Origin of the sequence: Leptothoe sp. LEGE 181152, from assembly GCF_032906605.1 — a bacterium.
Taxonomy (GTDB): domain Bacteria; phylum Cyanobacteriota; class Cyanobacteriia; order Phormidesmidales; family Phormidesmidaceae; genus Leptothoe; species Leptothoe turfae.
Genome location: NZ_JASATU010000038.1, coordinates 1 through 57,671, shown reverse-complemented (window position 1 = coordinate 57,671; position 57,671 = coordinate 1). Strand labels below are relative to the sequence as shown.

General features: G+C 47.1%; 54 protein-coding genes, 1 tRNA gene, 2 pseudogenes and 1 CRISPR repeat array (1 of these 58 running past the window's edge). Of the genes and pseudogenes, 32 read left to right on the top strand and 25 right to left on the bottom strand.

Features of this window, described 5'->3' with window-relative positions:
• Positions 1-201: the start of a tetratricopeptide repeat protein gene (locus QGP82_RS20875; RefSeq protein ID WP_499060856.1), read on the bottom strand. 1,152 nt of this gene lie to the left of the window's left edge; only the first 201 of its 1,353 coding nucleotides appear in the window; its start codon is at positions 199-201; its stop codon lies beyond the left edge, outside the window.
• A 118-nt stretch (positions 202-319) separates the two neighbouring features.
• Positions 320-1,570: a DUF4331 domain-containing protein gene (locus QGP82_RS20870; protein ID WP_490793767.1), complete on the bottom strand. Its 1,251-nt coding sequence runs from the start codon at positions 1,568-1,570 to the stop codon at positions 320-322.
• 294 nt (positions 1,571-1,864) lie between these two features.
• Between QGP82_RS20870 and QGP82_RS20865 the strand changes: the two genes are divergently transcribed.
• The 6 genes from QGP82_RS20865 (at position 1,865) to QGP82_RS20840 (ending at position 6,335) form a co-directional block, all read left to right on the top strand.
• Positions 1,865-2,422, top strand: a complete 558-nt coding sequence (locus QGP82_RS20865; RefSeq protein ID WP_163670084.1) for a sigma-70 family RNA polymerase sigma factor — start codon at positions 1,865-1,867, stop codon at positions 2,420-2,422.
• A 104-nt stretch (positions 2,423-2,526) separates the two neighbouring features.
• Positions 2,527-3,135 carry a cupin domain-containing protein gene (locus tag QGP82_RS20860; protein ID WP_499060855.1) on the top strand — a complete coding sequence of 203 codons (609 nt, stop codon included), beginning with the start codon at positions 2,527-2,529 and terminating at the stop codon, positions 3,133-3,135.
• Positions 3,136-3,334: 199 nt separating this feature from the next.
• Complete coding sequence (locus QGP82_RS20855) at positions 3,335-3,943, top strand: cupin domain-containing protein (protein ID WP_163670088.1); 609 nt, start codon at positions 3,335-3,337, stop codon at positions 3,941-3,943.
• A gap of 110 nt (positions 3,944-4,053) precedes the next feature.
• Positions 4,054-4,407, top strand: a complete 354-nt coding sequence (locus QGP82_RS20850) for a RidA family protein (protein WP_499060854.1) — start codon at positions 4,054-4,056, stop codon at positions 4,405-4,407.
• Between the two features lie 7 nt (positions 4,408-4,414).
• A complete protein-coding gene (locus QGP82_RS20845; protein ID WP_163670092.1) occupies positions 4,415-4,969 on the top strand; it encodes a hypothetical protein in 555 nt (184 codons plus the stop codon).
• Positions 4,970-5,558: 589 nt separating this feature from the next.
• The gene (locus QGP82_RS20840; RefSeq protein ID WP_163698005.1) at positions 5,559-6,335 is read left to right on the top strand and encodes a hypothetical protein; all 777 of its coding nucleotides are present in this window, start codon (positions 5,559-5,561) and stop codon (positions 6,333-6,335) included.
• 494 nt (positions 6,336-6,829) lie between these two features.
• On the opposite strand, the gene QGP82_RS20835 is transcribed toward QGP82_RS20840, so the two are convergent.
• Positions 6,830-7,621, bottom strand: a complete 792-nt coding sequence (locus QGP82_RS20835) for a magnetosome magnetite crystal formation protein family (protein ID WP_499060853.1) — start codon at positions 7,619-7,621, stop codon at positions 6,830-6,832.
• A 161-nt stretch (positions 7,622-7,782) separates the two neighbouring features.
• Positions 7,783-8,070: a hypothetical protein gene (locus QGP82_RS20830; RefSeq protein WP_499060852.1), complete on the bottom strand. Its 288-nt coding sequence runs from the start codon at positions 8,068-8,070 to the stop codon at positions 7,783-7,785.
• Positions 8,071-8,096: 26 nt separating this feature from the next.
• A CRISPR array of direct repeats spans positions 8,097-10,400; the repeat unit is 37 nt; unit sequence GTTTCAGTCCCGGTTGTCGGGATTGGTGTTTGGCGAG.
• 389 nt (positions 10,401-10,789) lie between these two features.
• Between QGP82_RS20830 and QGP82_RS20825 the strand changes: the two genes are divergently transcribed.
• Positions 10,790-11,005, top strand: a complete 216-nt coding sequence (locus QGP82_RS20825) for a hypothetical protein (protein WP_163696623.1) — start codon at positions 10,790-10,792, stop codon at positions 11,003-11,005.
• Positions 11,006-11,129: 124 nt separating this feature from the next.
• On the opposite strand, the gene uvrA is transcribed toward QGP82_RS20825, so the two are convergent.
• From uvrA to codA, 3 genes are all read right to left on the bottom strand, one after another.
• Positions 11,130-14,213 (bottom strand): excinuclease ABC subunit UvrA, encoded by a 3,084-nt coding sequence (gene uvrA / locus QGP82_RS20820; RefSeq protein WP_499060851.1) that lies wholly within the window; start codon positions 14,211-14,213, stop codon positions 11,130-11,132.
• Positions 14,214-14,593: 380 nt separating this feature from the next.
• Positions 14,594-15,154: a Uma2 family endonuclease gene (locus QGP82_RS20815; RefSeq protein WP_499060850.1), complete on the bottom strand. Its 561-nt coding sequence runs from the start codon at positions 15,152-15,154 to the stop codon at positions 14,594-14,596.
• 78 nt (positions 15,155-15,232) lie between these two features.
• The gene (codA, locus tag QGP82_RS20810; RefSeq protein ID WP_499060849.1) at positions 15,233-16,480 is read right to left on the bottom strand and encodes a cytosine deaminase; all 1,248 of its coding nucleotides are present in this window, start codon (positions 16,478-16,480) and stop codon (positions 15,233-15,235) included.
• Positions 16,481-16,951: 471 nt separating this feature from the next.
• Between codA and QGP82_RS20805 the strand changes: the two genes are divergently transcribed.
• From QGP82_RS20805 to QGP82_RS20785, 5 genes are all read left to right on the top strand, one after another.
• Positions 16,952-17,191: a hypothetical protein gene (locus QGP82_RS20805; RefSeq protein ID WP_499060848.1), complete on the top strand. Its 240-nt coding sequence runs from the start codon at positions 16,952-16,954 to the stop codon at positions 17,189-17,191.
• A gap of 42 nt (positions 17,192-17,233) precedes the next feature.
• On the top strand, positions 17,234-18,514 hold the full coding sequence (locus QGP82_RS20800) for a methyltransferase domain-containing protein (RefSeq protein ID WP_499060847.1): 1,281 nt from the start codon (positions 17,234-17,236) through the stop codon (positions 18,512-18,514).
• 259 nt (positions 18,515-18,773) lie between these two features.
• Positions 18,774-20,093 carry a DUF4910 domain-containing protein gene (locus QGP82_RS20795; protein WP_499060846.1) on the top strand — a complete coding sequence of 440 codons (1,320 nt, stop codon included), beginning with the start codon at positions 18,774-18,776 and terminating at the stop codon, positions 20,091-20,093.
• A gap of 60 nt (positions 20,094-20,153) precedes the next feature.
• Complete coding sequence (locus QGP82_RS20790; RefSeq protein ID WP_163670120.1) at positions 20,154-20,981, top strand: glucose-1-phosphate cytidylyltransferase; 828 nt, start codon at positions 20,154-20,156, stop codon at positions 20,979-20,981.
• Between the two features lie 23 nt (positions 20,982-21,004).
• Positions 21,005-21,664 carry a PIG-L deacetylase family protein gene (locus tag QGP82_RS20785; RefSeq protein WP_499060845.1) on the top strand — a complete coding sequence of 220 codons (660 nt, stop codon included), beginning with the start codon at positions 21,005-21,007 and terminating at the stop codon, positions 21,662-21,664.
• Between the two features lie 30 nt (positions 21,665-21,694).
• Here the strand turns inward: QGP82_RS20785 and QGP82_RS20780 are convergent, their stop codons facing one another.
• On the bottom strand, positions 21,695-22,732 hold the full coding sequence (locus tag QGP82_RS20780; RefSeq protein ID WP_499060883.1) for an aldo/keto reductase: 1,038 nt from the start codon (positions 22,730-22,732) through the stop codon (positions 21,695-21,697).
• A 113-nt stretch (positions 22,733-22,845) separates the two neighbouring features.
• On the bottom strand, positions 22,846-24,006 hold the full coding sequence (locus QGP82_RS20775; RefSeq protein ID WP_499060844.1) for a glycosyltransferase: 1,161 nt from the start codon (positions 24,004-24,006) through the stop codon (positions 22,846-22,848).
• 690 nt (positions 24,007-24,696) lie between these two features.
• Between QGP82_RS20775 and QGP82_RS20770 the strand changes: the two genes are divergently transcribed.
• Both QGP82_RS20770 and QGP82_RS20765 read left to right on the top strand, forming a co-directional pair.
• On the top strand, positions 24,697-24,960 hold the full coding sequence (locus tag QGP82_RS20770; protein ID WP_499060843.1) for a nucleotidyltransferase family protein: 264 nt from the start codon (positions 24,697-24,699) through the stop codon (positions 24,958-24,960).
• Positions 24,957-25,136, top strand: a complete 180-nt coding sequence (locus QGP82_RS20765) for a hypothetical protein (protein WP_499060842.1) — start codon at positions 24,957-24,959, stop codon at positions 25,134-25,136. The genes QGP82_RS20770 and QGP82_RS20765 overlap by 4 nt, the downstream gene beginning before the upstream one ends.
• A gap of 191 nt (positions 25,137-25,327) precedes the next feature.
• On the opposite strand, the gene QGP82_RS20760 is transcribed toward QGP82_RS20765, so the two are convergent.
• Positions 25,328-25,609 (bottom strand): hypothetical protein, encoded by a 282-nt coding sequence (locus QGP82_RS20760; RefSeq protein WP_499060841.1) that lies wholly within the window; start codon positions 25,607-25,609, stop codon positions 25,328-25,330.
• Positions 25,610-25,729: 120 nt separating this feature from the next.
• On the opposite strand from QGP82_RS20760, the gene QGP82_RS20755 reads away from it, so the two are divergent.
• Positions 25,730-26,581, top strand: a complete 852-nt coding sequence (locus tag QGP82_RS20755; RefSeq protein WP_499060840.1) for a hypothetical protein — start codon at positions 25,730-25,732, stop codon at positions 26,579-26,581.
• Positions 26,582-26,618: 37 nt separating this feature from the next.
• Here the strand turns inward: QGP82_RS20755 and QGP82_RS20750 are convergent, their stop codons facing one another.
• From QGP82_RS20750 to QGP82_RS20735, 4 genes are all read right to left on the bottom strand, one after another.
• Positions 26,619-26,996: a hypothetical protein gene (locus tag QGP82_RS20750; protein WP_163661772.1), complete on the bottom strand. Its 378-nt coding sequence runs from the start codon at positions 26,994-26,996 to the stop codon at positions 26,619-26,621.
• A gap of 326 nt (positions 26,997-27,322) precedes the next feature.
• Entirely contained in the window at positions 27,323-27,496 is a 174-nt protein-coding gene (locus tag QGP82_RS20745; RefSeq protein ID WP_006517724.1) for a hypothetical protein, read from the bottom strand.
• A gap of 250 nt (positions 27,497-27,746) precedes the next feature.
• Positions 27,747-29,138 carry an asparagine--tRNA ligase gene (asnS, locus tag QGP82_RS20740; protein ID WP_499060839.1) on the bottom strand — a complete coding sequence of 464 codons (1,392 nt, stop codon included), beginning with the start codon at positions 29,136-29,138 and terminating at the stop codon, positions 27,747-27,749.
• Between the two features lie 93 nt (positions 29,139-29,231).
• Positions 29,232-29,567, bottom strand: coding sequence for a sll0565 family protein (locus QGP82_RS20735; protein WP_163697056.1), 336 nt, complete (start codon positions 29,565-29,567; stop codon positions 29,232-29,234).
• 176 nt (positions 29,568-29,743) lie between these two features.
• On the opposite strand from QGP82_RS20735, the gene QGP82_RS20730 reads away from it, so the two are divergent.
• Entirely contained in the window at positions 29,744-30,019 is a 276-nt protein-coding gene (locus QGP82_RS20730; protein ID WP_499060882.1) for a DUF6439 family protein, read from the top strand.
• Here the strand turns inward: QGP82_RS20730 and QGP82_RS20725 are convergent.
• A complete protein-coding gene (locus QGP82_RS20725; RefSeq protein WP_499060838.1) occupies positions 29,979-30,785 on the bottom strand; it encodes an SAM hydrolase/SAM-dependent halogenase family protein in 807 nt (268 codons plus the stop codon). The genes QGP82_RS20730 and QGP82_RS20725 overlap by 41 nt on opposite strands.
• A gap of 35 nt (positions 30,786-30,820) precedes the next feature.
• Here QGP82_RS20725 and QGP82_RS20720 point away from each other — a divergent pair, with 35 nt between their 5' ends.
• The 3 genes from QGP82_RS20720 to QGP82_RS20710 all read left to right on the top strand — a co-directional run bounded on the left by QGP82_RS20720 (position 30,821) and on the right by QGP82_RS20710 (position 32,394).
• Positions 30,821-31,234 carry a (2Fe-2S) ferredoxin domain-containing protein gene (locus QGP82_RS20720; RefSeq protein WP_499060837.1) on the top strand — a complete coding sequence of 138 codons (414 nt, stop codon included), beginning with the start codon at positions 30,821-30,823 and terminating at the stop codon, positions 31,232-31,234.
• A gap of 312 nt (positions 31,235-31,546) precedes the next feature.
• Positions 31,547-32,194 carry a response regulator transcription factor gene (locus QGP82_RS20715; RefSeq protein WP_006517731.1) on the top strand — a complete coding sequence of 216 codons (648 nt, stop codon included), beginning with the start codon at positions 31,547-31,549 and terminating at the stop codon, positions 32,192-32,194.
• A 127-nt stretch (positions 32,195-32,321) separates the two neighbouring features.
• A tRNA-Thr gene (locus QGP82_RS20710) sits at positions 32,322-32,394 on the top strand.
• Between the two features lie 579 nt (positions 32,395-32,973).
• Here the strand turns inward: QGP82_RS20710 and QGP82_RS20705 are convergent.
• Together QGP82_RS20705 and QGP82_RS20700 are read right to left on the bottom strand one after the other, a co-directional pair.
• The gene (locus tag QGP82_RS20705) at positions 32,974-33,138 is read right to left on the bottom strand and encodes a hypothetical protein (protein WP_163663011.1); all 165 of its coding nucleotides are present in this window, start codon (positions 33,136-33,138) and stop codon (positions 32,974-32,976) included.
• Between the two features lie 618 nt (positions 33,139-33,756).
• On the bottom strand, positions 33,757-33,924 hold the full coding sequence (locus tag QGP82_RS20700; protein WP_499060836.1) for a hypothetical protein: 168 nt from the start codon (positions 33,922-33,924) through the stop codon (positions 33,757-33,759).
• 151 nt (positions 33,925-34,075) lie between these two features.
• Here QGP82_RS20700 and QGP82_RS20695 point away from each other — a divergent pair, with 151 nt between their 5' ends.
• Complete coding sequence (locus QGP82_RS20695; RefSeq protein ID WP_499060835.1) at positions 34,076-35,971, top strand: FAD-dependent oxidoreductase; 1,896 nt, start codon at positions 34,076-34,078, stop codon at positions 35,969-35,971.
• 177 nt (positions 35,972-36,148) lie between these two features.
• Entirely contained in the window at positions 36,149-36,364 is a 216-nt protein-coding gene (locus QGP82_RS20690) for a transposase (protein ID WP_163668511.1), read from the top strand.
• Positions 36,365-36,553: 189 nt separating this feature from the next.
• Here the strand turns inward: QGP82_RS20690 and QGP82_RS20685 are convergent, their stop codons facing one another.
• The 3 genes from QGP82_RS20685 to QGP82_RS20675 form a co-directional block, all read right to left on the bottom strand.
• On the bottom strand, positions 36,554-39,379 hold the full coding sequence (locus QGP82_RS20685; protein ID WP_499060834.1) for a beta strand repeat-containing protein: 2,826 nt from the start codon (positions 39,377-39,379) through the stop codon (positions 36,554-36,556).
• Between the two features lie 20 nt (positions 39,380-39,399).
• Entirely contained in the window at positions 39,400-39,804 is a 405-nt protein-coding gene (locus QGP82_RS20680; protein WP_499060833.1) for a two-partner secretion domain-containing protein, read from the bottom strand.
• 1,331 nt (positions 39,805-41,135) lie between these two features.
• Positions 41,136-41,270 carry a hypothetical protein gene (locus QGP82_RS20675; RefSeq protein WP_284681683.1) on the bottom strand — a complete coding sequence of 45 codons (135 nt, stop codon included), beginning with the start codon at positions 41,268-41,270 and terminating at the stop codon, positions 41,136-41,138.
• Between the two features lie 133 nt (positions 41,271-41,403).
• On the opposite strand from QGP82_RS20675, the gene QGP82_RS20670 reads away from it, so the two are divergent.
• The 6 genes and pseudogenes from QGP82_RS20670 (at position 41,404) to QGP82_RS20645 (ending at position 48,485) form a co-directional block, all read left to right on the top strand.
• On the top strand, positions 41,404-43,311 hold the full coding sequence (locus QGP82_RS20670; protein ID WP_499060831.1) for a class I tRNA ligase family protein: 1,908 nt from the start codon (positions 41,404-41,406) through the stop codon (positions 43,309-43,311).
• 236 nt (positions 43,312-43,547) lie between these two features.
• Positions 43,548-43,808, top strand: a pseudogene (locus QGP82_RS20665) (Uma2 family endonuclease); the annotation flags it as partial.
• Positions 43,809-44,058: 250 nt separating this feature from the next.
• A complete protein-coding gene (locus QGP82_RS20660) occupies positions 44,059-45,630 on the top strand; it encodes an ABC transporter substrate-binding protein (RefSeq protein ID WP_163668503.1) in 1,572 nt (523 codons plus the stop codon).
• A gap of 40 nt (positions 45,631-45,670) precedes the next feature.
• Positions 45,671-46,531 carry an ABC transporter permease gene (locus QGP82_RS20655; RefSeq protein WP_163668501.1) on the top strand — a complete coding sequence of 287 codons (861 nt, stop codon included), beginning with the start codon at positions 45,671-45,673 and terminating at the stop codon, positions 46,529-46,531.
• A 19-nt stretch (positions 46,532-46,550) separates the two neighbouring features.
• Positions 46,551-47,378 carry an ABC transporter ATP-binding protein gene (locus QGP82_RS20650; protein WP_163668499.1) on the top strand — a complete coding sequence of 276 codons (828 nt, stop codon included), beginning with the start codon at positions 46,551-46,553 and terminating at the stop codon, positions 47,376-47,378.
• A gap of 96 nt (positions 47,379-47,474) precedes the next feature.
• A complete protein-coding gene (locus QGP82_RS20645) occupies positions 47,475-48,485 on the top strand; it encodes a YeiH family protein (RefSeq protein WP_499060830.1) in 1,011 nt (336 codons plus the stop codon).
• 159 nt (positions 48,486-48,644) lie between these two features.
• Here QGP82_RS20645 and QGP82_RS20640 read toward each other — a convergent pair whose 3' ends face one another.
• Positions 48,645-50,675 carry a LysR family transcriptional regulator gene (locus QGP82_RS20640; RefSeq protein WP_499060829.1) on the bottom strand — a complete coding sequence of 677 codons (2,031 nt, stop codon included), beginning with the start codon at positions 50,673-50,675 and terminating at the stop codon, positions 48,645-48,647.
• A 458-nt stretch (positions 50,676-51,133) separates the two neighbouring features.
• Between QGP82_RS20640 and QGP82_RS20635 the strand changes: the two genes are divergently transcribed.
• The 5 genes from QGP82_RS20635 (at position 51,134) to QGP82_RS20615 (ending at position 56,291) form a co-directional block, all read left to right on the top strand.
• Entirely contained in the window at positions 51,134-52,837 is a 1,704-nt protein-coding gene (locus QGP82_RS20635) for a fumarate reductase/succinate dehydrogenase flavoprotein subunit (protein WP_499060828.1), read from the top strand.
• Between the two features lie 79 nt (positions 52,838-52,916).
• Positions 52,917-53,144, top strand: a complete 228-nt coding sequence (locus QGP82_RS20630) for a 4Fe-4S dicluster domain-containing protein (protein ID WP_006517750.1) — start codon at positions 52,917-52,919, stop codon at positions 53,142-53,144.
• A 15-nt stretch (positions 53,145-53,159) separates the two neighbouring features.
• Positions 53,160-54,140, top strand: coding sequence for a HEAT repeat domain-containing protein (locus QGP82_RS20625; protein WP_163668490.1), 981 nt, complete (start codon positions 53,160-53,162; stop codon positions 54,138-54,140).
• Complete coding sequence (locus QGP82_RS20620) at positions 54,133-55,248, top strand: Mrp/NBP35 family ATP-binding protein (RefSeq protein ID WP_499060827.1); 1,116 nt, start codon at positions 54,133-54,135, stop codon at positions 55,246-55,248. The genes QGP82_RS20625 and QGP82_RS20620 overlap by 8 nt, the downstream gene beginning before the upstream one ends.
• 182 nt (positions 55,249-55,430) lie before the next feature.
• Positions 55,431-56,291 (top strand): DMT family transporter, encoded by an 861-nt coding sequence (locus tag QGP82_RS20615; RefSeq protein WP_499060826.1) that lies wholly within the window; start codon positions 55,431-55,433, stop codon positions 56,289-56,291.
• Between the two features lie 82 nt (positions 56,292-56,373).
• Here the strand turns inward: QGP82_RS20615 and QGP82_RS20610 are convergent, their stop codons facing one another.
• From QGP82_RS20610 to QGP82_RS20595, 4 genes and pseudogenes are all read right to left on the bottom strand, one after another.
• The gene (locus QGP82_RS20610; RefSeq protein WP_006517754.1) at positions 56,374-56,763 is read right to left on the bottom strand and encodes a type II toxin-antitoxin system VapC family toxin; all 390 of its coding nucleotides are present in this window, start codon (positions 56,761-56,763) and stop codon (positions 56,374-56,376) included.
• Positions 56,753-56,980, bottom strand: coding sequence for a hypothetical protein (locus QGP82_RS20605; protein ID WP_163668483.1), 228 nt, complete (start codon positions 56,978-56,980; stop codon positions 56,753-56,755). The genes QGP82_RS20610 and QGP82_RS20605 overlap by 11 nt, the downstream gene beginning before the upstream one ends.
• A gap of 176 nt (positions 56,981-57,156) precedes the next feature.
• Positions 57,157-57,441, bottom strand: a complete 285-nt coding sequence (locus tag QGP82_RS20600) for a hypothetical protein (protein WP_499060825.1) — start codon at positions 57,439-57,441, stop codon at positions 57,157-57,159.
• Positions 57,431-57,532, bottom strand: a pseudogene (locus QGP82_RS20595) (BrnT family toxin); the annotation flags it as partial. The pseudogene QGP82_RS20595 and the gene QGP82_RS20600, both read right to left, overlap by 11 nt.
• Between the last annotated feature and the right edge of the window lie 139 nt (positions 57,533-57,671).

Sequence of the window (57,671 nt, the reverse complement as noted above, 5' to 3'; positions counted from 1 at the left end):
GCGATTTTTATAGAAGGCAATCTCCTGTTCGAGTTGGCCAGTGATGTCGGTTTGGTCTGGAGGCGAGAAAGAGTAATCGTAGGGGCTGGTGTTGAGGAGAGGTTTGAGTTGATGGACGGTAGTGACAATCAGGAGGATGCCAATGCCCCACAGCAGCTGTCGACGACGCTGGGTGAAACGAAGATTGAGAGGTAATAACATGGGTTTATGTTGTTGCGTAGGGGCGCATGGCCATGCGCCCTTCTGAATTAGGACATGATTAATCCTCTTTGATGTCCTGCTTGCTATCTTTGCTAGCAAGAGGGACGTTGGGTGCAGGCTAATTAGGCAATGCCAAGTAAGGAAACGTATGCTCTAATGGCTGATGTCCCTGGGCCGGATTTCCAGGAGTGCCTTCATAGGAAACATTGTCGGTCGTGATTGCTCCATTAGATAGAACACTCAGCGTGATATCAATGACATCATCCTCTAACATGCGCCCGCGCACAGGGCTGCCTGCGGCATTTAGATCATTGGCATAGCCACTGGGACCACTGGTGTCGATGCGCATAACGTCGGGCAAGAAGGCTCCTAATAACGCATTAGCACGTTCTTCACTATTGCCTAGGGCCAGCAAGGTTTTCTTAGCTTCACCCACAATGGGGCCAGCAATATCGGCGGCGGGTTGTTCACCTGCTAATGCGGCGGCTTCGAAGTCAGGGCCAACACTATTTAGAGCATTTAGGAAATCGTTGGTAATCACTAACCCTTCGTTAATACCAGGGCGGGCCAGGCGTTCAACTTGGACATAGTTGCCACTGGCATCAGGGGTGGAAATCGTCGTCCAGACATCAAAAACATCGGCACTTGTGGAGCCTCTTAAGACCTTTTTCGGGATACGCACAGCGATAGTATTGACATTGTATCCAGCAGCAAAGTCAACCGCTTCATTGGCACTGCGGAAACCGACGGCAGGGCCAATGCCAGCCGCTCCGGCACGGACACGGAAGAACTGCTCTACATCAAAGAAGAAGGGATCTTCTCGTAATCCGGCAAAAACAGTCAGACGCTCGCCACCTAATTTAACATTGTTAATATTGGGTGAGGAATCGAACAAAGATGTTGTGACAGCTTTCCGAACTCTAGTTTTACCGTCTCTGATAGTCGTGACCGTAACCTCCTGTTCTTGGTTTTCATTGGGAGGACCAAACTCGAAGCGCAGCGTTAGATCCGGTTGACCAGCAACCTTGGCATCTTTATTGGCAACAGAGTCAATATGGAATTCATAGCGAGCATTGGTGCTGAAATAATATTGTTGTCGCGCTAGGGAGCGAGGATTGGTATTCATCATCAGGATGAGATCATCTTCAGATGCATTGGGGTTTTGATCTTTCTCTCTAAATGCATAAACGTCAGTAATGTTGAGGTTACGACCTTTAACATCTACTTCTCCATCATCGTGGTCCGACGCGTTAATTAATGTTGCGGCTCCCCCTAAGGTTAGGGTGGTGGCTAGAAACACTCCGCTGAGTTTTAGCCAGGTTTGGCGCTTAGACAGTTGGCCTAGAGTGTTTTGTAAAGACTTCAGCATGGTTCAATTTCTCCTTTTGGGAAATGAATAGAATGGGGTTTTCGTTAAACCACGGCCAAAGCTGGTGTTTTCTCTACTGAAAACTTACAATTCTGGACGTGGGCAAATTGCACGCATTTCAAAGCAGACCCGGTTGCTAGGGAGCATAGGCCATGACAACATATAAAAATCGTCAATATTGTCGGAGCAGAGGTTTTCTGCCCTATTTGTAAGCGATGATTTTGTGCAATCTGAAAAGGTATACGCCAGGCTTGGCGGATTGGATCTCTCGGTTTCAAAAAAAAGTTGAAATAAATGGCAAAACTGCAATCTAAGGATGAAACCGAACTGATTAGCCGCATGGTGCAAGGAGACCAGGCGGCACTCAGTCAGCTTTATGATCGCTACGCCCGAGTCATGTATTCGTTGGCCTTTAAAATACTTGGCTCTGTGGAAGAAGCGGAGGAAGTTGTCCTGGATGTCTTTGCCAAGGCTTGGCGAACGGCTGCCCGATATGATTCCAGTCGCAGCCGTGTGGATTCTTGGTTATTTTTAATGACCCGCAGTCGGTCGTTGGATCGATTACGGCAGCGGCAACGGCAGACTAAGGTCGTCGAAGCGGCTACGAAGACGGTCGAGACGAGTGCTTCTGATAGGCCGGATGAAGCCCTGATGATTGCTGAGCGCCGGACAGTCGTGATGCAGGCCTTGGGTGAGCTGCCAGACGAACAGCGCCTAGTGATTGAGTTGGCCTATTACCAGGGCTATAGTCAGTCGGAAATTGCCAAACAAACTGGTCTGGCCTTAGGCACGGTCAAAACGCGGATTCGGTTGGGATTGCGCAAACTAAAACAGGCTTTGGGAACAGGTTAAAAAATATGAGATCCAAGCCGGGATGGCTAGCGTATACCTATATAGCTATCCTCTAATCCTATAGGTTTCAAATGCCGAGTTAGTAGCCGAGTTAGTATAAGAACATGACATCTCCTGAGCGCTATCAAAATGCCGATGCAGCTGCCCTCTATGCCCTTGATGCGCTAGAGGCAGATGAGCGTAGGCAGTTTGAGCAGGCGCTATTGGATAGCGTAGAGCTGGAGCAGGCGGTGCGTGGGTGTGAAGAGGTGGCGGCTAATTTGGCCTATGGTGCCTCACCTGTACCGATGGCAGCAGATTTAAAAGATCGCTTATTTCAACGGATCGCTCAGCAGTCTATCGGGCCGAGTTCAGATTTAGTGGAGCTGCTGGATTTGCCGATTGCTGAGCTGAAGCACCAGGCGGCTGAGTTAGACTGGGCGTTGATGCCTGGTAACTCGGGGGCAGAAATTGCCATGTGGCGAGTTGATGATTGCGATCGCGAAGTTGCCTTTTTTGTACGCAAAGCCACAGGCGGGTTATTTCCTAACCATGCCCATGCTAGTGGCGAAACGGTGCTGGTGTTGGACGGAGATTTTGTTGTTGACCACCAGGTATATCGGTCAGGGGAATGTGTATCGTCTCCTGGTAATACAAGCCATCAGCCAAAAACGTTGAACGGTTGCCTATTATTCTGTGTGTCTTCCATGGACGATGACATTTTGGAATCTTAAGAATAAAGATTTTTTAAGATGATCAACCCAATTCCGTAGGGGGCGAACGGCTATGCGCCCGTCAGCCTATATGCAAGCTCTCAACCCTGCCCAGTTCGTTTTTCATTGTACGTAGTCTTAAGCTTTGAAGCGACAGCAGAGCGCTGTTAGCATTCGTGTCACCACACTAGTTCTTAATTAACCGAGCTAACATGAAGCCATGAACCCTCCTGAGTCCTACTCAAATGCCGATGCAGCCGCCCTCTATGCCCTTGATGCGCTAGAGGCAGACGAGCGTGCCCAGTTTGAGCAGGATTTGTTAGACAGTACAGAGTTAGAGCAGGCGGTTCGTGAGTTTGAAGAGACAGCGGCTACATTGGCCTATGTGGCCAAACCTGTGCCAATGGCAGCGGCTCTAAAGGAGCGCCTATGGCAACGGATCGCTACTCAGTCTGTGGGAGCGAGCTCAGAATTGCTGCAGCTGTTGGATGTGCCCATTAATCAGCTAAAACAAAAGGCAGCTGAGTTAAGCTGGTCTCTGTTACCTGGTAAGTCAGGTGTGGAAGTGGCCCCCTGGCAAACAGAAGAAACCTCCCGTGAAGCAGCCTTTTTTGCAAGAAAGATTGGCGCTGGTCTGTTTCCGAATCATTATCATGCCAGTGGAGAGACCGTACTGGTACTGGATGGAGACTTTGTAGTAGATGGTCAGGTATACCATCCAGGTGAACAAGTTTCTGCACCTGGTAAGACTAGCCATCAGCCAAAATCGCTAACAGGTTGTCTGTTATTATGCGTGTCGTCGATGGACGATGACATTTTAGATGTTTAAGGGTTCTCCATGTTTCTCAGGGCCTAAATTCTATTTGGGTAGTGCTGAGCAACGCTACACACTCTAAATTGATTTCTATGGCAAGAAAAAACGTTTCCTCTGGTTCTCCAATGGAAAAACCGATAGGGTTTTCAAGGGCAGTACGGATTGCTAACCTCATCTCAATCGCAGGAACGGCACCCATTGGGGATGACGGTTCCACAGCTTGTCTTGGGGATGTATATGGTCAAACGTATTGCTGTTTAAGTATTATCCATAAAGCAATTCAAGATGCTGGTGGCAAATTAAGTGATGTTATTCGGACAAGGGTGATGCTCACAGATATTTCCAGATGGGAGGAAGCCGCTAAGGCCCATGGAGAATTCTTTTCTGAGATTTGTCCTGCTTGTACTTTTGTAGAAGTATCACGGTTTATTAAAGAAGATTGGTTGGTGGAAATCGAAGTAGATTGCGTCGTTACGTGAAAGAGAGATGACTCAATGGATGTTCACCGCCCGCCAACGCTTTATCCCATCCCAAACTCAAGACTGGCATAGCTACATTAAGTTTTCTGGCTTCACCCACATCACTGAAGTTGTCACCCTTGACTATATTCTCTGCCCTGATCTGATCGATGATCTTATGGATGAAGACTGGTCTTACAATGTCCAAGCAGATTGTCGCATTACCTGGTTCACCAATCTCGCTTACCTCCGCCAACGCATTCGCTGGCGTATAGGGCAAGATCAGCTACTGGCTATCCTTGAGCAGCCAACCCACATCCACGCAATACCCCCCAAATTTGAATTCTGTGGTTTTGACATTGTCGATGATGCGGAGGGTAATAGCGTTTTGACCAACTGCGGGCAATTTTCAGATCAAGATGCTGGTTTTATCCCCTCAGATGTTAATCAATTTGGACTGCTGTCAAACCTGGACCATGCAAATGCTGTCGCTGCTCAGCTTCGTTTGTCATTTTCAGATGATCCCCATTGTCGCAACTGTCGCGTTTGGCAAATTGCTCGTGATCTAGAGCCTGATGACTGATGGCCTATTCTATGGAACATCAGCCAACATCCGAAGGGTGTGCCCCTACCATGGCGAAGCCGAACATCGATGGCCAAAAAACAACCCCCATGCTATCTGAATCGAATCGCACGAGGGTTCAGTTTGTCTATAACGATAGCGGTTTTTTCCCTGAACCGTTATGTCTACTCCACCTTACGGACAAGCGCTACGCTTTTAACACTAGACGTGAAATACTAGCAATTTGTCATAAGTTTCACCGTACAAAGTGCTTAGTCTGTATTAGCAACTTACTCAGCGCAGGGCAAAAATGAATCAAGAGTTGAAATTACTCCCATGGTCCGCGCCAGCGCTGGCAATTCCTTGTCTGAACAGTTCGATGAAGTGTCTAGAGATGCTGACGCAGCAGGCGATAGCGCAGTCATCAGAGGCCGAGTAAAACATCGGTTATGTATTTGGCAAAGATTTGACAGACTGCCAGAAAAAATAGTACAAATGATCTAAAATGATTTAATACATGGTTTTTCAAATTCTGATGGCCATAGCAATGTTTTGATGGTTTAGAGTTGGGATACCCTAGACCACAGCAAATCAATCTGTTTGAGGCAGTATGGCGATAATTGCGCTTAAGGCTTGGTATCTCCAGGATTATGAGCCAATTCGGGATTTAGAAAGGCGACCCCACGATCTGCGGCTGGCAAAGAATAGTCTGCTGAAGTCAGCGCTGCGGGCTGATTTTTTGGATGATATTGCCGATGTGCGCGACGCAGAGTGGTTCCAGCGTTACCTGGAAGGGGATGCGGTGGAGTTTTACATTGAAGGCAGCGGGACCTATGCGATCGCAAATATCGACCTGATCAGCCACGAAATCTACTTTGCCAAGGCCGACTCCCTCGCCAACCTTGATCCCACTATTTTCCTCTGCTACCAGGAGGAATATCCAGAATCCAGCGATTTGCTACAGGCAGCCCTTGAACCCTACGTCGAAAAGTTTAACCGTCGCTCTCGGCTACCCATCAAGCTAGTCGAATCCCACCGGCTCAGCAATGGCCCTGTACGACTAAACAGCAACCTGATGCGCCACATTCGGCGGAGCCTGCTGTTTATTGCCGATGCCACACCAATTTTTGAAGTCGATAGCGACCTGCCCTTGCTAGTGCCCAATCCAGCAGTGTGCGTAGAGCTGGGGTATGCCCTATGCAATAAGCGACCTGAGCAGTTGATTGTGGCTCAAATGGAGCGGGGAGACTTACCAGGCCAGTTTCCGTTTGATATTGCTGCTCAGCATAAGCTGGAATTTACCAGCAAATCCGCATTACAAAAGACCCTACCTAAAATGCTAGATGCCAAACTACAGCGATTTAACTTGGGGCTTGTTAAAAATTAAGCTCATGGGTTGACCATGGCTATTTTGCCTAACAGGAAATAGGATAACCTCTCCTTTTAGAATTTTGTCGCAGCGCGCAAAATTCTAAACCACTTTGCCAACTGCCCAAATAGGCTGCTAGGGATATCATTGATATTTTTCCGAGGGTTCTAGGGCGGCGGTCCGCCCTAGCCATGGGGGTGTTGGTAACTCGGCGGGACCCCACGCAGCGGGTTTTGCGAGTTACCAACCTCCCAAGATACATCGGTTGAGCATAGGGTAATCGCGATAGGGATTGCTCAGGGCTTTCCTCCCTGAAACCCTCCTGTTCGTGGGGGCCTCGACTCCCACACACACCCCGAAAGTAGGATGTCGCTCATTGCAAAGATTCAGGTTTGGTGGGAGTTACGGTGAGGTCAGGATAAACGTTACTGCATTCAAATCATGAACTTGTTTCTTAACAGCTCCTTGGTAGGTTAAATGTAGAGTCCTATCGTTGCTTGAGCAGACAGTCCTCATGGGGAAAAACGCTGCACAATCAAACAAAAGAGGCTGGGAATCAGCGAAAACCCAAACACAATAGCACTCAGTACCAAAGCTACTGTGACCATAGACCATTTTTCAGACCAGCTGTCAATAATGGCCCTCTGTGGTTCAGTGGGCGTATACAGCACTCCGACAGACTCTCCTTTCTTGTAAGTGGGGGAACCTGTCCACCCCAGTGGAGAAACATCATACAAATCTCCATTAGGTCCCTCAAATTCAACCACAGGCTGGTAAAGAGTATCACCATACTCATCTGTCTTCTCATTGACCTGTGAGACAGTCCCCGTAGTAGGTGACAGGCTATCCAGCCAACTGACACGATTATTTTGCCAAACAATAGAACCCAGTAAGGCTGCTACAGGTATAACCACCAATGACAAAAAACCAATAGCTGCCCTTTGGAGTTGTTTTTCAGGTTTACTTCCTAGAAAATCAATAGCAAGAGGGTATTTCCACGTCTTTCCCTTACTAGCTTGAATAGCCGCAATAATTGGAAATACAAAGCGCAGTCCCCATAACACCGGCAGTAAAATTGTCCCGACTAACGTAACCAATAAAACAACGCTATAAACTGTCGATGAAATCAGCCAATTAATGGCGTTACGCGCATGGGGCTCAATTTGAGGGGACTGTTTTTTAGTGGCTTGCCAAATAATAATTGGCACCAAGATATCGATAAAGGGTATAGGAACAACCCAACTCAACAGAAGGGAAAGGTGGAGGAAAATTTCTACTGAAGGAGTTGTTTTTTCCTGACTCATAACGATGGTAAGCCCATGGTATTCATTTACACTTCGACGTCTACAGCATGAAATACATTAATTTTGGATAAAACTTAATATCCATCCAAAAATGAGGCGGCGGGCAATATCTATAAAGCCATCACGGGCAGCATCGGTTAAGGTCGTATTTGGTTTGACCATTACTCCTCAGATACAAGCGTCTGAGTTGACAGCATTGAGTCGACAACCTTCTCGCGTTGAAGATCATCTAATAGAGAACGGGTCATGCATGTCGAAAAAAGCTTCGTCACATTGTAGAAAGGTTGTTGACGAATAAATTCGAGCCAACCTTTCACCACCTCATAATTTTGGAAATCATCGATTAATAGACCCTGCAAACGCTGAAGAGCATTAATAAATCCCTGGGGTGTTTCAATTTTTTGTTCAAAATCATGATAAAGCTTATAAACACATTCATGGGTTTCCAAAAGTTTCCTATCTGTTCAATGTGAGCGTTTCAGTCCCGGTTGTCGGGATTGGTGTTTGGCGAGTCACAGCTTCAAGCCCTGAATGATGCAGCAAAAAAGTTTCAGTCCCGGTTGTCGGGATTGGTGTTTGGCGAGCCTGAATCTGCATCTAGTTTATGTTCGTACACGTACAGTTTCAGTCCCGGTTGTCGGGATTAGTGTTTGGCGAGGGTACGTTGCGTTCTAGTTACCGAGTAGAACCGGCGTTTCAGTCCCGGTTGTCGGGATTAGTGTTTGGCGAGTCGATATGCAAAGACTATCCCCACAAAACTCTTAGCTGCCGTTTCAGTCCCGGTTGTCGGGATTAGTGTTTGGCGAGAAATCCCCAACCACCTCAACATGGGGGCCATATACAGTTTCAGTCCCGGTTGTCGGGATTAGTGTTTGGCGAGGAGGGCAGTTCTCCCACCCCCCGCGACTGGTCTCCAGTTTCAGTCCCGGTTGTCGGGATTGGTGTTTGGCGAGTCATGTAGTCGTTTAATTTCTGCCTTCAGCACCTTGTTTCAGTCCCGGTTGTCGGGATTGGTGTTTGGCGAGATATATGGCAGCCGAGATCGCGACGGTTCATCCTGAGTTTCAGTCCCGGTTGTCGGGATTGGTGTTTGGCGAGTTGAATGATCTCATCCAGTTCTTTGCGCTTTTGGGCGTTTCAGTCCCGGTTGTCGGGATTGGTGTTTGGCGAGTGCTTTGCATGGGTAGTACAGTTTCGATGTTGTCGTAGTTTCAGTCCCGGTTGTCGGGATTGGTGTTTGGCGAGCAGGGGTAGAGTCTCGGTGGATTAATCGAAGGACTGGTTTCAGTCCCGGTTGTCGGGATTGGTGTTTGGCGAGTTCACGCTGCAAGAGATGATCTTAATACTCAGTTCTGTTTCAGTCCCGGTTGTCGGGATTGGTGTTTGGCGAGCAGCCTGCGCGAAAGAGGGGATTAGTGATAGCACTGTTTCAGTCCCGGTTGTCGGGATTGGTGTTTGGCGAGTATTGGAGCACAGCTTCAGGGAGTAGATCTCACCGGGTTTCAGTCCCGGTTGTCGGGATTGGTGTTTGGCGAGCTGGCCATGCTCCTACAACCGTGGTGAGGAATATTCTGCAGTTTCAGTCCCGGTTGTCGGGATTGGTGTTTGGCGAGTCACCACCAGCAATTTCAAAAACAGAGCCAATCAGAGGTTTCAGTCCCGGTTGTCGGGATTGGTGTTTGGCGAGCCCGACAGGATCAACCATTGACCCTGCTGAACGTGGGTTTCAGTCCCGGTTGTCGGGATTGGTGTTTGGCGAGTTGTACTGTTTCACTCTGAAGCCTCATTAGAATGAAGTTTCAGTCCCGGTTGTCGGGATTGGTGTTTGGCGAGCCAAGCAGAGCGCACGAGCTGTAAAGCTTGCGCTCGGGGTGTTTCAGTCCCGGTTATCGGGATTGGTGTTTGGCGAGGAATGGGAAGGTGGGAGTGGGGGCGCGCTAACAAGTTTCAGTCCCGGTTGTCGGGATTGGTGTTTGGCGAGGATAAGCAACAAACCCTAGAGGATTACATTCGTAGGTTTCAGTCCCGGTTGTCGGGATTGGTGTTTGGCGAGAGTCGGGGGCACTGCTGGAAGTGGCAGACATGGGAGTTTCAGTCCCGGTTGTCGGGATTGGTGTTTGGCGAGATCTTCTGTCTGGCCTAAATAATCCTCATCGCCTTGTTTCAGTCCCGGTTGTCGGGATTGGTGTTTGGCGAGGGTGCAATCTTTGGTGAAGGCTCAACGCTCGACACGTTTCAGTCCCGGTTGTCGGGATTGGTGTTTGGCGAGTGCTGGCTGAGAATCCATCCTTATGGTTGGCTCTGGTTTCAGTCCCGGTTGTCGGGATTGGTGTTTGGCGAGGTGAGGTTGGCACGTTCCACTATGATGTGGACTCCAGTTTCAGTCCCGGTTGTCGGGATTGGTGTTTGGCGAGGAGAAAAGCCTTTCCTGCCGAGCTGTCTGGCTTGTAGTTTCAGTCCCGGTTGTCGGGATTGGTGTTTGGCGAGTCTGAGCCTCGAAAAACTATGATGAAGAGATCTGGCTCGTTTCAGTCCCGGTTGTCGGGATTGGTGTTTGGCGAGGAGGTTGCGATCGCATGCCTCGAAGAAAAGGAACTGTTTCAGTCCCGGTTGTCGGGATTGGTGTTTGGCGAGGAAGATGGACCAATTGGAGGGCTGCCCCTTGATGCGGTTTCAGTCCCGGTTGTCGGGATTGGTGTTTGGCGAGTCTCCACATGAATATCAACAGCTTTATAAAGCCTGGTTTCAGTCCCGGTTGTCGGGATTGGTGTTTGGCGAGCCCGTAGGCCCAAACGCTTATCAGATAAGGTTTCTACCGGCAATTTTGGCAAAGGTCAAAACCAAGCAGTAGATTTATCTGAGTGCGATCGCAACCCATCCATCTAAGAAACCTAAAACTATTCAATTATCAAGGTTCTAGCCATTTGGCAAACCCCAAGGGATTTTGCCCTCACTTCAGTTTGCCAAAAAATCATTAAATCAGGTATGGCCATTTAGAAAAACTTAGTATCCTTGAGCTTATCAAGCAACCTCCTTTAAAGTTTCAGGTATTTGTCAGGATCATAGTTAGCAAGCTTCACCGCATCATTTCTAGTTAGCAAGCCTGACCACATCTTTTTTAGAAAGTTGGTAGCCTATAGGCGTACCTCTTTGTATTAGCCTGCCGTCATGTTTTTCCCATTTTGTAAACCCCATGCATCTGAAAACTGCACCAATAGTGATTACGCCAATTTCTATGCCAATTGCCAAAAGATGAAGCTCCATTGGCTAAAGACCAGCCGTAACCGGCTACAGGTGCAGCTAGCGGCTATCAATGCAGCCATTGGCGAGCTTGAAAGCCAAATCCCAGCGGATAGCGAACCCTCCACCGAGTCAGCGGCTTAGGTCTCAATTCCCCGTAGGTTGGGTTATCCAAACTCCTGAACCCTTGCACCCATCAAAACCTTTCATTAACCCAACCTACATCTCACATGCTGCACATCATCCCAAAATCTCCATATTTCCTCAATTACGCTGTAGGTGGATGTTGTTCCAGCACATGCTTCAAATAATGCCCGGTGTAGGAATTTTCCGCCTGAGCGACTTCTTCGGGTGTACCCTCAGCGATAATTTGACCACCGCGATCGCCCCCTTCAGGACCTAGATCAATCACCCAGTCGCAGCAGCGGATTACATCCAGGTTGTGCTCAATCATCACCACAGAATTACCTTTGTCCACCAGACGCTGCACCACATCCAGCAGCTTGTGGACATCGTAGAAAGATAAGCCCGTAGTCGGCTCATCAATCAAATACATGGTTTTACCTGTAGAGCGACGGGCCAATTCAGAGGCCAGCTTCATCCGCTGGGCCTCACCACCGGAAAGGGTGGGAGCCGTCTGCCCCAGGCGAATATAGCCCAGACCCACATCTACCATGGTCTGTAACTTATTGGCCGCCTTGTGGATATTCTCAAAGAATTTCAGGGCCTCTTCAGCCGTCATATTCAGCACATCGGAAATCGTTTTGCCCTTGTATTTCACCTGCAAAGTTTCGCGGTTGTAGCGTGCACCTTTGCACACCTCACACTGAACGTATACATCGGGCAGAAAATTCATTGCAATCACATTCACGCCCTGGCCACCGCAGGCTTCACAGCGCCCACCCTTTACGTTAAAAGAGAATTGCCCGCGCTTATAGCCCCTCGCTTTAGCCTCAATAGTCTCAGCAAACAAATCGCGAATAACATCGAACACCCCTGTGTAGGTGGCCGGGTTCGAGCGCGGTGTACGACCAATGGGTGATTGATCAATGACAATGGCCTTATCTAAGGCTTTAAGCCCCTTAATCGGCTCCATCTGATTAGGTTCAGGGACTTTGCTACCAAAATGATGTTGCAGAGCCGGGTAAAGCAACTCATTAATCAAGGTGGATTTACCAGAACCAGAAACACCTGTGATGCAGACAAACTTACCTAGGGGAATATCAACATCGATATTCTCCAGATTGTTGCGATGGGCATTGCGAATTTGTAGCTTGCGGTTATTACCTGGTCTACGTTCAGCGGGTGTACCAATACTCTCTCGCCCTGACAGATAAGCGCCTGTCAGAGACTCTTTATTTTTTAATAGCGCCTTCAAATCGCCATTGACAACGATATCACCACCATGAACACCCGCCTTAGGCCCAATATCTACAATGTGGTCGGCGGCACGAATGGTATCTTCGTCGTGTTCAACCACAATTAAGGTATTACCCAAATTACGAAGACGATCAAGGGTTTTTAATAACCGTGCGTTATCACGTTGATGTAAACCGATACTGGGCTCGTCAAGAACGTATAGCACCCCCGTCAAACCCGCACCGATTTGAGTTGCGAGGCGTATCCGCTGGGCCTCACCACCTGACAACGTCATAGCAGTACGGTCCAGGGTGAGATAGTCCAACCCCACATCCAACAAAAATGTAAGGCGAGCTTTAATTTCTTTAAGGACCAACTCACCAATAGCAAGCTGCTTCTTGCTGAGAAGGGAGTCTTCTCCGTGCTCACCCATAACATCTTCGATGTTGTACAGGCAATCACGAATGGAAACACTGGTAAAGTCAAGAATGTTGTATGGTCCCATTCTGACGGCAAGAGATTCTGGCCGCAGCCTGGCTCCATTACAGGTTTCACACACTTGATCGATCAAATACTTTTCGAGCTTTTGTTTGTAGAGATCGGACGTGCTCTCACGGTACTGTCGGTCAAGAATGGGAAGCACTCCATCATATTTGCGTTCGTAGCCCTTTTTGTCGCGGTAGCGGGAGTCGGTTTCGATATAAATTTTGTCAGGGGAACCGTGGAGAATTATGTCGCGCTGTTCGTCGGTAAGGCTAGACCAGGTGGATTGAATCTCAAACCCGTAGGCTTGACCAACGCTGTAAAGAAGAGAGAAATAATAGGTGTTATCTTTATCGGACCAGGGTGCGATCGCAGCATACACCGGCAAATTCGGATCAGGCACCACCAAATCTGCCGCGAACCGCCGATGACTGCCTAACCCATGGCAATCGGGGCAAGCGCCATAGGGTGAATTAAACGAAAACAGACGGGGTGAAAGTTCATCCATTACCGCCCCATGTTCTGGACAAGCAAAATTCTCGGAAAAGACTAGCTCTGACGGCAGTTCAGCACCGTATTCTCCCTCTTCCTCTGCCGCTACAGGCATGTCAGCCTTCTTGCCCTTACCCCCACTTTTAGCCTTGAGCGGCACCACATTGTCCTTGTTACGATCAGCGAGAATATCAATAACCGCAATGCCCTCAGCCCGTTTTAGACAGGTAGCCAAGGAATCCGCCAGACGCTCCTGGATATCGTCTTTCTTCACCAGGCGGTCCACCACCACCTCAATATCGTGGATTTTATTCTTTGACAGCTCAATGTTGTCGCTGAGGTCACGGATTTCGCCATCCACCCGCACCCGCACAAAGCCTTCCGCCGCTAATCCCGACAGCAGTTTGGCATGGGTCCCTTTCTTACCACGTACCACCGGGGCCAAAATTTGAAAGCGCGTGCGGTCTGGCAAGGCCATCACCTGATCCAGCATTTGGTCAATGGTCTGGGGGGCAATGGAGCGATCGCAATGGGGACAATGGGGTTGACCTGCCCGACCATAAAGCAATCGCAGATAGTCGTAAATTTCAGTTACCGTCCCTACGGTGGAGCGAGGGTTATGGGAGGTGGACTTTTGATCAATGGAAATCGCCGGACTCAGCCCTTCAATGGAATCCACATCGGGCTTGTCCACCTGCCCTAGAAACTGCCGGGCATAGGCACTGAGGGATTCAACGTAACGGCGCTGGCCCTCGGCAAAAATCGTATCGAAGGCAAGGGATGACTTACCAGAACCAGACACCCCCGTAAAGACGATCATCTGGTTGCGGGGCAGGTCCAGATCGATATTCTTTAGGTTGTGCTGACGGGCACCGCGAATGCGGATCAGGTCATCCGATAGGTTCGTCAGTTTAGTTTTTGCTGCTCTGCCATTAGTCGTCACCTTGCCATTAGCGGCTTTGCCGTTGCCGCTCGACTTGCGTGTCTTGGCCGTTTTCGAGGTCTTTGACTGGGGCATGGGGCGGATAGGGTTACAGCTCAGGCAGGTAAATCATAACTAGACTGATAAATCAGTACTAGTACTAGCAAAACATTTCTTTATGGTAAGTCATAGAGTTTAACCATGTGGTGTTAAGTGTGGCAAAAGGGATCGAGGCGTTGCATGCAATGTCTGTCTGTCTGTGAGGATGGCAAAGTAGGGGCGTTGCCTTGTGCACGCCCTGGGCAAAAGAGGCGTTGCCTTGTGCACGCCCTGGGCAAAAGAGGCGTTGCCTTGTGCACGCCCTGGGCAAAAGAGGCGTTGCCTTGTGCACGCCCTGGGCAAAAGAGGCGTTGCTTTGTGCACGCCCTGGACAAAAGGATTTTGCGAACTGACTAGTCAACGCTGACGCAATCGAACTAATCAAAAAGGGAGGCAACCCCGCAGCTAAAGTCTGGCAATAAAGGACTGGTTAATGTGTCTTTAGCATAGAGAGTAAGGACTTTAACCAAAATGCCGTCTTCGCGACGAAAAACCTCAGCCATTTGCTGTTCGCGATCAAAGATCCAATATTCTTGGACACCTTCCACAGAATAAAGTTTAAGTTTAGATTTTCTATCACGATCTTTATCCTTCTGCGACTGAGACAGGACCTCAATCACCAGTTCAGGTGCCCCTGTCAGATGACCTGCATCGTCCATCAATGTTTCAATTCGCTCATTGCTGACCCAAATGAGATCGGGAATGACTGCATTGGTAGGGGAAAAAATCACTCCTGGAGTAAAGATAGGTTTTCCCAATGACAATTTCTTAGACCAGGCCAAAAGTTCTGCATAAATGGCACCGGCAACATCCTGATGTTTCCAATGGGGTGCTCTAGTCACATGCAGGTCTCCATCAATGATTTCAAAGCGATCGCTACTGTCAGGCAGGCTCTCTAAGTCATCTACCGTCCAGCGAACTTTCTTGGCTGCTGTCATCGACCTGTCTCCGCAGAATGAAGTATTTCAATGATAAACGCTAGGCCAGCAGGGGCATTGCATGTAACGCCCCCACAATCATCCCACCTCTTGTTGCCACTTAACCTCAGGCGGGGTTGTCTCCACCAGTACTTTTCCACGAGAAATCACATGACTGACGACGGGTCGACAGCGGATGGCTTCATATTTGCTGGTGCAGTCCAACACAATCAGGTTAGCGGGTTTGCCAACATCTATACCGTAGGAGTCTTGCAGGTTTAGGGTGTTGGCTCCGCAGATGGTTGCCATGTCGTAGCAGGCATCCAGTTCTTTAAGACCCGTCATTTGGCAAACGTGAACAGCCATGGAGACAACATCGAGCATATGGCCCATGCCGAGACCGTACCAGGGATCCTGGATGCAGTCATTGCCGAGACTGACGTTCAAACCAGCTTGCCACAGTTCTTTAACACGGGTGAGGCCACGGCGTTTGGGGTAGGTATCGGTGCGGCCTTGAAGGGTGATATTGATCAGGGGATTGGCGATGAAGTTAATCTTGGACCGTTTTAGGAAGCCCATGAGTTTGAAGGCATAGGCATCGTTGTAGGAGCCAAATGCGGTGGTGTGACTGGCGGTGACTTTTTCGTTTAAACCAGTGCGCAAGGCACAGGCGGAGACGACTTCGAGAAAGCGAGATTGGTCGTCGTCGATTTCGTCGCAGTGGATATCGATCAGACGATCATATTTTTGGGCCAGGTCGAAGATGCGGTGGACGGAGCGGACACCATCTTCGCGGGTGAGTTCGTAATGGGGAATGCCGCCGACGGCATCGGCTCCTTGTTTGATCGCTTCTTCCATCAGGTCGTCGTTTTTGGGGCCGCCATAAATGCCGTCTTGGGGAAAGGCGACAACTTGGACGGTCATCCAGTCTTTGACGGTGTCACGCACTTCGAGCAAGCCTTGCAACGCAGTTAGACTGGCTTCACTGACATCAGCATGGGTACGGACAAAAAGGGTACCCTGGCTGGCCATTAGTTTGAGAGCGGCGGTGGCACGGTGTTTGATGTCATCCAGGGTGAGGGATTGTTTGCGTTCTCTCCAAATCTCGATGCCTTCAAACAAGGTGCCGCTTTGGTTATGGCGGGGTTGCCCGGCAGTCAGGGCCGAGTCTAGATGGATGTGGGACTCGACAAACGGTGGACTGACGAATTTGCCTGCGACGTCGATTTCAGTGGGGGCGGTGAGCGGTAGGTTGGGTTCAATGGCAATGATGGTTGAGCTTGCGATCGCAATGTCAGCCGGACCATCAACCAAAGCGCAATTTCTAAGAATCAGTGTAGGTGTCATGGATCGAACAGAAAAAAGCTACAGGGGGATATTGCAGACATAACCTGAGAATGTCCCTTTTTTCCGTACTTAAACGAACAGTAAACAGTGAAGATTAGACAGCCTATCTTCTGCCAACTGCAAGTAACCATCCTGCCCATGGGCATGGGCCAGATCTAACAAAAGGCATTTCTCTTGGAGAAAAGCAGCCTTTCAATCCTGTACTACGGGTACGTCATATAAATTAACGAAAACCTGTTATTGTGCGAGTGATCAATCAAAAAAACAGATATTTATCTATGCTCCGACATTCACAAAGTTGTTGATGTGTAAAACAAAAATAAATATTAGGTCGAGATTTGAGTTCTGGAAACTTAAATCCAAACATTGCCGTCTTCGCGTATAAATCCTGGTGAATTCTTAGGAAATAGAACCAATGGCAACAATCCATCCCCAGAGGTGCAATGGATCCTAATTTTTGGAGAGGAATTAGTGGATAAACTCGTATCACTCTGGGGCAAGGGGGCGACCTGGGAACAAGACAAAGCCTACCATCCCCACGAGGCCCACTCCCTGAGCTTAGATTGTTCTAAAGCACGACTGAAGCTGGATTGGGCTCGTCAGATTTCCCTAGATCAAGGCTTGGAACAAATCATCACCTGGAGCCAAGCCTATGGCTCTGGAACCGATATGCGGCCAGTCACTGAAGCGGCCATTGCTCAGTGGATGTAAGCCCTCAAACCTTTCCCCTGTAGACCCCTTTAAAATTAAAACATGAGTCAGCAAACGGCTACGAAAGAAACGATCAAAGCGTCTTCTCAAAATACGCCCCAGTGTCTCTTTTGCGGAACGTCTTTAAACCACACCTTGGTAGATTTGGGCATGTCGCCCCTATGTGAAAGCATCCTAAGTGCGGATCAAGTCAACCAGATGGAGCCGTTCTATCCTCTCCATGTACGGGTATGTAGCAACTGTTTCCTGGTACAGCTAGAAGCATACGTCAGCCCAGAACATATTTTCACTGAGTATGCCTATTTCTCGTCCTACAGTGATACTTGGCTGGCTCAGTGCAAAGCATATACAGATCAGGTTGTTGAACGGTTTCACCTCAATGAAGAAAGTCACGTTGTGGAACTAGCCAGTAACGACGGATATCTCCTACAGTATTTCGTAGAAAAGAAGATTCCGGTGCTAGGCATTGAACCGGCAACCAACATCGCCAAGGTTGCCATTGATAAAGGCATTCCCACCCTGAATGAATTCTTTGGAGAAGACTGTGCTAAGAAACTAGTGCAGCAGGGTAAATCCGCCGATCTGATTGCTGCCAATAATGTCATTGCCCATGTGCCCAATCTCAACGATTTTATTGCAGGCATCAAAATTTTAATGAAGCCCCAAGGCGTTTTCACTGGGGAGATTCAACATTTGATGCGCCTCATGGAGTTGAATCAATTTGATACCATTTATCACGAGCATTTTTTCTATCACACCCTGAGTACCCTAGAGACCATCTTTGCAGCCCATGGCATGACCATCTTTGATGTGGAAGAACTACCCACCCATGGTGGCTCGTTACGTGTTTATGCGCGACACACAGACGATATCTCTAAGCCTGTGGGCGAGCGCGTCATTGACTTAAGACAACGTGAAGCCGCCGCCGGGTTTACAAGTCTAGAGCGCTACACTCATTTTGATGAACAAGTGCGCGAAACCAAACGTAAGCTTCTAGACTTTTTGATTAAAACAAAACGAGATGGGAAAACAATTGTTGGCTATGGGGCACCGGGCAAAGGGAACACTCTCCTAAACTATTGTGGCATTCGCACAGACTTTCTTGACTATACGGTGGATAGAAACCCTTATAAGCATGGAAAATTCCTGCCGGGCACCCATATTCCTGTTTATCATCCCGATAAAATCAAAGAAACAAAACCCGATTATGTGTTGATTTTGCCTTGGAATGTAAAAGACGAGATTATGCAGCAAATGAGTGTGATCCGCGAATGGGGTGGAAAATTTGTGGTACCCATCCCTGAAGTAAACGTCTATTCCTAGGGAATAGTAAACGTCTATTCCTAGCTAGGGATACCTGTGACGCCTGCCGGTCTACAGGATGCATACACCATAAAACCATAGGGGCTAAACGATGTGTGTAGCTGCCTTACCCCAGTTTTGTAAGGCAGGGTTTACATACCAAACGCGAACCAAGCGCTGAGACAGATAAATCTGTCAGTGCCTCTTATGGTTTAACCTTAGACATTTTTTGAATACAGTTTGCGATCGCTACTCCTTAAAGCATTCCAGGAGCATGAACATGAATATGGAGCTTGATGCAAAATCAATCGATGATATACATCGCCTAGGGTTAGACATGTATAGCCTGATCAGCGATCTATATCCAATTTGCCGTAGCATCACAGGCAATGGCGTACGCAAGTCACTCAACATTATCCAGCAACATATTCCCCTAGAAATTCATGAAGTGCCGACAGGTACACCCGTTTTTGATTGGACGGTTCCTAAAGAATGGAATATCAAGGATGCTTACATCAAAGATAAAACGGGCAAGAAAATCGTTGATTTTCAATCATCAAACTTACACGTACTAAACTACAGCATTGCAATTCATCAAACGATGTCTCTTTCCCAGTTAAAAGAGCATCTTTTCTCAATGCCTGATCGACCCGATTGGATTCCTTATCGCACCTCTTACTATCAAGAGACATGGGGGTTTTGCCTATCGGATCGGGTACTGCAATCTCTACCAGAGAGTGACTATGAAGTCTATATTGATTCTTCTTTAGAATCAGGTTCTCTCACCTATGGCGAGCTATTATTACCAGGACAAACATCTGACGAAGTCTTATTGTGCTGCCATAGTTGCCACCCATCCCTATGCAACGATAATCTATCGGGCATCGCACTCGTCACGTTTCTAGCGAAACATCTTAGCCAACAACAATCCTTACGCTATTCCTACCGTTTCCTGTTTATTCCAGGTACCATCGGCTCGATTACTTGGTTGAGCCGCAATGAGGATCGAGTTTCATTCATTAAGCATGGTTTAACTGTTTCTAATGTTGGCGACTCAGGTCCTTTAGCCTATAAGAAAAGCCGTCGTGGCAATGCAGACATTGATAGGGCCGTCACCCATATCCTACAAAATTTGTCCCAAGACCATAAAGTTTCTGATTTTTCACCCTATGGATATGATGAACGACAATTTTGCTCACCTGGCTTCAACTTGCCTATTGGTAGCCTCACGAGAAGTCAATTTGGCACCTACCCTGAATATCACACCTCGGCTGACAATTTAGACTTTGTGCAAACGTCTGCTTTAGTCAATTCCTTCGAAACCTATGTGAATGTGCTCGATGTTTTAGAAAACAACTACGCCTACTTGAATACGAATCCTAAATGTGAACCCCAGTTAGGCAAGCGAGGTCTTTACAGCACCATGGGAGGTAAACAAACAACCCCTGACGAGCGCATGGCCATGTTGTGGACGTTAAATCTCTCCGATGGAGAACACACATTGCTTGATATCGCTGAGCGATCTCAGTTGAGTTTTTCGACCATCAAGAATGCTGCATTTACCCTGGCCAACCATAACTTGCTAACCATAGCTTGCTAACCATGGCTTGCTAACCAGTTATTCCAGTTCAGCATGTAAAAAAACATAAGGAGAATCCAAATGAAAGTTGTTCTATTTTGTGGTGGCTTAGGCACCCGACTCAGAGAATATTCTGAAACTATCCCCAAGCCAATGGTTGAAATTGGCTATCGCCCAATTATTTGGCACCTGATGCGATATTACGCTCACTTTGGCCATAAAGAATTTATTTTATGCCTTGGCTATAAAGGAGACTACATTAAGAATTACTTTCTTAACTACGACGAGTGTTTATCCAACAACTTTACCTTATCTAAGGGTGGCAAGGATATTCAACTCCATACCACTGACATAGAAGACTGGAAAATCACCTTTGTTGATACTGGGCTCAATTTAAACATTGGCGAGCGTTTAGCTGCGGTCAAGCCTTATTTAGAAGGAGAAGACACCTTTCTAGCCAATTATTCAGATGGTCTCAGCGATCTTGATCTAAATTTATACCTTGAGTATTTTCAACAACAAAATAAGATTGCCAGCTTTTTAGCCGTGCAACCTTCACAATCATTCCACGTTGTTTCTTTAACCAATGAAGATGGCATCGTGGAAAATATTCGATCGGTGGGTCATTCAGATTTATGGATCAATGGAGGATTCTTTGTACTGAGAAAAGAAATCTTCGACTATATTTCCCCCGGTGAAGAGTTAGTGCTTGAACCATTCCAGCGATTGATTCGAAAACAACAACTGATTGCCTACAGAAATCCTGGTTTTTGGGCCTGTATGGACACTTTAAAAGAAAAGATACTATTTGACGATATGTATGCCAAAGGGAACACTCCATGGGCTGTATGGGAGTCTCACTCAGAAATATTCAGCAATAGCCCAAAGCCTGACCTAAAAATCGCTTAAGTCTTCAAAAATCGTACAATTTTATGATGAAACTCATCGGTAATCATCAGGATAACCATACATTCCGTCGCATTCTTTGCCTGGGTGCCCACAGTGATGACATTGAAATCGGCTGTGGTGGCACCCTCTTGAAATTGATTGACCATTGTCCAGAGATTGAAGTTGATTGGGTGGTTTTCTCGGCAACTGGACATCGAAAAGAGGAGGCCCTAGCCAGTGCAAATAGCTTCCTAAAACCGGTCAACAAGAAAAATATTGTCATTAAAGAATTCAGAGAACGATTTTTTCCATACATTGGCATAGAAATCAAAGAGTTTTTTGATCAGTTAAGCAAGAATTGTTCTCCTGATCTAGTTCTGACCCACTATCGTAATGATTTACATCAAGATCATCGGTTAATCTCTGAACTGACTTGGAATGCCTTTCGCAACCATATGATTTTAGAATATGAGATTCCTAAATATGATGGAGATTTAGGAAATCCCAACTTCTTTGTACATCTTGATGCATTCACTTATCGGCGAAAAATAGATTACCTGATGCAGCATTTTCAAACTCAGTTCAACAAGCAATGGTTTGACGAAGAAACGTTTTCATCAATCCTGAGACTGCGGGGAATTGAGTCAAATGCACCCGATAAATATGCAGAAGCCTTTTATTGTCGCAAGGCTATCTTGATGTAAGCGTCTCGATCGGGTCTCTATGTGCCAACGTCACAGATCCCAAATACTGTCTACCGTATACGGTCCCCCTGGGACTTGCCAAAATGCACCATCCACATAACGACGATTCAAATCCAGCCCCTTAATGGTTTGCATATCCTCTTGTGTCAGCACAACATCAGCCGATGCCAAATTTTGGCGGATACGTTCTGGATTGAAGGACTTGGGAATGACAGCAGTGCCCCGCTGCATAGCCCAGCTCAGGAGAACCTGGGCAGAGGTGACGCCATGGCGCTTAGCAATGGCAGCAATGGTGGGCTCTTTCAGTAAAACTGGCTCATCTTTTGACTTGAGGTTATCAGGGCGCGTCGAGGAACCGAGGGGGGCGTAAGCGGTCAGGTGAATATTGTTGGCCTGACAAAACTCTAACATTGATGGTTGCTGTAAATAGGGATGCAACTCAATCTGGTTTATTTCTGGCTGACGTCGGGCATTATCCAACAGATTTTGTAACTTTGCACTACTAAAGTTTGATACTCCAATATGCTGGCACAGCCCTTTATCCACAAGAGATTCCATTGCTCGCCAGGTGGTCAAAATAGGGAGTGTGTCCAGGGAGATCAGGTGCTCTGCCGTTAGGGGGTCTGAGCTTCCTTTTTTCATGGCCACAGGCCAATGGATAAGATACAGATCTAGATAGTCTAACTGCAAATTGGAGAGAGTCGCTGCCAAGGCGGGTTGTACATCTTCTGGGGCATGGGAATCATTCCACAGTTTGGAGGTGATCCACATTTCTCCTCGGGTGACAACACCTGCTTTAAAGGAATCCGCAAGGGCGCGACCAACAGGGGCTTCGTTGCCATAGATGTGGGCGCAGTCAATGTGGCGATAGCCCGCTGCGATCGCATCCTTAACGGCGCTATACACATCGCCAGGGGCCAATGACCATGGGCCTAACCCCAACAGACGATAACCTGTTGCGATCGCACGCTTAACGGTATGCTGCACACTCCTGGGGGTAGATGTCCATGTGCCTAAGCCCAACATGGGCATTTGATCACCGTTGCTAAACTTGATTGTACTTGCCATCATCCATCGACCTCTAAACGGGAATAGGCGACACTATCACCGCACTCATCCAAACCTCAACAAGAAAATTTTCCTAACGTTAGCTATAAGTAATTGAGTTGCTGACAGCAGCATTAACACGCTATAGGCATATCAATAGAATCAACACTGCGCGCCAGCTGTTGCAACTGTTTCTCCCTCTCAATAACAGCCTGGCTCGGCTGCAAATCAAATGCCGCTAAAACCTCTCGCCAGCGATAGACCCAATCATGCTTGAGTAAAGCATTCACAACATTACGACGCCTAATCCTTTCAAGCCTATCAGGTTGGGCATTGAGCGCTTCAATCACCGCCAGAATATCTTGTTCATAAAGATCTACGTGAACAATGGCATCTTCCCAATCAAAATAACGGGGAAATACATCACCCTTGGGAGGTATGCCCAGCAACACGGTACCCGCAGCGACCGCTTCAAAATAACGACTTCCCATCTCTTGATAACCTCCTGTTTCTTCCAGGGCATCAAACCTGGCATTGACGGCAATATTATATTGACTTCTCTGTAAGAGATTTACTAACTTAGCGCGATGCTCTTGAGGATTGCCAACTTCTAAGTCACGATTGTTGACAGTATCATAATAATAGAAAAAGTTATCGTCTTGCTGAGAACGTTGAAACAATGCTTGATGGGTTTCTGGATGACGACGCCCCACACAACAAACATCTATCATCCTCTGGGGTGGATTGGGATAGGGACAAAACTTAAGGGCATCAATGGCTGGTGCCAGATAATTGCTAGGCAGACCTGTGACGTTTGAGTAAATCTCAACACAGTGGGCGGTCCCTGCAAAAATATGATCAAAATTCTTGAATGGTTCTTGGGCTAAACGCCAGTCATCAAAATTTGGCTTCCATGTTTCCATGATGTAGCAAGCCTTATGGCGACATTTATCACGCCAGTTTTTAATGGTTTCTAGTAAATGGAGTTGCCAAGGATTATCGCAAACGACAAATAGCAAGTCGTATTCGTTTTCTAGTAATACCTTAGTTGGAAATGGCGCAAGAGAACTGGCAATCTTGTCAGAATGCGTCGCGTATTTAGAGAAGCGGTATATTTTTCTAGCCAGGTCGAATTCCTGGGTAGGAGCGTAGAGTTCTGCTCCTTCTAAATCGCAGATAAAGTCCTCAAATTCATACAGCACACAGTTAGCGACTTGAAAGCGAAGGCCTCGTACGGAGGCGACTAAAATACGGGGCTGGTTCTCTCTTTGTTTAACTGAGCTATTGATCAACATAGCTTTTAAATATACTCAACATTAAATATGACGATGATTTAGCAGGGTATCAATTTAGAGTGGAATGTTTTCCCAAGGCTAGAAGACAGACGGTAGACATTAGAATAGAGGGCTTCACTAACGTCTCCTGCTACTTCTTAAGTCTCCATCTACCTAAGCTTTATCGACTTCAGTTGATATCCTTCAAAAGATTGCACGCAGTGCATGGTTAAACCACCGATAACTCCTGGGTAATAAACGTTGCTGCTTGCATAAAGGTTCCTTATTTTAAGGGTAATTAACCTGCCGATGCATTGATTCATAAGAACTGTATAAATCAACAATCGGATCTCAGGAGCTTCTTGGTAAACTTCTTCTAAGGTTCTTCCAGTCTTAAATTTCAATACTGAATTTTTATAGGTTTTGAAGGCGGGAATATGCCTGATGTTTTTTCATTTAGAGCAGTTTGTAGTACCGTTGAAGTTACACCCAGCCAGATCTCAAGTCCTACGACTCCGCCCGACTTGACGTCGCTCAGGGATCGCTAGCAAACACCTTTTAAATATCGGCTATCATGGCCTTAGACCTCTGCTATTGAGATTAATGGCCAAGACAGCTCTAGAATTGAGCCCTGACGAGTGAAAGCAGTTTTCACTGCCTCAGCGGTCTATCACGCCAGAAATCAAAGCACGATGGGAGCAGGCTTGGGAATTGATTCCTAAATTGGCAAAGTTGCTACGAGCAGAATATGGGGCTGAGAAGATTCAAGTTTTTGGTTCGGCTATTAAGCCAGAGTATTTTTCGATGACCTCAGATATTGATCTAGCCGTATGGGGAATGCCTGCTAGTCAGTATTTCTTGGCGGCCACCGCTGATGATGAGTTTGATGAAACGTTTAAGGTTGATATTGTTGATGTTAGATTCTGTCGTCCTGGTTTGATCAAGTTCATCGAAGAAGAAGGCATCGCTGTATGACCGGAAGTTATCTTCGTTTAGCGGACAGAATTCATAGGGAGCTTGGCAGTATTGAAACGGCTTTGCAACGGGCTTATCGGGGTTGGGATGATTTTCAAAGCTCTAGCTATGATTTGCTGATTGATAGCATTTCGCTGAATCTACAGGCAGCCTATAATGGAGTGGAAGTTATATAGCTTTATTCCACGCCGGGTTCAAAACCCGACGCTAATTGAGGGCTGTCTGCTAAAGCGACAAAAGCACTCATGCCTATTTGAGATCCCTTGCAAGTTACTAACCCCTTTCAGTGGGTTTTGATCCTTTTAGCCCCGGGTTTTGAACCCTGGGCGGGTTAACGCTGCCTCGCCAGGTTCAAGAACAGCAACTATTAGACGTAAATCTTGTAATTCACCGACAAAAGAGGCTGAGCCTTTTCACAACCAATAAAACCACTCTGCATCAAACGGCTCTCGTAAGCTGACGTTTCTAGCAGCTGCATCGGTGCTTCAGCCACTGTGTCAGAATTAGCGAAACTAGCTCGATAACATAAAAATTCAACGCACTGTAAAATTTCCCGCAGCCAGGCACCGGATAAAGTCTGAATCAGTTGAATTAGATCGTTGCGATCTTGTTCAAAGCTATCCATACGAAACAGAAATAAATCCGCCACTTATACTTTAACCTAGACCCAAGAAACCGCCTCTGAAAAATGCCCTACATCGATCGATACTAATTTCTGAATTCTAATTGCAGTAGGGTCATGCAGACTCCCATCACCTCATTGCACACTATGAAACAACCTGAAATCACTAAAGAACATCTATTTGACTATGACACTAACAGATTCCACTTCGCCCAACTCATTTATGACATTTTGCTGGGCGATTATGAGGGTCCCGCTCTGCCATTAGAGCAGCTGCATACCATGGGCAAGCCTTCCCATGTCTTGACATTCTCCAATGATCAGAATCTTTATTTTCATCACAAATACTACAATAGCCCCAAGCTTCCCAGGGTGTTAAAGGTCTACCGAGACTTTATCAAGACGGTCATTGCACCACAGTTTGTAGATAGTCACCTGGTCGTCCAGGCAAAACCTACATTTCGCATCCACCTACCGAACAATACCGCCATTCCCGCTGATATTGGTGGTGATTCCACCCGACCTGGATTACACTGCGATGCAGACTATAACCACCCCGACGTCGAAATCAACTTTTGGGTACCGTTTACCCAGTGCTACCCCAGCAACACCTTGTATTTAGAGTCCCAGCCTGGCAAGAAAGATTTCCGGCCCATGGTCCTTAGCAATGGGCAAGTTTTACGGTTCTGGGGTGCCCGTTGCTTGCACCACAATCAAATGAACGAGCAGGGTCCCACCCGTGTATCCTTTGACTTTCGCGTCATGAACAAAAGTGATTGGGATACCCTAGATCCAACATGGCTGAAACAGATGGCCACCGTCCAACACAAGCTGAAACTCACGCTTGGCGATTACTATATGCTGTATAATAAAAGCACTCAACAGTTTTCTCACTGTGAAACTGTTGATGAACACAACACAATGGCAGCACATCCCACTTTAGGCGACTATTTTAGTGCCATGGCCAACACTCCAGAATTAGCGCAAATCAAACAATAACCTAAAAAATCAGACTGCTCGTGTGAAGGGATATCCCTTATTGCTGCAAAAATCTTGATCTGCCTGACATGCCTGACTCAAATAGGTCTTGAATAGCATGGGCAAAAGAGTGCCAGCCGTCAGCAACCGGTCGCAAAGATATACTCAACGACTGCTGCAAAGAGACATTATCTAAGTCGTTTATATCAGCATTAGCAACGGGGCTAACAACAGCCTGGGCATCATGGGCTAGTGCAACCGGCCCAGCTTCTGACAGCTGACTTTTAAGGCTAGCAACTTCAGAATGGGAATTTCCATAACATACCGCTGTCCTCTCTATAACAACAGGCTCAATATAAATCGGAATTTTCAAAACAACAGGAATAACTATTTCGCATCCGTGGGGATAGCGATCAAAATCTAAGGGGGTACCCATAATCTTTACCCGTATAACGATAGAGAATCACTCCCCCTGCTAAGGAGCAAGGGGAAAAGAGGACTTTAGTGATAACCTTTGTTAATACACTCAGGCTTTTTCTCGATCACAACAGGGACAACATAAACAGGTACCTTTAATTTAATCGGTGCACACACCTCACAGGCACGTTTATAGTATTTGTCATACGCCGCAGTATCGAGTTGCATAGTTTCAGTTGCTGTAGTCATTTTTATCACCTACCTTCAAAAAAGAACTGTAATCTGCTAGGAACCGGGAAGAAGATCACGGCATTAAGTGGGCCTTAGACTTTACCCAATGTCTTCTTAATACTTCTTCTCTAAACACTTAGGTTCCTTTTCAATCACAATGGGTTCAATATAAATAGGCGTCTTCAGAACAATGGGAATACAGACTTCGCATGCATGGTTGTAATACTTGTCATAATATGCGTAGTCTTTTGCGACGCCATTAGTTGTGGTACCAGTTGCAACAGTCATAACAAAACCTCAGATAAATTGATATCTAGATCCTAGGCATCGTCAAATCGGGTCACATTACCCGAGCGGGTACCATGGCCATTTTTTCCATTCTCACCGTGTTTTGTGACATTTCTTCAAATGCCATGCAATGCTGAGACCACAACAACTAGCACCTAGCGCACTTAAGCTAAGTGAAATCTCTTTCGGTAGCGATTTATACTTTTATATTCCTGGTGAAACCACAGTTATATTGGCAGGTGATACCCCGCTAAAACTCCACATTATCGGGCGTCCGAGGGAATGGAATCACATCGCGAATGTTCGTCATACCCGTCATAAACTGCACCAGCCGCTCAAATCCTAGACCAAACCCCGCATGGGGTACCGTACCATAGCGACGCAAATCCAAATACCACCAGTAATCATCTTTTGGCAAACCCGCCTCCGTAATACGCTGCTCCAATACATCTAAGCGTTCTTCCCGCTGCGAACCCCCAATAATCTCACCGATGCGGGGAGCCAACACATCCATCGCTGCAACAGTTTTACCCCCATCATTTAGACGCATATAAAACGCCTTAATCTCAGTGGGATAGTCCGTAACAATTACCGGCTTCTTAAAATACTCTTCCGCTAGATAGCGCTCATGCTCAGATTGCATGTCTAAGCCCCAAGAAACTGGATACTCAAATTTCTTGTCACATTTTTCAAGCAGGTTGATAGCGTCCGTATAGGTAATCCGCTCAAACTCATTGTTGATGATGTTATCGGCAGTTTCTAAAACTGTTTTGTCAATCCGCTTGTTGAAGAATTCCATGTCATCGGGGCATGCGTCTAACACATACTTAAAGACAAACTTGAGAAACTCTTCCGCCAGATCCATGTTGCCTTCTAAATCGCAGAAGGCCATCTCTGGCTCCATCATCCAAAACTCTGCCAGATGACGAGAGGTATTTGAATTTTCTGCTCGGAATGTAGGCCCAAAGGTATATACATTCGTAAACGCCATGGCCATGATTTCAGCTTCTAACTGGCCGCTCACAGTCAAATATGTGGGCTTACCAAAAAAGTCCTGGCCATAATCCACTTTGCCATCATCACCCTTGGGCAATTTATCCAGGTTCATGCTGGTAACGGTGAACATTTCCCCCGCCCCTTCGCAGTCACTGGCCGTGAGAATCGGTGTGTGAATCCAGAGAAAGCCTCGGCTTTGGAAAAATTCGTGGATGGCGCTGGCACAGGCATTACGAACACGGAAAACGGCACCGAGGGTGTTGGTACGCGATCGCAAGTGTCCCAATCCTCGCAAAAACTCAAACGAATGCCGCTTTTTCTGTAGCGGATAGGTTTCAGCATCCGACTCACCCACCACATCAAGGCTGCTAGCCTGCAGTTCCACCCGCTGACCTTTACCCGGCGACTCAGCCAGGGTGCCGCTAATCACCACCGAAGCCCCCGTCGTGATCCGCTTCATCGCATCGTCATAGCCATCCAGGCTAACATCCACAATCACCTGAAGCCCCGTCATAGACGAGCCATCATTAATATCCAAAAAACTAAACTTCTTAGAATCACGCTTAGTACGAACCCAACCTTGGATAGTCACAACATCACCAGGGTTGCCAGATTTCAGGATGTGCTTAATACGCTGGGTGGCCATTACCAATATCTATGCCGAAAAATGACTCTATCTAAGGTAACGCAGGCAGCCCCCTTTACCGCCATCATCATCCGTTTTGACTGTAGAAACGTCTCACCCCCCAAACCATCCCCGAAAAAACCATCCCAAAACCATTCCCAACCCCACAAATCGCAGCACCTGCCAAAACGGCTCCTTCAGGTTATTCCAGGACATCAGTTGATTCTCCAGCGTTTCCTCTAGCGTCTCAATTTGCTTTTTCAAACGCTTTAACTCAGCCTGAGGCAAATGCCCCTGGGTCATTTTTGCCTGAGCATCAGCCCGCTGCGCAAACGCCTCACGTACCTCGGTATACCGCTGACGCAACGCATTAAAGTCCTTAGTCGTTTCATCCAAAGCCGTAGCAAAGTCGGTGAGGTCTTGCTCAGTCAGGGGCAGGGACGATTTCATAACGCGACTCGGCTGGGTAGATATAGACTTAAAGTACAGGAGAGGTTCCTCACAAGAAACCCTCGGCAGATCTCAATAGTAGGTATGGATGCAGATCGATATGAAAGCTATCGATCTGCATCCATCAGGTGGAACGTTATCCACCGTCTCGAAAATAAACCATGGACAAGACAACAATGACGTCATCTGTCAATAACACGCTAGATTTAGAAACAGCTGAGCCAAAAGCGCTCGCTCAAGCATTGGCAAAGCAGCTATCCATTAGCCCAATGGATTGGCACCGACTAAACTCCAATCGCCAGATACGAGCAAAGGAGCAGCTCGCAGCAGCTCTCGTATATTTGCTCAACGATAATCCAGAGGAAGCATTGCCACGATTAGAACAGGCCGTTGGCTGGCTTAATCGCAGCATTAAAGCACCACCATGTCCGACCCATGGCGAGCGTAAATAAGCTCCACTGCATCACCTACATTTGCCTGAAATGCCTGATGGGCATTACCGCCATTTACCGCAATTTCGACATAACCATGGCTACCAACCAGGGCAAGCGCTTCACCTAACTCCATGCGACCATAGGTGGGGCAGTAAGGACAAATATATGTACCCAGCTGCACATACCAAAGCTGGCTAGTCAGCTCATCCCCTGGAATGGTAGTCACCAAATTGCCAAAATGATCGATATACTGAAGGCTGCCGCGATACCCCTGGTCCGTTACTACCGCATGATTGATATTCAGACTCACCAGACTAGATACTGGTAGCGACGTACCTAACTCGCCTATAGGAATCCCATTCGCTAAATGCGCAGCCGTAGGCGCAAATATATCGCGACCGTGGAAAGTATTGCTAGGCTCAGGAGTGTACCAATAATCAGGATTCGTTAGCGCTGTCACTGCCTTAATCGCAAAGCCTGTCAGAATGCCATTATCTGGCGCAATAATGGTTTGCAGCCCAGCAGGTACACTAACTTCAGCCGCAATTGCAGCTCGCTGCGTCCCCACCCCCGGATCAACAACCACAACATGGATAGTGCCTACAGGGAAATACAAGTAGCTCGTTATTAAATTAAATCGAGCCGCTAAGATAGCCTGAGGTTGAAGCCCATGGGTGAGATCTATTATCTGACTTTGGGGGCTGATACTAGCAATTACCCCCTTCATTACACCAACATAGCTATCCCTGTGGCCAAAGTCCGTTAGCAATGTGATCACACCCATAGGGCTGCCACTCCCAAAGTGATACGTTTTCCCCAATGAGTAACCCCTTAGCACACTGTGTAGACGCCTTAGCGCTCAATGCAATTGAGCGTCACATCTTTATATGTGCAGATCAAACTAACCCCAAATGCTGTGACAAGGCTAATAGTATCGATGCCTGGAACTATCTCAAACAAAGATTGCAAGAACTGAAGCTAGATAGACCAACTAAAGAACGACCCAGCTGCATTTTTCGCACCAAGGCCAACTGCCTTCGCGTCTGCCAGAAAGGACCTATTCTAGTGGTTTATCCTGACGGTGTTTGGTACCACAGCGCCACACCAGAGGTCATAGAACGCATTATTCAAGAGCACCTTATTGGGAATCAGGTTGTTGAAGACTACGCCTTCCTGAAAAACCCCTTACCCGATGTAAATAAGTACCGAACAATCCGTGATCCTATTGACTAATTGGGAACAATTGATTTGAGCATATGGGTTAAGCAGTTGATATAAGCGCAATTGCTGTATTCCAATCCATGGGTAACAAAAATTTAATTATGTACAACCTTGCTATAAATTTAACTGGGCTTAATAAAACAACCCTGATTGACTATAGTCCGTACAGTATCATCAACAGAGGCGTATACAAACTAATACGAGGACTTTAGAAATCCTTCAACCCCTGATGTACTAGATATGATCTAGTAACTATCTAATACGTTTTGGATTTATCTTTTATCATCCTATTCCCATAGACTTCGAGTAACACGAGTACACGGCATGAAAGAAAATACCACTGGCGATCAAAAGAAGCTTTTACTGATAGATGACGATCCAAATCTCATCTTGCTTGTAAGAGATTACTTAGAGTTTCGAGGTTATCAAGTTGTCACAGCGGGCAATGGTCGCGAAGCTCTTGATGTATTGGGTGGATTAGTGCCCGACATGATTATCTGCGATGTCATGATGCCTGAAATGGATGGCTACGCCTTTGTCGAACAGGTTCGCCAAGATCCGGGTAAGAGTTGGATTCCCATTCTATTCTTATCTGCCAAAGGGCAAAGTCAGGACAGGGTCAAAGGCTTAACCACTGGCGCTGATGTTTACATGGTAAAACCATTTGAGCCAGAAGAGCTAGTAGCCCAGGTAGAATCTTCCCTCAAGCAAGCGTCCCGTTTGATTCATCATCAGACCAAAGCTGGCGGCAGCGCTCCGACCATTCAAGTCCCCTTTGATGTAGAGCTTACTCCCACAGAGTTAAAAGTAGTGCAGTTTGTGGCGCGAGGCATGGCAAACCGCGAAATTGCTGAAGAACTTAAAGTCAGCCAGCGCACCATTGAGAGCCATGTCAGCAATATGCTTGGCAAAACTGGCCTACACAACCGTACCGAACTAGCCCGCTGGGCTATGGAAAATAACAAGGCTTAATTCCCTTAAAGCTACAAAATAGGGCAGGTTATTTGCCGTGGATCTGCCCCTTATTTTTGACTAACCAAATTAAGTTCGATAGTTCTTGACTTAAGGGCATCAAATCCCGTTATAATACGGAAGCTTCGCTGGTGTAGCTCAGTTGGTAGAGCAGCTGATTTGTAATCAGCCGGTCGTCCGTTCGAGTCGGATCACCAGCTTTTTTATGAGAATCTTGTATGCAGAGGATTTCAACATCTCAAATTAGCCATCAAATCTAGAGTTTTGATGGCTAATTTTCACTTGATTTTCGATATAAATTAGGAGCTAGAAGCTTCTGTCATCGAAGGTTTCAGCGAAATTAGTACAGTAATTAGCACAGAAATCAGTAGTGACCGCTAAAACAACCTGACAGCATACATTACAGCCTTATTGTCCCCGGTGACAGCTTCGCTTCAATTACCTATACCACTCAAACTCCGAAATGGTGGCTTCCATCAGAAAATGTAGAAGGGCAGTTGTCACTGCCTAAAAAATTGCACAATTCATAGCCTGAAAGCCCTAAGTTAATATTCTATTTTTGAGGATACCTCAAGCAACTATTGGTCGTTTAGCAATGGGTTTGGAGGACATCATTTCGCATGCGAGTAATTTACTTAAGGGCACCTCTATTTATTTGATTTTTGAAGAATCGAGTCTCAAATGAGACTGTCATTGAGCTTTTTTTCTGGAGTCTCAATGAACCAAAACTGGCAAAATTCATTTATTCCATCCGTTTTTAGCTCTGATAATTCTGGTGTTTAGGCGGCTGCTTCGGCGATGTTTTCCTTTTGCCAAAAGACATAGCGTTTAAGATTGTAGGTCAATTTTTTTAGCCCGAGCATGGCTTTGGATCTGGCAAACCCAATCGTGCGAATGACTTTGCCTTCCATCTCATTGACCATCGCGCCAAACAGCTGTTGCAAGATCAACAGCTTTACAACACGATGACATCTATCGGGGGACGACCTGCTTTACTCTTTTGGGGCTTCGCATACGCGCTTGCTAAGATCGGTCGAAACTCATCCCATGGAATCATTGCATCCAAGCAGACCAACAGATCTTTCTTGGACTCCAGTTTTTGATGGCGCGTCTCAACATCCCAAAATCCCTGTTGTCCCATGAAATAACTGCCTGCCCTTAATATTAATGAAATTGAAAATAATGAAGGTAGGTCTCGAGATGAGGAAATTTTAATAGATAGCAATCTATTGACGACCAATCCATTGACGACCAATCCATTTCCACAGGTCTCCTGTGGAGACGATAGACCATCAGATCCGAGCCTGTATCCGATTAAGATGTATCCAATATACATCGATGACACTGATGAAAATTTGCAACGAGTTAGAGGAGAATTTTGCAACGATGCTTTTGTAAATAGGCAAGCTGGGAAGATACAAGTAGCAAGCTTCCATAAAAGAGATTTGGGACATTATTTCCATATCTTAATGGAGCAGAAGTTTGGGAATGCATACACAGGGGAAGCTAGTGTTTACTCTTCTCCAAATGATACAGATCCTGAAATCTTGACTAATTGACTCCTACAAAAACAACACAACAAACTTTAGAAGGACCTGAGCCAAAGCTGTGATGCCCACCACCATCCTTGCAGTCGCTAGTTGAGCAATGGCATTGGGTTCAATCAGCGATTGCAACAAGACCAACAAGCCTACCATGATGCTCTCGGGCAGATTAGCCAAATTATCCATCCCCTCACCTTAGCTAACCTGTTGTGCTCAATAAAGCAGCTAATTTTAACCATGAATTTTGTTTCGCTAAATGTGTCAATTTCCTTTATGGTTATTGGCGAGTGATTAGTACTAACCACTCGTAACTCGCTCCAAACATCATGATTGGTCTATGGCTCGACGTTCTCTGCGTAAGTATTTAAGTTGTTTAACGGCATTCATTATAGGTAGCTCTTGCTCAACCCAAGTTCAGGTTATAGCCCCTGCTTTATCGAATCCGCTACCGCCACCGCCACCATTGCTCTTACCTAACGGGAGACCGAATTTAATACCGTTGCCAACAGCCCAGGAAATCTGGAAATGTGAGGTTGTGGTTATCGGTGGTTCCCTTGGGGGGGTAGCAGCTGCATACCATGCTATGCAGGCTGGGACCACTACCTGTCTTATTGAACTTACCCCCTGGCTAGGAGGGCAGATTAGCTCGCAAGGGGTATCAGCAATTGATGCATCCAGAGCAATGTGGGCTTATCAGAGCTTTGCGCCTAGTTGGCGAACCTTTAAGCAAAAAATTGCTCAGCAAACAGTGACCTTGCCAGAATGGACGGGGCGAGCCACTGTAACTGTCAATGATGTGAATTCATGCTGGGTAAGCAGGCTGTGCTTTGTACCAAAAGCGGGTGCTACTGCTGCCCAGCAACATTTAGAAAATGTGTTACCAAAAGCACCTAAAAGCCGTTGGCAAACTCAAACGGCTTTTAAGGGAGCAACATTTGATGATAGTGGTCAGGAAATAGTTGCCATTCATGCTATACAGCGTATTCCCAAAGAATCAAATTACATGCCCATGGGGCGACTATCTCAAGAGTTGGCCAGCTGGTATGCTTGGTCTGCAGATGACACATTTGAGAAAGTACCGTTGCGATTAGAGCCTCCTAAGGGAAAGCGCATGATTGTCATTGATGCTACTGATACAGGAGAATTTGTGGGCTGGGCAAATCTGCCCCATCGATTGGGATCAGAAGCTAAAACGACCACTGGAGAGGTGAACGGGGCCCAAAAAGATAACCCACAGTGTACTCAGGCATTTACGTACCCTTTTGTAGTGGCTATTCATGATGATGGAGGTAAAAGCCTAGCGGTTTTAGAACAAACATTACAACAATATCCGCCATTCTATGCGTCTCATGAGCATGAAAAAATATTTGAAATGGAGGGATTTCCCTTTTTTGAAGGTCGTAGCTTTTTTAACTATCGTCGGATTGTGAGTAATACTCGAAACAGTCCATTTTACTCTGTGCCTGTTCGGGGTGATATGACGATGGTAAATTGGAATCGCGGAAATGATTGGTCCTGGATGGACCCACCTCTAATTTACACGGCAGAGCAAGTGAAAAGAAGTGGTCAACAACAAAATTGGTTGGGAGGGATCTCGACCATAGCTTTGCGCCATGGTGAAGATCACGCTTTATTATTCGCTCGCTGGTTACTTAAAACCCAGTCAAAACCCCATCTCCCATTAAGTTATTTAATGGGAGATGAGGCTTATATGGGGACTCAATCAGGGTTGAGTTTGGTTCCGTATATCCGTGAAGGTCGACGTATTTTAGGTCGTGCTGCTTACGGTGACAAAGCATTTTTAATGCGTGAAGCTGACGTAAGAAATGACCAAGTTGGTGGTCGTGATTTTACACCGACTACAGTAGCAGTGACTCACTATGATGTCGATATCCATGGTTGCCGCTATCGAAATGGTGCTCCTACTGGGGAAGCGGTCACTGCTCCTGCTGCAGGATTTGTTGTACGTCCGGTACAGATTCCCCTGGAGAGTATGATCCCCCAGGAAATTAATAATTTGCTGATAGGTGGTAAGAGTCTTGCTGTGAGCCATATTGTGAATGCGGTTACCCGAGTTCACACGAGTGAGTGGGGTGTGGGTGCTGCAGCCGGAACCACCTCGGCTTGGCTGGCCAAACGTCCTGACCTAACGCCAGCTGATATTGTTAAGCAAGGGCATATGACCAAACTGCAGGAACAAATGTTAAGTCAGAATCTGCGATTAACATGGTAATAGTAGAGAATCCTTTCATACTCTTCCTCCTCGCAGCGCTTCCATACATCTGAGACTCACTGGCTATGATGATAGAGTAGCTGATTAACGGTCAGCTCATCTAGTGCTTGACAGAATTTTGCACGAAAAATACTTCAAAAAAGTAGCACAAAAAGTAGCGCAGCACTTTTCACTATTGTGTTGTTGTTTCAACCGCCCTATTCGCCTGAAGTCAATCCGATTGAGCGCGTGTGGCTAGAGTTGAAACGCTATGTGCAATGGCAGCACTTCACCAGTCTGGAGGACTTACAAAACAAGGGGAGTCAGTGGGTGGCTCAACTTACTCCAGAACAGATTAAATCTCTTACGCAGTGGGACTGGATTGTAGATGCACTATGTGTAGCTGGTCTTTAGAGAATTGATATTAGCTCTTGAGCATTTCTTTTGTAATCAGCTGGTCGTCAGTTCGAGTCGGATCACCAGCTTTCTAGTGGTAATGGTGGTTTAAATAATTAGGGAATGCCCTCGAGTTTTCTCTGGTTGATGTCTTAACGTAACTTCTGAAGAGAGGTCAGAAGTTCCTACTCAGCCACTTATCCCCTGCTACATTTCCCGTCTATCATTCTTACATCTATGCCCCATCACCAAACGCCCATCTGCCAGTTGGTAAATGCCCTCTGGTTCTTGGAGTGTTTGGGAGACGTCAGCTTCGGGGGAGAGTTGAACTGTGCCAGTGTCGTAACTACTAAGCCCTAAGGTTTCTGTTGGCTGTTGGGGAAGGCCATCGTTGCCAGTGATGACAAAGGCGCTGTCGGCGTTATTGCTGCGGGCAATGCAGCTGGAGGCGACTAGCTGATCGGCATTGATAAAGTTATCGGGGAGTTCATCTATAGCTTGGGTTTGTTCGAAGTCGGCATTGAGGTTGATGGAGCCTGACTGGCCTGCTTGGGAGCTGGCGCTGATGTCGCTGGAAACGTTGGCACGGAGTTCGTCGGTGGTTTGGAAGATGCCTTGCTCGGTGAAGCCAAAGATGCCTGCTGCGTTGATCGCAATGTTGCCGCCGTCACCCCCCACAGCATTGGCAATGATGTCGCTGTTTTCATCGGGAAACGTGAGCACAAAATTTGCATCTAGGGTGATGTTGCCGCCGCTGCCGCTGCCAGGGGTTTCATTGGTGGATTCAGCATTGATAAAACTGCCCCAACGTAGAATAATGCCCTTATCAACAAGAAAGTTAATGTTTCCTCCCCCTGCAGTAGATGCCGTTTGAGCAGATAGTTCAACACCATCATTCAAAAGTACCGAGTCGGCAACAATGTTGAGATTGCCAGCCGCTCCAGTGTTAATTCCCAAACTTTCAGTAGTTAAATCTCCTGCCCCTTGAATTGTCAGAGCGCCATCACTGGTGATAATTAAATCTCCACCGGTTTCTTGACTAGCGGTTAGAGTATCGATCGAGCCATTTTCCGACAGGAGCACACTTAGATCATCACCAGGGTTAGATTGGATGAGTAAGATTCCTGCTTTACCATTCCCGTTAGTAAAGGTAGTTAAAGAAGCTCCATCCAGCACAGAGAGATTACTAGTAGTAATAGAAATACCATCACTGTTACCAATAGCATCTGAAAAGACGGCACTGCTAATAAAGGAATCTGTTCCATCAACTATGACATCACCGGTTGCAGTAATCTTCATCTGTCCCGAGTTGCCTTCTCCAAACGTACTGGAACTGACCACTGCAGCGTTCAGCACAGAGAGATTATCTGTCGTAATCAACACCCCGCCACTATCACCAATCCCATCTTGAGCAACTGTACTGCCAACAAAGGAATCTGTTCCATCAACTATGACATCACCGGTTGCAGTAATCTTTATCTGTCCCGAGTTTCCCTCTCCAAACGTACTGGCACTCACTACTGCAGCATTTAGCACAGAGAGGTTGTCTGTTGTAATCAATACTCCACCACTATCACCAATCCCACCTGAAATAACTTCACTAACAATGGAGGAAAGCGTTCCATCAACTATTACATCACCGGTTGCCATAATCTTTATCTGTCCCGAGTCGCCCTTTCCAATCGTATTAGCACTGACCGCAGCATCATTCAGCACAGAGAGATTATCTGTCGTAATCAACACCCCGCCACTATCACCAATCCCATCTTGAGCAACTGCAGTGCTAATCAAAGAAGATGCTCCATCAACTATGACATCGCCAGTCGCTATAATCTTTACTTGTCCCGAATCACCCTCTCCAAACGTAGTGGCATTAATCAGTGCAGCATTCAGTACAGAGAGATTATCTACTGTAATCAACACGCCGCCACTATTGCCAATCCCATCTTGAGCGACTGTACTACCAATAAAGGAATCTGTTCCATCAACTACGACATTTCCGGTTGCCATAATCTCCACCTGCCCTGAGTTTCCTCGTCCGAACGTACTGGCACTGATCGCCCCAGTATTCAGCACAGAGAGATTACCTGTTGTAATCAACACGCCGTTACTATTGCCAATCCCACCTGGGATGACCTCACTCACAATGGAGGAAAATCTTCCATCAACCACAATATTACCGGTCGCTATAATCTCCACCTGTCCCGAGTTTCCCTCTCCACCAGTACTAGCACCGATCCCAGCGTTATTCAGTACAGAAAGATTACCTGTCCTAATCAATACGCCGCCACTATTGCCAATCGCACCTGAAACGACTTCACTCACAACAAAGGAAAATATTCCATCAACTACGACATCACCGATCGCCGTAATCTCCACCTGACCCGCATTGCCCTCTCCAAAGGTACTGGCACTGATTACACCAAAGCTATTAACGAATAAATTGCGGGTAATAATACTTACATTCCCTCCTTCTACACTAGAACCACGTAATACGTCGGTATCAAGCAGCCCTCTTCTAACAAGCACAAAGTTTCCTGCTGACTGCGAGGTCTCTAAAATAATGTTGCCACCACCTGATTGCCCCAATCGAGCACTAAGCACTCCAATAGCCGAGGCTCGAAGCGTCAAATCATTCTCGCTAAAAGCATTTACATTATCCGCAACAATAATAAAGTTGGTTGCTTCCAGTGTTAGATCGTTCAAAGCCAATAACGCTTCCACTGTCTCCGGTGTCAGGTGACTATTTTGATCTTCATCCTCTAGTCCACCATATAAAAAATCAGTCAACACTCCATCAGCTTGCTCAATAGTGATATATCCTGCATCAGGTGTATCTGCAATGAGAATATTTACCGGATCCAACAACAGTTGTCCCGACTCTCCCTGCGTTGCCTGAGTATTCACCAGGCCAGAAAAATCTAAGAGTCTCAGGGCTGAGACCTCAACAAAACCACCATCTCCCTCCTGCGGTCCACCTTGCGCGCTAATACTCCCCTCAAACCGAGTTGCATCATCTGCCCAAACAATCACTCGGCCTCCATCACCGCTTGTCAAAGCATCTGCAACGAAATCGCCTCTGCCGTCGATGCATAAAATGAACCATTCACATCCAGTGTCGACGCTTCACCAAAGACAATTCCATTAGGGTTCAATAAAAACAGATTGGCATCTCCCAAAACGCCCAACCGCCCCAAAATAGCCGATGGCTTATCCCCAGTCACCCGCGTCAGAATAGATTCCACATTCGTCGGATTGACAAAAAACACTTCGTGGCCTTCTGCAACATTAAACTCCCAAAAGCTGTGGAAAAGATTGCCCTCCCGAACGACGCCACCTTCAACTAGCTGGATGAGCGAATCTAAACTGTTCACTACTGAACTTTCAGCCCCCAGCGTATTATCGGGAATCACTCCACCGTCGGCCCGTGCTGGCCAGGCTAGGGTAGACTCTATCATTAAGAAAGTGCTTAATAACCAGACGTTCCATAGCCCCTGCTTCCATTGCAAGCCACTTTTTATCACTGGAGATTCCTCAACGCTTTGAGATTGTATAGGTAAAATCAGACTCTAGAAAGACCAATGTCTGACACTGTAGCCTGAACTTACTACAGCGTGAATCTTTTTTGGTTGAGATGGTGCGATCTCAAGGGCGAAATCATCCCCACTGGAGCAGAGGCCAAGAAACTGAATGCAACGCGCAGACAGGCTAGCCGAACGCCTACAGGCCATGGGAGTTAACCTCGACGAAGTTTGAATTCACGGATCTAGGTGAAGTTCCATTTTTAGTACAAGAGTAGAGCAGTTGAGTAATGATCAGCTCATTTATTTCTCGACGAATTCTTTACGAAAGATGGCTCAAAAAATTAGTACAAGAATAGCCCTATGTAGCTTGCAAGGAGGCCTGAGTCGAAAAATGATTGAGACCTCTGATTTACATAGCTTTTAGCTTTGCAAAAGCAAAATATTTGAGACCACTCGCTATGATGATAGAGCAGCTAATTAACGGTCAGCTCATCTAAGTCTTGACAAAATTTTGTACGAAAAATGCCGCGAAAAATTAGTACAAAAATTAGCACAGCACTTTTCACTTACCTTGAAAGCCTTGCCAGAAAATAAACTTAGCCTTTGAGCGTTTCTTTTGTAATCAGCCGGTCGTCCGTTCGAGTCGGATCACCAGCTTTTTAATGAAAACAATCATTTCACCTATTGGGCAAGGCTTAAAAGCCTTGCCCAATAGGTGTTTTAGAGCCCCCTCTGAAAACACATTGGACATTTTTGGGTCAGTTTAGACTGATTTGACGGGGCGATTAGCATAAAAAATTGGGGTAAATGGTTCCTATAAAGTAGGATGCGAGTCCTACTATTAGAGGGCATGATGAAGTGCGTCAGGCAGGCAGCCATCAACCATCCGAATGTACCGCTGGGTGATCAAACATCTGGAACGCTGTGAAGTCAAACAGCTGGATGAACCCCAAGCAATTTTGGGCTGGCTCTACGTTATGTCAAAATCATCTGTGTTAGAGACTTTGCTTATATCTTTTGGAACGATCAGGCTAGCCAGTTCCTTAAAGACGTAGTAAAAAATAATTTTGATAGGACCGAGAAATCTATTTCTTTCGTACTTTTTTCTGATTACTCAGAAGAGATTTTTGTTAAATTGCAATGGCCCGTCCATGGGCAACAGAATCTTCTCGGTTATGCAACCAATTCTTTAGCAATTAAAGGTTGTAGCGAATACAGCAACTGGTAATTCGCACCCAGTGGAAGCCCTCAATCCATTCGCCACTTCAGTCTTCAATCAAACTGAGCCAAATACTGCCAATCAACTCAGGAGCATAGCCACATGTTTCTTTATCGTAGACACGATAACGATCAAGCGTGCTTACCTGATGAGGATAGGCCACATCCGTTTCAGGATTCAAGACGTTATTGATTCCAACGGAAAGTCAATGTTTGCTGTTGTATGCCATCCTATAAGCGTGTTCCAAAATTTGCAGTTTTTTATCGATTGGGAGAACAAACCATGTATCACTGGGACCTGTAACGCCGGATCGTATGGATCCGGCCATTCGACAACTTTCTGAAACCTACAACCATCGCTCTGTTGAAGCTCACTGGCAGGCCATCTGGCAGCAAACCCAGATTTACGACACCGATACTGCCAGAGCAGCTCCCGACCAACCGCCTTTTTACAACTTGATGATGTTTCCCTACCCATCTGCGGCGGGGTTGCATGTGGGAAATGTGTACGCTTTCACCGGAGCCGACATCTATGGTCGCTTTATGGCCATGCAGGGCAAAGATGTCTTTGAACCGATGGGCTTCGATGCCTTTGGTATCCACAGCGAAAACTTTGCCATCAAACAAGGTATTCATCCCCGACAGCTCACAGATCAGAATGTGGAGCGGTTTCGGGAAACTCAACTAAAGCGAATCGGCAACCACTTTGCCTGGAACCATGAGGTCAATACGACCGATCCGACCTACTACAAATGGACTCAGTGGCTGTTTTTGCAGTTATTCAAAGCGGGATTAGCTGAGCGCAAACGAGCCGCAGTCAATTGGTGCCCGTCTTGCAAAACGGTGTTGGCCGATGAGCAGGTGGCGGAAGGCGAATGTGAACGCTGTGGCACCAAGGCGACCAAACGAGAGTTGGAACAGTGGTTTTTCAAAATCACCCGCTATGCTCAACGTTTGTTAGACAATTTGGATAATTTGGACTGGTCCGAGCGCGTGAAGGCGATTCAGCGAAACTGGATTGGTCGTTCCGAAACCGATGGTGAGGTCCACTATCATTTGCGCGATTGGTTGATCTCACGACAGCGCTACTGGGGACCACCAATCCCGATTATTCATTGCGACACCTGTGGCGTAGTGCCTGTGCCTGAAGACCAGTTGCCTGTGGAATTGCCCCAAACGGACAACTGGTTGCCTCAAGGTACAGGGAATTCACCTTTGGCTGATATACCTGAATTCGTCAATACCACCTGTCCTTGTTGTGGCAGCAAGGCTCGTCGGGAAACGGATGTGTCCGACAATTTTTTAGATTCGGCCTGGTACTTCTTGCGCTATCCGTCGAGCCATTGTTCCGACATTCCCTTTGACCTCGAGATCACGGCTCATTGGCTGCCGGTGGATATGTACATCGGTGGGGCTGAGCACTCGGTCTTGCACCTCATGTACACCCGCTTTATCACAATGGTGTTGCATGATTTGGGTTACCTGCCCTTTGAGGAACCGTTTCGGCGTTTCCGAGCCCATGGGTTAATTACCCAAAATGGGGTCAAGATGAGCAAGTCTAAGGGCAACGTGGTGCCCCCCGATCAGTACATTGAGGCCTATGGGGCCGATACCTTACGTGTCTACTTGATGTTTTTGGGGCCGTACGAGCAAGGGGGCGATTTCTCCGATCAGGGTATCACGGGAGTTCATCGCTTCTTAAATCGGATCTGGCAGTTGGTGATGACTTATCTTGCTGCTGAGGTCAGCCAGTCGATGGATAGGGAGTCGCAACGGCAACTGCACCAAACCATCCATAAGGTGAATACCGATATTCAGGAGTTGAAGTACAACACGGCGATCGCTGCTTTGATGAGCTATCTAAATCATCTGGAAGCTAAGGACACGCCTGCTTGGGAAGAAGTTCACGCTTTGGTGTTGATGCTGGCCCCCTTTGCACCTCACATCACTGAGGAACTTTGGCACCACTTGGGAGAACCTTACTCGGTTCACCAGCAGCCCTTTCCACAAGCTGATTTGGCCCAGATACAATCGGAACAGGTGACCATTGCGGTGCAAATTAACGGACGTACCCGCACCACCTTGAAGTTAGCCATAGAGGCGTCTGAAGCCGAAGCCACCGCCCAGGCCATGCAGTCTGCGATCGTGCAACGCTACCTAAAGGACGGGGACATCAAGCGAGTGATCTATGTGCCTGGCCAAGTACTCAACTGGGTCATCTAAGAACTTCAAAACATGCGGCAGTGGCAACCTAAGCGACTGCCGCCCAATACATCGCCTACTCCCTGACCTCCGTAGCCTATCTTCTACAATCAAACTAGTAACGGCTAGCCTTAACCCTCCAGCCATGACAGCCTTCACCATTACCCTTGATCCCATTGGCCGGTTAACCGACGAAGCATTTTACCAGCTTTGTCGTGCCAATCCTGACGTCAAATTTGAACGTTCATCCCAGGAAGAAACGTAGCCGTTGGGAATCCCTTAACCCCACAGAACAACAAAAGTTTCCACCCATTGCCCCTGACTTTGTTATCGAGTTACGATCTGCTTCCGATAGTTTGGCAACACTCCAGACCAAAATGCAGGAGTACTAGGCAAATGGAGTATGTTTGGGATGGTTGCTTAATCCCCAGGATCAGACCGTAGAGATTTATCGACCGAGCCAGCCTGTGGAAATTTTAAAATCTCCTCTGCCTATTTGCATGGCTTCGGCAAAATGACGTCCACTGCAGCACTCCCACATTAAAAAGCAAGATCAGGGCCTTTGGACTCTAGCTTACGCTCTCTCAGCTCTGTCCTAATTTTTTGGGGGTCACTACAAAACTAGAAGCATACCAATAAAAGAAATCTATGGGTCTAATCAAAACCCTTATTGAGCTAACACCTCGATAAAAGATATCTGTAAATAGAGATACAGATACTTTATGGTTATCATCGATTAAATGAAGCAAATTGATAGGAGTCCCCGCCATGAAGCCTCATTATCTTTGGTTCAGAAGACTTTCTCTCTCTTGTGCCCTGACGTTTTCTTCAGTTTTGATTACATCTTGCTCTGGCCCCAGCGAAAATGCCGAAGGTGCAGCCAATACAGCCAGTACTGGCAATGGAGAGGTGATCCGTATTTCTATTGGGACCCAAGACCAGGTAATTAATACGGCTGTTGGCGGTGCCACCGTACGAGAATTAGGGCTATTGGAAAAACATCTGCCAACAACAGGCAAATACGAAAATGTAGAATACGATATTCAATGGTCTAGCTACACCTCAGGACCACCTATTACCAACAAAATGCTTGCTGACCAGATTGATATTGGTTTAATGGGAGATTTTCCAGCCGTTATTAATCTGATTAAATTCCAAGAGGAGGTTGAGGGAGTTACCTCCACATTTATTGGCACCCTAGCCTATAGCCCTAACGGAGCAGGTAATGCGGTTGTTGTTCCCAAGGATAGTGATGTCACCTCTTTAGCGGATCTAAAAGGAGGCTCTGTATCCGTTCCTTTTGGCTCCGCAGCTCACGGCATGGTGCTCAAAGCCTTGAGCGACGCTGGTATTGACCCAGAGTCAGATGTCAAACTGATTAGCCAAGCACCGGAGGTGGGTGGTACCAGCCTACGTACGGGTCAAATTGATGCCCACGCTGACTTTGTCCCCTTTGGAGAATTATTCCCCTTCCGAGGATTTGCCAAGAAGATTTTTGATGGAGCCCAAACAGGCGTTCCCACCCTACACGGCATTGTTGTTCGTTCGGATTTTGCCGAAGAGCACCCCGAAATCGTTCAGGCCTATCTTCAGGCAATGCTGGAAGCTAACCAAACGTTTCAAGAGAAGCCCGAAGAGATCTCTGCCCAAATTGAAGAATGGTCAGGTATTGAGAAAGAAGTCGTTTATATGTTTCTGGGGCCGTCTGGGCTACAGCCTATAAACCCAAGTATTGGTGAAGTGCAGTTAGAAGCGCTCAAAAACAGTATTGCCACGTTGATTAGTCTGGGTAAAATTGAATCCCCGGTCAACCCAGACGATGTTACCCAGTGGGTCGATGAAAGCTTCTTAAAAACAGCCATGGACAACATGGGCTTGAACTATGACGAAGTGATTGAAGTGGGCGAAAGCTATGTCATCACCGGAAATGACGCCCTCACCAACGAGCCAATTGAAGAGCCCAAAATGGCAGCCCAGCTGTGGATCCAAGAAGAGCCCACAGTGACTAATTTTGCCACCATTCCTAACATGATCAAAAAGCTCAACGAGCTACAGGCTGATGGCAAAGCTTCTGATGTGATCTTTGTCCACGATCGCAACAAAGGCTGGAAGCTGTTTGCGGAGAACTCTCACTATGTCAAAAATGGAGATGAAGTATCGGCCTTTTTGCTAGAAGCCGATGCCCAGGCGTTTGCCTCTGAGTCCGGTGGCCAGGTAACCACCTTTAAGAGCCTGCTACAGACCTATGCCAACGGACCTCAGCCAGCTCGCATTAGCCGTTTAACTGTGGAGGATTTGAAGCAGACACTGTTGGAGGCTGTACCAGCGTTGGCGGGTTAAGAATACATGCTCTCAACCATTCCTTTAATAATTCTCTCCTATGGCCAGCACCCTGCCTCAATCTCACGTTCGGGCTCGTAGCTCTAGCCCGATGTCAAGCTTATATCAAACCCTACAGGTCATCTTGTCAGGCCGTTCTGTCAGGCGGTTTATCGCCCTGGCCCTCTTTTTTGGGATCTGGCAAATCCTATGTATGATTGGCTTTAAGTTCTTTATTAACTTTCAGCTGATCCCCTCTCCATGGGAGGTGGCAAAAGCCACTGTCGATTTCTTTACCAGTGACCCCTGGGTGCATATCCGCTCTAGCGTGGTACGGGTATTGGTAGGGTTTGCTGTAGCATCTGTTTTGGCGGTCGTCTTGGGGATTATTATTGGCTGGTTTCAAATTGCTGAAGACCTTTTAATGCCAGCATTAGAACTGCTTAGACCCATACCGGCTGTGGCCTGGATTCCACTCGCCATCTTAATGTTTCCCAACGCTGAGACGGGAATGATTTATATCACCTTTATTGGCGCATTCTTCCCGGTTTTGATCAGCACAATTCGTGCAGTTGAGAATATTCTGCACGACATTGTCCTGATTCGGGTAGGTCAATGTCTAGGGGCCAATCAATGGCATGTTTTCAAAGATATTGTCATTCCAGGAGCCTTGCCTGGCATAGCCAGTGGATTGACCATTGGCATGGGCAATGCCTGGTTTTGCTTAGTGACTGCTGAGATTTTGGCTGGCCGGTACGGTGTGGGCTACATTACCTGGGAGTCCTATGTTACATCCAACTATCCTCCCATTGTCATGGGCATGTTGCTGATTGGATTGATGGGGGCCCTGAGTTCGTGGGCGGTTGGGCGCAGCACAGCGGCCTTGATGCCCTGGCGTGTGATCAAAAAACAGGATGCTTAAATCAGTAGGAGTGCCCACCATGATAAAAGAGGCTGTGACAGCATCAGCGGCAACAACATCTAAGGCCAAAGGCTCGGTCAACGTGGAAGGAATTTCGATGATCTTTAATCGAAAGGGCCACTCCACCCAGGTTTTAGATTCGGTCAATTTACACATAAAGCCGGGGGAACTGGTTTGTCTTTTAGGCCCCTCAGGATGTGGTAAATCCACGCTGCTGAATATTATTGCCGGTTTTATCAAACCCACGGCTGGCTATGTCATGGTCGATCAAAAACAAGTTAGAAAACCAGGGGCCGATCGAGGGTTTGTCTTTCAGCAGTATTCGTTACTCCCCTGGAAAACAACCTATCAAAATGTTGAGTTTGGTCTAAAGATTAAGGGTATCCCCAAAGCAGAACGAGAGGATATGGTGGGAGAATATCTAAATCTAGTGGGGCTGGGCAAATATCGCAATGCCTACCCCAGACAGCTTTCGGGCGGAATGCAGCAGCGAGCCAGCATTGTTAGGGCCTTGGTTAATTCACCCTCAGTATTGTTGATGGATGAGCCCTTTGCAGCCTTAGATGCTCAAACTCGTCACATGATGCAGGAGTTATTGCTCAATATCTGGGAGACATTAAAAACTACGGTCATTTTTGTTACCCACGATATCGAAGAAGCGGTCTTTTTGGGCGATCGCATTTTTGTGATGGGCGTACAGCCAGGGCGTATCAAAGCAGAGTTGGATATTCCCCTAGTGAGGCCCCGCCATGTTGATGACATACTAACGCCAGAGTTTAGTCAGCTTAATCGTCAGGTCTTTGAATTAATTCGAGAAGAAACGCTGAAGAGTATGGAGACTCACTAGGAAATAAAATCAACTAGATTCATAGTAATTGAATGTACAGACGTTCCATGGAACGTCTCTCCAACATCTGGGTATTTTTATCCCCTACAACAACACATGCTTAACCTTACCAGCCTAACTACGTTGGTTGGCCTTGCTTTGGCAACTGGAATAGCCTTCCTGGCAACAGGACTACAACAGCTGCCAGGCTTAGGATTATTGAGTCCCTTAATTTTAGCGGTCCTATTGGGTATCCTGGTCAAAAATACCGCTGGAGTTCCCAAAGTCTGCCAGCCAGGCATCACCTTTTCGCTCAAACGCATTTTACGGCTAGCGATTATTTTACTGGGACTACAGCTAAGCTTACTCCAGCTGATCCAGGTTGGTCCCGTCGGGTTAATGATTGTCGCTGCCACCGTTGGTTCTACCTTTGTATTTACCTGTTGGTTAGGGCGTCATCTGGGCGTTAGCCGTAAGCTAGCCCATCTAATTGCAGCAGGCACTTCAATCTGCGGCGCATCGGCTGTAGTTGCTACAAATACTCTCCTAGAGGGACAAGACGAAGATGTAGCCTATGCAATTACGATCGTGACAGTGTTTGGCACAATTTCGATGTTGCTTTACCCTATACTCTCAACGATGCTCCAGCTCACGCCAGTCGCTTTTGGTGTATGGTCTGGAACGTCTATTCATGAGGTGGCTCAGGTAGTAGCAGCAGCCTTTCAACAGGGAGATGTTAGTGGTGAGTTAGCCACTGTGGCCAAGTTAGCACGGATGTTATTTCTAGTCCCGATTATGCTGACGCTGAGATCTATCTCAATGGGATCAGATCTCACCCATCGTCTGCGTGTTTCCTCTTTTAAATCCAGGCAGTTACCCGTTCCATGGTTTATTGTAGGCTTTGTAGTACTCATTGGCATCAATAGTCTAGATCTCTTCCCTCCAGCCTTAAAAGATAGTTTAATTCAAGGCAATAAATTTCTGTTAACTCTTTCACTAGCTGCCATGGGGTTAGAGACAGATCTCCTGAAGATGAAACAAACTGGTCTCAAACCACTTTATCTAGGGGGAGCTGCATGGTTCTTTATTTCACTGCTGAGTCTGGGGTTAATCAAGGCCTTTTATTGAGTAGATAGCCCAAAGTAAACGTTTCTATATACCGCTGGTTTCGACTTCGCTCAACCAGCTAAATTAGAGACTCCGCTAATCAGCTAATTTAGAGAAGATGAGGGCTGAGCGGAGTCAAAGCCCGGATTGATGGATAGTTTTTTCCATCCACTTAATTTCCTAGAAGGAGTTTATAGCCGTTTCTAAGAATTCAGGCTGTATCCAACTATTGACATCAATCTCACCCAGTTGCTCATTACCTGGAACGACTTTGAGTTGTTGGATATGATCTGTAATCCAGTCCGTGCGAATTTGCGTTTCTGGGAAAAACAGTCCCGTGCGATTTGACTGTTGGTAATCAAGGGTTTTAGAAACAATTTCAGGATCTAGCCTGACCCAATTACTGACCAGGGAAAGAGCACTCGGTGTGTTGATATACCAATGCTGAGCGGCAATCAAGGCTTTTAAATAAGCAACCACTAGTTCTGGATGCTGTTCAGCAAAGGACTCTCTAACAACAATCCCATGGAATGTCGGTAATTCTGTCAAATCAGGGGCATCAACTAGACGCCTGAACCGACCATGATGGCTGGCAATTTCATGGAGAGGAGCAAAATAGGCATAGCCATCAGCCCGATCATTACGGGGGGTGAGGCGATCAATGCTCAGGTTATCAATTGAGTTTAAGGTGACTTTATGGAGTAGATTGGCCTGGAACAGCGTACGCATCACCATTCCGTGGGCAGATGATGCAAAGGGAACGGCAAGGACTCGATTTCGTAAATCATCTAAGCTACTTAGGGAAGAACGACCAGGAACAATAATGGTATTCCCTGTCCCATCAGGGTTGCTGGCAACAAAGCTAACTAATCGAGTTTTGGTAGCAGAAGACGAGTTACTCTCTGAGGTTAGACTGTCGGCCAGACCACTGAGTAACAAAGGGTAATCTCCTAAAATACCGATGTCTAGCTGTTGGGTTTGCAGACCTTTGGCAATGGGAGCTCCCGAAGTAAAGTCATGCCATTTAATTTGATAGTTTGTCTTGCTGTACTGACCGCTTCTGGGCAAAAAATGTTCGAGTAGTCCCAATCGTTGAATAATCACCCCCGCAGTTACCGTTTGTATGGTTTTGTTTTGGGTACCGATCGCCAGCGTCAAGGTTTCTGAAGAGGCTCCGTGGGCCTGGCGTAGCCATAGGCTAGGGGATTGTAAGTGGGCCGTCGTAGCTGATTTGGAGAATGATTTCTGTGCTCTAATCCGCTGAGCCCGTTCAGACTCTTTGGAGACCAGCTGAATAAATTGTTGTAGGGGTTCAGTGGGTTGGATTTCGGCGCGATGTTTTTGGGCGTGGCGTGGGGTAACCCTGGAGAGTCGTTTAGGCGTTAGCATAAACAGCTGATAATCCAGAGCAAACTCCTGCAAGGGAATGGTAACCAAGAGCTTGGCTTGACGTTCTGTTTGAAGCTGTAAGCTGGAGCCAAAGCCTAGATAGTGCCCTTGGGTCAAAAATGTGCTTAATAAGCTAGCCGATTGGACAAACTCTCGGTGGGCAAAGTCCGAGAGGTGCATACCCAACTCTGCAAGCCTTGCTTCTAAAGCCACTCGCCCTGGTGTACCCGCACCTGGAAATACCCATGCTTCTGAGGTTAGATCGCGCAGGCTCAGCCATTGGCACGGGGCGAGCCGATGGTCAGCAGCTACCATCAAGAAATATTGAAAACTATCAATGGGCAATGAATCTATTTCATCAAATTCACTGAGATTTGTCTCGGCAAAACCAATTTCAATCTCTCCCAATGTGATGGCTTGATGTAGCTGTTGCGATGTGTCAAAGGGCAAACATTTCAGCTCGATATCAGGATATTTCTGACGATACTTAAACAGGATTTTAGATAACCATCCGCTAGCAATACTGACAGTACAGCCAACTTTTAAACGGCTATATTTTCCCTGTTTAATTTCATTAATTTCATTGATTAAACGACTCTCTAACGCCAGTAGACTAGGGCCTGCTTCGAGTAAATAGCTGCCCACCGTGGTTAGCTTTATTTTGCGACCAAGCCGATGAAATAGATCGACACCCAGGTTGGCCTCCAGGGACTTAATTTTAGCGCTCACAGCAGGCTGGGTCAGGTTTAGAGCATCTGCTGCTTCGGTAAAGCTTAGGTAGCGTGCGACCTCTAAAAAGACTCTTAAATGATAAATTTCCACAACAAAATCGCTAGCGAACTAGGCGACGATTTAAAGGCCTACTGTAAGGCTCGATCAGGTAACCAAATCAATCAAATTTGGCACAAGTAATCTCTCTAATTAGTCTCTTAATTACCTAAGTTAATGGCCGTACAGCTCAACATACTATTTCTGATTTTTATGAGTATATAAAAAAGTTGAATCGAAAAACAGTGCTTTTTGATACAAAGGATCTTGAGGTGATCACTGAGTCTCTTTAGAATAGGGATAACGGACATGGAAAAGTATGCATATTTCCAAACAACGCCATCTTAACGAAGCCATGTTCGACACTTGAGATTTTTAGATTAGACCGCGAGTTTTCTATAGAAACCACACCGCTGAAGCCATGGCTTAAGAAAGTACTAGCTAATGCTTGCTTTTGATGAGCCTCCAACCGGTTGAGGTTTGATCACCTTATTGGAAATGAGGACTTTTGTGTGAATACTCAGCATCTGCAAACAGACTTTTTAGTGATTGGTGGAGGTACCGCTGGTACGATGGCGGGTATCAAGGCCAAGCAGGCTAACCCCGATGCCGATGTTTTAATCCTTGAGAAAGCTAATATTCGTCGTAGCGGTGCGATCGCAATGGGCATGGATGGCGTCAACACCGCCGTGATCCCCGGCAACTCCACCCCAGAACAATATGTGAGAGAAATCACCATCGCCAACGACGGCGTTTTAGAGCAAAAAAATGTTTACCAAACCGGGCGCTGGGGATTTGAAGTCATCCAAGAGCTGGAAAGCTGGGGTGTTAAATTTCAAAAAGACACTGAAGGTAACTACGACCTCAAACAGGTACACCGCGTGGGCAAGTACGTACTGCCCATGCCCGAAGGAAAAGATTTAAAAAAGATTCTTTCTCGCCAGGTTAAACGCCATAAGGTACGGGTCACCAACCGGGTAATGGCCACGCGAGTCATGGTAAAAGAAGGGCGGGTGATTGGAGCTGTCGGCTTCGATGTACGCAAGGGAGACTTTGTTGTTATCCAGGCAAAGGCCGTGGTGCTGTGTACCGGGGCCTGCGGTCGCCTGGGGCTACCGGCCTCCGGGTATCTCTATGGTACCTACGAGAACCCCACCAATGCGGGGGACGGCTATTCCATGGCCTACCACGCCGGAGCAGAGCTGACCAACATTGAATGTTTTCAGATCAATCCTCTGATCAAAGACTACAACGGTCCCGCCTGTGCCTATGTGGCCAGTCCCTTTGGGGCCTACACCGCCAACGCCGAGGGAAATCGCTTCATCAGCTGCGACTATTGGAGTGGCCAGATGATGTTGGAAACCTGGAAAGAGTTGAACTCTGGTAAGGGGCCGGTACACCTGAAGATGTATCACCTGGATGACGACACCATTTCCGAAATTGAGCGGGTGCTCTGGTCCAATGAACGCCCCAGCCGTGAGCGTTTCCATGAAGGACGAGGGGAGGACTACCGCACCAATGGGGTGGAGATGAACATTTCAGAGATCGGTCTTTGCAGTGGCCACAGCGCCTCCGGCGTTTGGGTCAGTGACAAGGCTGAAACCACCGTGCCCGGTCTCTACGCCGCTGGTGATATGGCCAGCGTGCCCCACAACTACATGATTGGAGCCTTTGTTTCTGGACGCCTGTCCGGTATCAATGCCATGGAGTATGTACAAGGCCTAGAGCATGTGGACCCCGACCCAGAGTTTCTCGCAACAGAAAAAGCTCGCATCTATGCCCCCTTGGATCGCCCCGATGGCGTGCCTCACACCCAGGTGGAGTATAAGCTGCGTCGCTATGTGAATGATTATCTACAGCCGCCCAAATCTCCTAACAAGATGGATATTGGTCTTGCGGCCTTTGAGCGATATCACGAAACCCTGGATTTGATGGGAGCCCGAGACCCCCATGAGCTGATGCGCTGTATGGAGGTTCACTTTATCCGAGACTGTGCCGAAATGGCGGCCCGGGCATCGCTTTATCGTAAGGAAAGTCGTTGGGGACTTTATCACTATCGTCTGGATTATCCTGAGAAAAATGATGAGGAATGGTTCTGTCATGTGAACTTAAAGAAAACAGAATCGGGCAAGATGGAAATGTTTAAGCGCCCGGTAACTCCTTATATTGTGGAGGTGGATCTTCAGCAGGAAGTGTATGACGTGGCGGTACGGTAGGGATCCTTTGTAGAGGTATTCCATGGAACGCCTCTACAAAGGACGAAAAATTTCTGTTCTTTAATTGAGAAACCCATCTATGGCTCTAACCACCCAGCGTGTTGATGTCCCAGTAATTGTGGACGAATCTAAATGTCTCGAAAAATGTACGGCCTGCATCGAAGTCTGCCCCCTGGATGTGTTGGTAAAAAACCCTGAGACTGGCAAAGCCTATATGAAATACGACGAATGTTGGTTTTGCCTTCCCTGTGAGAAAGAATGTCCCACCAATGCCATTACTGTTCAGATTCCGTTTCTACTGCGTTAGGGAGAAAAACTCACCATGGCCCATACCGACCTTGATCCAGAAGTGGTGCAGTGGGTAGAAATGTTGCGATCGCAAGACCTCAACGACCGCTTGGTGGCTGCCAAATCACTACAGCACCTGGGGGATGAAGATGCCATTGACGCCTTGATCCAGAGCTTGAATGATGAGAGTCCGAGGGTTCAGGAGATTGCCGTAACCGCTCTTTGGGAAATGGCAAACCCAGTGGTTATCCCGCCGCTGTTGGACTGTTTAAGGTCTGACCATGAACCCGAGGTGCGCGAAGAGGCCCTATCTGCCCTGAAAGAACTGGTCGCTCCTGACGATTTACTCAAGCTGTTGGATGCGATTCAAGTCGATGACGAAAATGTGCAGCTGAATGTGCTGATCCTGCTGCGCAAAATTCACGATGCCCAGGCGTTGCCCTATATTCTGCCGTTCTTTGAGTCTGAGAATCCAGTACTGCGGGAGGCCTCTGTTGTTACCCTGCGGTATCTAAATCAGGTGGTGCGCTGTGAGCCTGCCCTCGCCCTGGCCAAAGATACTAATGATGAGGTCAGACGTTCGGCTATTTTGACCCTGGGGTATTTGAGTGATGAGGCGGTGGTGCCGATGTTGTGTAGTGCGATCGCACATGACCCAGATTGGCAGGTGCGGCGTAACGCAGCCCAGTCCCTAGACCTCCATGCCACCACTGCGGCCACACCAGCCCTGACCCAGGCATTGGCCGATGACCACTGGCAGGTGCGCAAATTTACCGCCCGCGCCCTACAAAAGGTTGCCACCAATGAGACCATTCCCATACTGATCAAAGCCCTTTCTGACGAGTATTCCGATGTGCGACGAGATGCCGCCATTGCCCTGGGCAACTTAGGTAATCCTGAGGTCTTACCAGCCCTAAAACAAACTCTCGATGACCCAGATCGGGATGTCCAGATTTTCTCTCAGCGGGCCATTCAAAAGATTCAGGATCAGCTAGCGGAAGCGTCCAATGCCTAACCATGATTCTCCCTTTGTTCGTGCCCCTCACCAGTCCCCCGATGCCATCCCTGATAGCCCGGTGATAGCCATCCGTAAACAGGCGGCTATTCAATGTCTCAAGCAGGTGGTTGAACCGATTCTCAACAAAAACATTGTTGACCTGGGCATGGTGCGAAACCTGCGAGTGGTGGATAACTATGTGTATCTGAAGCTTTATATCGGTGTCCATCAACATGAGCTCAAAGAACAGGCCCAGTTAGCCCTGGGAGATTTAGAGTGGTGTCAGAAAGCCTACATTCAGATTTGCACAATTCCTGGTGTGCACACGACGCTGGCCGTATCCAGCGGCAAGGGAGGTGTTGGTAAGTCCACCACAGCTGTGAATCTAGCCGCTGCCCTGACAAAAACCGGGGCCAAGGTGGGTCTGCTCGATGCTGACATCTACGGTCCCAATGTGCCCCAGATGTTGGGACTTGCTCAAACTACGGTTGAGGTGATTGACACACCGGAGGGGCAGCGCTTCAAACCATTGGAGGCCCATGGCATTAAGGTCATGTCGGTGGGACTGCTGGCAGAGCCTGACCATCCTTTAGCCTGGCGTGGTCCCGTTCTCCATAAGATTATTACCCAGTTTATCCAAGACGTGGATTGGGGAGAGTTAGACTATCTTTTAATTGATCTGCCCCCCGGTACCGGCGATGCCCAGATTACCATTATTCAAGAAAGCCCCATCTGCGGCGTGGTAATGGTAACAACGCCGCAACAGGTGGCAGTCTCAGACGTGCGACGTAGCATCCATATGTTTCGTCAGGTGGGTGTGCCCGTCCTCGGTCTGGTAGAAAACATGAGCTACTTGATCTGTGGCTGTTGTGGGGAGCGCACATCAATTTTTGGTAGCGGTGGGGGAGAGCAAATGGCCCAGGAACTATCCGTGCCGCTGTTGGGCCAGGTACCTATCGATCCTCAGATCTGTCAGGGAGGTGATAGGGGGCGGCCTTTAGCCGATGGAGAGGCTCCTTTGTCACAGGTATTTGCTGCGATCGCGACTGGTTTGAATCATACATTTTCTCCGACTGTAGATCGGACAGAAAATCATATAATCAATCAGACAACAACGGCGTTCTAAGGATAGAGGAATTAACAAAATCCACGTTTCTCGACGTCATAAATAGAGGACTGAGCGGAGCCGAAGTCCGGTTTAGGTGGAATGTATTTAATTTCTACTCCTAAGCTTCTGTTTGTTGTTTAACGATCCTCAAACACTGAGCGCGTTGGCTTTTAGACCAGGAATGGCTTTACCTTAAACCCATGTCCTATCATGCACCTGCCCTGAAAACGTCAATTCTGACCAGCTGCACGCTAATTGCGTTTGCTGCCAATTCCTTACTTACCCGCATGGCCCTGGGTCCAGGCTCCATTGATGCGTCCAGTTTTATGACCTTGCGATTAGTCTCTGGTGCAACCATGTTGTTAGCTGTTATGACATTCTCTCAAGGAAAGTCTGTTATAAAACTTCAGGGCAAATGGACAGCCGCATTGATGCTGTTTCTCTACGCAGTTACCTTTTCGTTTTCATACTTGCAACTAGCCGCAGGCACCGGAGCCTTAATTCTTTTTGGCTCAGTGCAGGTAACGATGATTGTAGCTGCCTTAAAACAGGGAGAAAAGCCACATCCGTTGGAATGGGCAGGATTACTACTGGCGCTGATGGGATTGTTATATCTGGTATCACCCGGTTTGGCAGCGCCGCCAGTGATGGGTTCTGTGCTGATGGTGATGGCAGGTGTCGCTTGGGGATTTTACTCGCTGCTCGGTCGTGGAAGCCAGGACCCAGTGGCCTATACAACGACTAATTTTGTACGGGCAGTTCCCTTTGCCGTTGGGGTGAGTCTGGTGAACTTATCGGCAATGCATCTGACTCTAACAGGTGCGGTTTTAGCCTTGTTATCAGGGGCGCTAGCCTCTGGTGTGGGCTATGCAATTTGGTATGCGGCGCTAAAAGGCCTAACGGCAACGCGGGCGGCAACAGTGCAGTTAGCAGTGCCTGTGATTGCTGCATTAGGGGGGATTTTATTTTTGCAAGAGACATTGAGCGCACGATTGGTCTTGGCGTCTTTGCTGATTTTAGGTGGCATTGGCCTAGCTGTAATGGGACGTAGCGAGCAGTAAGCGACATGCGTTCAAAGAGTCTCTCTGGAACTTAAGCGTTGCTCTGTCCACACCCAACGCAGTGTTAACTGACTGACCGAGATTACCATTGTACGGTTTGCAAACCTTCCACATGCTGAAAATGGGCATCGCGTGTGACTAGTACTAAATCATACTGCAGGGCTAGTGCCGCAATCCAGATGTCATTTTCAGGTAGTGGACGGCCTTTTACTCTCAACCGATTTTTAACATCGCCATACTGTCGGGCTGTAACAGCGTCACAATCAACAATAGTGACGTCTGTAACAAACTCTTCAATCCGTTCTAGATTTTTCTGAACCCGCCCAGACTTCCTTGCACCGTAATGCAGTTCTCCAAGGGCAATGCTAGGGATAAAGATTTCATCAGACTGCTCCAGCTGTTCAATGATTGATGCTTGCCCAGCAAAGAGTCCAATGATGATGTTGGTATCGAGTAAGTAGCTACCACTCATCCAAATCTACCTGTTCGCAACCTTCCTCAATAGCATCCTGCATTAGAGTTAGATCATCCGATTGGATAGAACCAGCAAACTTAAGCAACTTGTGGCCAGGGGTGCCTTGAATTCTGACTTGGCCCAACATACGAGCAAATTGCAGAACTTGCTGCTGCAAGGACTGCGGCATATTGCTTAGCTGCTCAATGACTTGATCAATGATGGATAAACTCATTTTTACCTCCTCATTAATTCAATTTTACAGGCTTTAAAGGGGTTACAGCCACAGCTCCTCAAAGCCTATGCTCTTTAATTCAGGAATACCTAGCGTATAGCTGTGAAGCTTGAAAGCACGACTCACAAATATCTGCTAATCGAGACATATATTCGTCAAAAGAGTCTCTGCTGTAGCTATCGTTGAGTAACTTCGCCAAGCGCTTCCTGTAAAATCTCATCACTGACACCATGACGCTTTAAGCTCGCGATCAGCGCAGAGACAGTATCTCCTTCTAAACGCTCTAAATCAGCACGAAGACCTTGACCAATGTAGGCACGAGCCAGGGGTTGATACCCCGAAAATCCGAGTAACGGTGCAATTCGCTTTAAGTCTTCAATCACATCTTCGGGCATCCGAATTGTGATTGTCGTCATTGGGCGATTTCTGTCTAACCGCTTTTTTAGTGCATCAGTTTTCATAGTATTCACGTTCCTTTCGTGTGGCTTTACGAGCTGAAATAATACGGATCATGTCGTCTTCGCGCTCAATAAAAACGACGTATAAGAGATTCTAACGCCTATCTAGGGTTTGCTGAAAAACTCAATAAAAACCTCAAGGATTATCCGGCAGCCCAGACGTGGTCAGTATTGCCTTGCTGATGATCGAGGGTTTTCAGCCAATCATCGCTTAACGTTGCTGTAAAGGGGCG

What these genes read in the sequence shown, in the direction of transcription:
- QGP82_RS20870 (WP_490793767.1), bottom strand. Translation starts at nt 1,570, where the DNA reads ATGCTGAAGTCTTTACAAAACACTCTAGGCCAACTGTCTAAGCGCCAA.
- QGP82_RS20865 (WP_163670084.1), top strand. Translation starts at nt 1,865, where the DNA reads ATGGCAAAACTGCAATCTAAGGATGAAACCGAACTGATTAGCCGCATG.
- QGP82_RS20860 (WP_499060855.1), top strand. Translation starts at nt 2,527, where the DNA reads ATGACATCTCCTGAGCGCTATCAAAATGCCGATGCAGCTGCCCTCTAT.
- QGP82_RS20855 (WP_163670088.1), top strand. Translation starts at nt 3,335, where the DNA reads ATGAACCCTCCTGAGTCCTACTCAAATGCCGATGCAGCCGCCCTCTAT.
- QGP82_RS20850 (WP_499060854.1), top strand. Translation starts at nt 4,054, where the DNA reads ATGGAAAAACCGATAGGGTTTTCAAGGGCAGTACGGATTGCTAACCTC.
- QGP82_RS20845 (WP_163670092.1), top strand. Translation starts at nt 4,415, where the DNA reads ATGACTCAATGGATGTTCACCGCCCGCCAACGCTTTATCCCATCCCAA.
- QGP82_RS20840 (WP_163698005.1), top strand. Translation starts at nt 5,559, where the DNA reads ATGGCGATAATTGCGCTTAAGGCTTGGTATCTCCAGGATTATGAGCCA.
- QGP82_RS20835 (WP_499060853.1), bottom strand. Translation starts at nt 7,621, where the DNA reads ATGAGTCAGGAAAAAACAACTCCTTCAGTAGAAATTTTCCTCCACCTT.
- QGP82_RS20825 (WP_163696623.1), top strand. Translation starts at nt 10,790, where the DNA reads ATGTTTTTCCCATTTTGTAAACCCCATGCATCTGAAAACTGCACCAAT.
- uvrA (WP_499060851.1), bottom strand. Translation starts at nt 14,213, where the DNA reads ATGCCCCAGTCAAAGACCTCGAAAACGGCCAAGACACGCAAGTCGAGC.
- QGP82_RS20815 (WP_499060850.1), bottom strand. Translation starts at nt 15,154, where the DNA reads ATGACAGCAGCCAAGAAAGTTCGCTGGACGGTAGATGACTTAGAGAGC.
- codA (WP_499060849.1), bottom strand. Translation starts at nt 16,480, where the DNA reads ATGACACCTACACTGATTCTTAGAAATTGCGCTTTGGTTGATGGTCCG.
- QGP82_RS20800 (WP_499060847.1), top strand. Translation starts at nt 17,234, where the DNA reads ATGAGTCAGCAAACGGCTACGAAAGAAACGATCAAAGCGTCTTCTCAA.
- QGP82_RS20795 (WP_499060846.1), top strand. Translation starts at nt 18,774, where the DNA reads ATGAATATGGAGCTTGATGCAAAATCAATCGATGATATACATCGCCTA.
- QGP82_RS20790 (WP_163670120.1), top strand. Translation starts at nt 20,154, where the DNA reads ATGAAAGTTGTTCTATTTTGTGGTGGCTTAGGCACCCGACTCAGAGAA.
- QGP82_RS20785 (WP_499060845.1), top strand. Translation starts at nt 21,005, where the DNA reads ATGATGAAACTCATCGGTAATCATCAGGATAACCATACATTCCGTCGC.
- QGP82_RS20780 (WP_499060883.1), bottom strand. Translation starts at nt 22,732, where the DNA reads ATGGCAAGTACAATCAAGTTTAGCAACGGTGATCAAATGCCCATGTTG.
- QGP82_RS20775 (WP_499060844.1), bottom strand. Translation starts at nt 24,006, where the DNA reads ATGTTGATCAATAGCTCAGTTAAACAAAGAGAGAACCAGCCCCGTATT.
- QGP82_RS20765 (WP_499060842.1), top strand. Translation starts at nt 24,957, where the DNA reads ATGACCGGAAGTTATCTTCGTTTAGCGGACAGAATTCATAGGGAGCTT.
- QGP82_RS20755 (WP_499060840.1), top strand. Translation starts at nt 25,730, where the DNA reads ATGAAACAACCTGAAATCACTAAAGAACATCTATTTGACTATGACACT.
- QGP82_RS20750 (WP_163661772.1), bottom strand. Translation starts at nt 26,996, where the DNA reads ATGGGTACCCCCTTAGATTTTGATCGCTATCCCCACGGATGCGAAATA.
- QGP82_RS20745 (WP_006517724.1), bottom strand. Translation starts at nt 27,496, where the DNA reads ATGACTGTTGCAACTGGTACCACAACTAATGGCGTCGCAAAAGACTAC.
- asnS (WP_499060839.1), bottom strand. Translation starts at nt 29,138, where the DNA reads ATGGCCACCCAGCGTATTAAGCACATCCTGAAATCTGGCAACCCTGGT.
- QGP82_RS20735 (WP_163697056.1), bottom strand. Translation starts at nt 29,567, where the DNA reads ATGAAATCGTCCCTGCCCCTGACTGAGCAAGACCTCACCGACTTTGCT.
- QGP82_RS20730 (WP_499060882.1), top strand. Translation starts at nt 29,744, where the DNA reads ATGACGTCATCTGTCAATAACACGCTAGATTTAGAAACAGCTGAGCCA.
- QGP82_RS20725 (WP_499060838.1), bottom strand. Translation starts at nt 30,785, where the DNA reads ATGGGTGTGATCACATTGCTAACGGACTTTGGCCACAGGGATAGCTAT.
- QGP82_RS20720 (WP_499060837.1), top strand. Translation starts at nt 30,821, where the DNA reads ATGAGTAACCCCTTAGCACACTGTGTAGACGCCTTAGCGCTCAATGCA.
- QGP82_RS20715 (WP_006517731.1), top strand. Translation starts at nt 31,547, where the DNA reads ATGAAAGAAAATACCACTGGCGATCAAAAGAAGCTTTTACTGATAGAT.
- QGP82_RS20700 (WP_499060836.1), bottom strand. Translation starts at nt 33,924, where the DNA reads ATGGATAATTTGGCTAATCTGCCCGAGAGCATCATGGTAGGCTTGTTG.
- QGP82_RS20695 (WP_499060835.1), top strand. Translation starts at nt 34,076, where the DNA reads ATGGCTCGACGTTCTCTGCGTAAGTATTTAAGTTGTTTAACGGCATTC.
- QGP82_RS20680 (WP_499060833.1), bottom strand. Translation starts at nt 39,804, where the DNA reads ATGATAGAGTCTACCCTAGCCTGGCCAGCACGGGCCGACGGTGGAGTG.
- QGP82_RS20670 (WP_499060831.1), top strand. Translation starts at nt 41,404, where the DNA reads ATGGATCCGGCCATTCGACAACTTTCTGAAACCTACAACCATCGCTCT.
- QGP82_RS20660 (WP_163668503.1), top strand. Translation starts at nt 44,059, where the DNA reads ATGAAGCCTCATTATCTTTGGTTCAGAAGACTTTCTCTCTCTTGTGCC.
- QGP82_RS20655 (WP_163668501.1), top strand. Translation starts at nt 45,671, where the DNA reads ATGGCCAGCACCCTGCCTCAATCTCACGTTCGGGCTCGTAGCTCTAGC.
- QGP82_RS20650 (WP_163668499.1), top strand. Translation starts at nt 46,551, where the DNA reads ATGATAAAAGAGGCTGTGACAGCATCAGCGGCAACAACATCTAAGGCC.
- QGP82_RS20645 (WP_499060830.1), top strand. Translation starts at nt 47,475, where the DNA reads ATGCTTAACCTTACCAGCCTAACTACGTTGGTTGGCCTTGCTTTGGCA.
- QGP82_RS20630 (WP_006517750.1), top strand. Translation starts at nt 52,917, where the DNA reads ATGGCTCTAACCACCCAGCGTGTTGATGTCCCAGTAATTGTGGACGAA.
- QGP82_RS20625 (WP_163668490.1), top strand. Translation starts at nt 53,160, where the DNA reads ATGGCCCATACCGACCTTGATCCAGAAGTGGTGCAGTGGGTAGAAATG.
- QGP82_RS20620 (WP_499060827.1), top strand. Translation starts at nt 54,133, where the DNA reads ATGCCTAACCATGATTCTCCCTTTGTTCGTGCCCCTCACCAGTCCCCC.
- QGP82_RS20615 (WP_499060826.1), top strand. Translation starts at nt 55,431, where the DNA reads ATGTCCTATCATGCACCTGCCCTGAAAACGTCAATTCTGACCAGCTGC.
- QGP82_RS20610 (WP_006517754.1), bottom strand. Translation starts at nt 56,763, where the DNA reads ATGAGTGGTAGCTACTTACTCGATACCAACATCATCATTGGACTCTTT.
- QGP82_RS20605 (WP_163668483.1), bottom strand. Translation starts at nt 56,980, where the DNA reads ATGAGTTTATCCATCATTGATCAAGTCATTGAGCAGCTAAGCAATATG.
- QGP82_RS20600 (WP_499060825.1), bottom strand. Translation starts at nt 57,441, where the DNA reads ATGAAAACTGATGCACTAAAAAAGCGGTTAGACAGAAATCGCCCAATG.